The organism is Sphingomonas rhamnosi (assembly GCF_036663615.1).
Classification (GTDB): domain Bacteria; phylum Pseudomonadota; class Alphaproteobacteria; order Sphingomonadales; family Sphingomonadaceae; genus Sphingomonas.
This window is the reverse complement of the sequence record NZ_JAXOJJ010000001.1, coordinates 281627-335193: the sequence shown is the minus strand read 5'-3', so window position 1 is coordinate 335193 and position 53567 is coordinate 281627. Positions and strand designations below refer to the sequence as shown.

General features: G+C 67.0%; 66 protein-coding genes (2 of these 66 running past the window's edge). 25 read left to right on the top strand and 41 right to left on the bottom strand.

The annotated features are described in order from the left end of the window. Positions 1 to 169 carry the 5' portion of an ABC transporter ATP-binding protein gene (locus tag U1701_RS01705; RefSeq protein ID WP_332780801.1) on the bottom strand. It extends 743 nt beyond the left edge of the window, so 169 of the gene's 912 nt are visible here — the first part of the coding sequence; the start codon lies at positions 167 to 169; its stop codon lies beyond the left edge, outside the window. 40 nt (positions 170 to 209) lie between these two features. On the opposite strand from U1701_RS01705, the gene queG reads away from it, so the two are divergent. Beyond that, a complete protein-coding gene (queG, locus tag U1701_RS01700) occupies positions 210 to 1340 on the top strand; it encodes a tRNA epoxyqueuosine(34) reductase QueG (RefSeq protein ID WP_332780800.1) in 1131 nt (376 codons plus the stop codon). 145 nt (positions 1341 to 1485) lie between these two features. Further along, positions 1486 to 2667, top strand: coding sequence for a Na+/H+ antiporter NhaA (gene nhaA / locus U1701_RS01695; RefSeq protein WP_332780799.1), 1182 nt, complete (start codon positions 1486 to 1488; stop codon positions 2665 to 2667). 3 nt (positions 2668 to 2670) lie between these two features. Here the strand turns inward: nhaA and U1701_RS01690 are convergent, their stop codons facing one another. After that, a complete protein-coding gene (locus U1701_RS01690) occupies positions 2671 to 3033 on the bottom strand; it encodes a hypothetical protein (RefSeq protein ID WP_332780798.1) in 363 nt (120 codons plus the stop codon). Next, complete coding sequence (locus U1701_RS01685) at positions 3030 to 3686, bottom strand: EI24 domain-containing protein (RefSeq protein ID WP_332780797.1); 657 nt, start codon at positions 3684 to 3686, stop codon at positions 3030 to 3032. The genes U1701_RS01690 and U1701_RS01685 overlap by 4 nt, the downstream gene beginning before the upstream one ends. A gap of 128 nt (positions 3687 to 3814) precedes the next feature. On the opposite strand from U1701_RS01685, the gene U1701_RS01680 reads away from it, so the two are divergent. Next, positions 3815 to 4813 (top strand): adenosine kinase, encoded by a 999-nt coding sequence (locus U1701_RS01680; protein ID WP_332780796.1) that lies wholly within the window; start codon positions 3815 to 3817, stop codon positions 4811 to 4813. Between the two features lie 96 nt (positions 4814 to 4909). Here U1701_RS01680 and U1701_RS01675 read toward each other — a convergent pair whose 3' ends face one another. The 8 genes from U1701_RS01675 to hisB all read right to left on the bottom strand — a co-directional run bounded on the left by U1701_RS01675 (position 4910) and on the right by hisB (position 10723). After that, complete coding sequence (locus U1701_RS01675) at positions 4910 to 6529, bottom strand: amino acid permease (RefSeq protein ID WP_332780795.1); 1620 nt, start codon at positions 6527 to 6529, stop codon at positions 4910 to 4912. A gap of 109 nt (positions 6530 to 6638) precedes the next feature. After that, on the bottom strand, positions 6639 to 7016 hold the full coding sequence (locus U1701_RS01670; RefSeq protein ID WP_332780794.1) for an HIT domain-containing protein: 378 nt from the start codon (positions 7014 to 7016) through the stop codon (positions 6639 to 6641). Positions 7017 to 7138: 122 nt separating this feature from the next. Further along, complete coding sequence (locus U1701_RS01665) at positions 7139 to 7459, bottom strand: phosphoribosyl-ATP diphosphatase (RefSeq protein ID WP_332780793.1); 321 nt, start codon at positions 7457 to 7459, stop codon at positions 7139 to 7141. Positions 7460 to 7490: 31 nt separating this feature from the next. Beyond that, on the bottom strand, positions 7491 to 7661 hold the full coding sequence (locus U1701_RS01660) for a hypothetical protein (protein ID WP_332780792.1): 171 nt from the start codon (positions 7659 to 7661) through the stop codon (positions 7491 to 7493). A gap of 46 nt (positions 7662 to 7707) precedes the next feature. Then, positions 7708 to 8475: an imidazole glycerol phosphate synthase subunit HisF gene (hisF, locus tag U1701_RS01655; protein ID WP_332780791.1), complete on the bottom strand. Its 768-nt coding sequence runs from the start codon at positions 8473 to 8475 to the stop codon at positions 7708 to 7710. Between the two features lie 217 nt (positions 8476 to 8692). After that, on the bottom strand, positions 8693 to 9427 hold the full coding sequence (hisA, locus tag U1701_RS01650; protein ID WP_332780790.1) for a 1-(5-phosphoribosyl)-5-[(5-phosphoribosylamino)methylideneamino]imidazole-4-carboxamide isomerase: 735 nt from the start codon (positions 9425 to 9427) through the stop codon (positions 8693 to 8695). A gap of 106 nt (positions 9428 to 9533) precedes the next feature. Continuing rightward, positions 9534 to 10139 (bottom strand): imidazole glycerol phosphate synthase subunit HisH, encoded by a 606-nt coding sequence (gene hisH / locus U1701_RS01645; protein WP_332780789.1) that lies wholly within the window; start codon positions 10137 to 10139, stop codon positions 9534 to 9536. Next, positions 10136 to 10723, bottom strand: a complete 588-nt coding sequence (hisB, locus tag U1701_RS01640) for an imidazoleglycerol-phosphate dehydratase HisB (protein WP_332780788.1) — start codon at positions 10721 to 10723, stop codon at positions 10136 to 10138. Before hisB ends, hisH begins: the two co-directional genes overlap by 4 nt. A 71-nt stretch (positions 10724 to 10794) precedes the next feature. Here hisB and U1701_RS01635 point away from each other — a divergent pair, with 71 nt between their 5' ends. The 5 genes from U1701_RS01635 (at position 10795) to gmk (ending at position 14009) form a co-directional block, all read left to right on the top strand. After that, positions 10795 to 11280 (top strand): SspB family protein, encoded by a 486-nt coding sequence (locus tag U1701_RS01635; RefSeq protein ID WP_332780787.1) that lies wholly within the window; start codon positions 10795 to 10797, stop codon positions 11278 to 11280. A gap of 45 nt (positions 11281 to 11325) precedes the next feature. Next, positions 11326 to 12717 (top strand): class II fumarate hydratase, encoded by a 1392-nt coding sequence (gene fumC, locus U1701_RS01630; protein ID WP_332780786.1) that lies wholly within the window; start codon positions 11326 to 11328, stop codon positions 12715 to 12717. A 158-nt stretch (positions 12718 to 12875) separates the two neighbouring features. Next, positions 12876 to 13088: a hypothetical protein gene (locus U1701_RS01625; protein ID WP_332780785.1), complete on the top strand. Its 213-nt coding sequence runs from the start codon at positions 12876 to 12878 to the stop codon at positions 13086 to 13088. Beyond that, complete coding sequence (locus U1701_RS01620) at positions 13085 to 13285, top strand: hypothetical protein (protein ID WP_332780784.1); 201 nt, start codon at positions 13085 to 13087, stop codon at positions 13283 to 13285. Before U1701_RS01625 ends, U1701_RS01620 begins: the two co-directional genes overlap by 4 nt. A 73-nt stretch (positions 13286 to 13358) precedes the next feature. Continuing rightward, a complete protein-coding gene (gene gmk / locus U1701_RS01615) occupies positions 13359 to 14009 on the top strand; it encodes a guanylate kinase (RefSeq protein WP_332780783.1) in 651 nt (216 codons plus the stop codon). A gap of 27 nt (positions 14010 to 14036) precedes the next feature. On the opposite strand, the gene U1701_RS01610 is transcribed toward gmk, so the two are convergent. From U1701_RS01610 to U1701_RS01585, 6 genes are all read right to left on the bottom strand, one after another. Then, positions 14037 to 14726: an ATP12 family chaperone protein gene (locus U1701_RS01610; protein WP_332780782.1), complete on the bottom strand. Its 690-nt coding sequence runs from the start codon at positions 14724 to 14726 to the stop codon at positions 14037 to 14039. After that, complete coding sequence (locus U1701_RS01605) at positions 14723 to 14932, bottom strand: hypothetical protein (RefSeq protein WP_332780781.1); 210 nt, start codon at positions 14930 to 14932, stop codon at positions 14723 to 14725. The genes U1701_RS01610 and U1701_RS01605 overlap by 4 nt, the downstream gene beginning before the upstream one ends. Further along, on the bottom strand, positions 14929 to 15591 hold the full coding sequence (locus U1701_RS01600; RefSeq protein WP_332780780.1) for an HAD-IA family hydrolase: 663 nt from the start codon (positions 15589 to 15591) through the stop codon (positions 14929 to 14931). The genes U1701_RS01605 and U1701_RS01600 overlap by 4 nt, the downstream gene beginning before the upstream one ends. A gap of 182 nt (positions 15592 to 15773) precedes the next feature. Then, entirely contained in the window at positions 15774 to 16985 is a 1212-nt protein-coding gene (locus U1701_RS01595; RefSeq protein ID WP_332780779.1) for an RluA family pseudouridine synthase, read from the bottom strand. Then, positions 16982 to 17356, bottom strand: coding sequence for a fluoride efflux transporter CrcB (crcB, locus tag U1701_RS01590; RefSeq protein ID WP_332780778.1), 375 nt, complete (start codon positions 17354 to 17356; stop codon positions 16982 to 16984). Before crcB ends, U1701_RS01595 begins: the two co-directional genes overlap by 4 nt. Positions 17357 to 17411: 55 nt before the next feature. Continuing rightward, positions 17412 to 18152, bottom strand: coding sequence for a hypothetical protein (locus tag U1701_RS01585; RefSeq protein ID WP_332780777.1), 741 nt, complete (start codon positions 18150 to 18152; stop codon positions 17412 to 17414). Positions 18153 to 18245: 93 nt separating this feature from the next. Between U1701_RS01585 and U1701_RS01580 the strand changes: the two genes are divergently transcribed. Then, positions 18246 to 18467 carry a hypothetical protein gene (locus tag U1701_RS01580; protein ID WP_332780776.1) on the top strand — a complete coding sequence of 74 codons (222 nt, stop codon included), beginning with the start codon at positions 18246 to 18248 and terminating at the stop codon, positions 18465 to 18467. Positions 18468 to 18559: 92 nt separating this feature from the next. On the opposite strand, the gene U1701_RS01575 is transcribed toward U1701_RS01580, so the two are convergent. Next, entirely contained in the window at positions 18560 to 18985 is a 426-nt protein-coding gene (locus tag U1701_RS01575) for an OsmC family protein (RefSeq protein WP_332780775.1), read from the bottom strand. 87 nt (positions 18986 to 19072) lie between these two features. Then, positions 19073 to 19372, bottom strand: a complete 300-nt coding sequence (locus U1701_RS01570) for a glycine zipper 2TM domain-containing protein (protein ID WP_332780774.1) — start codon at positions 19370 to 19372, stop codon at positions 19073 to 19075. Between the two features lie 141 nt (positions 19373 to 19513). On the opposite strand from U1701_RS01570, the gene U1701_RS01565 reads away from it, so the two are divergent. Then, complete coding sequence (locus tag U1701_RS01565; RefSeq protein WP_332780773.1) at positions 19514 to 20155, top strand: trimeric intracellular cation channel family protein; 642 nt, start codon at positions 19514 to 19516, stop codon at positions 20153 to 20155. Between the two features lie 9 nt (positions 20156 to 20164). Here U1701_RS01565 and U1701_RS01560 read toward each other — a convergent pair whose 3' ends face one another. From U1701_RS01560 to U1701_RS01545, 4 genes are all read right to left on the bottom strand, one after another. Further along, positions 20165 to 20590: a hypothetical protein gene (locus U1701_RS01560; RefSeq protein ID WP_332780772.1), complete on the bottom strand. Its 426-nt coding sequence runs from the start codon at positions 20588 to 20590 to the stop codon at positions 20165 to 20167. A gap of 7 nt (positions 20591 to 20597) precedes the next feature. After that, positions 20598 to 20954 carry a hypothetical protein gene (locus U1701_RS01555; RefSeq protein WP_332780771.1) on the bottom strand — a complete coding sequence of 119 codons (357 nt, stop codon included), beginning with the start codon at positions 20952 to 20954 and terminating at the stop codon, positions 20598 to 20600. A gap of 80 nt (positions 20955 to 21034) precedes the next feature. After that, positions 21035 to 21472 carry a CoA-binding protein gene (locus U1701_RS01550; protein ID WP_332780770.1) on the bottom strand — a complete coding sequence of 146 codons (438 nt, stop codon included), beginning with the start codon at positions 21470 to 21472 and terminating at the stop codon, positions 21035 to 21037. 97 nt (positions 21473 to 21569) lie between these two features. Next, complete coding sequence (locus U1701_RS01545) at positions 21570 to 22520, bottom strand: Mrp/NBP35 family ATP-binding protein (protein ID WP_332780769.1); 951 nt, start codon at positions 22518 to 22520, stop codon at positions 21570 to 21572. Between the two features lie 70 nt (positions 22521 to 22590). Here U1701_RS01545 and hflK point away from each other — a divergent pair, with 70 nt between their 5' ends. From hflK to U1701_RS01520, 5 genes are all read left to right on the top strand, one after another. Beyond that, complete coding sequence (gene hflK / locus U1701_RS01540) at positions 22591 to 23700, top strand: protease modulator HflK (RefSeq protein ID WP_332780768.1); 1110 nt, start codon at positions 22591 to 22593, stop codon at positions 23698 to 23700. Beyond that, positions 23697 to 24560, top strand: coding sequence for a protease modulator HflC (gene hflC, locus U1701_RS01535; protein WP_443025976.1), 864 nt, complete (start codon positions 23697 to 23699; stop codon positions 24558 to 24560). The genes hflK and hflC overlap by 4 nt, the downstream gene beginning before the upstream one ends. A 94-nt stretch (positions 24561 to 24654) precedes the next feature. Then, positions 24655 to 26202, top strand: coding sequence for a Do family serine endopeptidase (locus tag U1701_RS01530; protein WP_332781423.1), 1548 nt, complete (start codon positions 24655 to 24657; stop codon positions 26200 to 26202). A gap of 117 nt (positions 26203 to 26319) precedes the next feature. Continuing rightward, entirely contained in the window at positions 26320 to 27936 is a 1617-nt protein-coding gene (locus U1701_RS01525; protein ID WP_332780766.1) for a helicase HerA-like domain-containing protein, read from the top strand. A 176-nt stretch (positions 27937 to 28112) separates the two neighbouring features. Further along, positions 28113 to 29342 (top strand): M20 metallopeptidase family protein, encoded by a 1230-nt coding sequence (locus U1701_RS01520; RefSeq protein WP_332780765.1) that lies wholly within the window; start codon positions 28113 to 28115, stop codon positions 29340 to 29342. A 180-nt stretch (positions 29343 to 29522) separates the two neighbouring features. Here U1701_RS01520 and U1701_RS01515 read toward each other — a convergent pair whose 3' ends face one another. The 3 genes from U1701_RS01515 to U1701_RS01505 all read right to left on the bottom strand — a co-directional run bounded on the left by U1701_RS01515 (position 29523) and on the right by U1701_RS01505 (position 32394). Next, on the bottom strand, positions 29523 to 30194 hold the full coding sequence (locus U1701_RS01515; protein WP_332780764.1) for an opacity protein: 672 nt from the start codon (positions 30192 to 30194) through the stop codon (positions 29523 to 29525). 528 nt (positions 30195 to 30722) lie between these two features. Continuing rightward, the gene (locus U1701_RS01510; protein ID WP_332780763.1) at positions 30723 to 31067 is read right to left on the bottom strand and encodes a DNA primase; all 345 of its coding nucleotides are present in this window, start codon (positions 31065 to 31067) and stop codon (positions 30723 to 30725) included. 70 nt (positions 31068 to 31137) lie between these two features. Further along, complete coding sequence (locus tag U1701_RS01505; protein ID WP_332780762.1) at positions 31138 to 32394, bottom strand: multidrug effflux MFS transporter; 1257 nt, start codon at positions 32392 to 32394, stop codon at positions 31138 to 31140. Between the two features lie 125 nt (positions 32395 to 32519). On the opposite strand from U1701_RS01505, the gene U1701_RS01500 reads away from it, so the two are divergent. Then, the gene (locus U1701_RS01500) at positions 32520 to 33473 is read left to right on the top strand and encodes an isopenicillin N synthase family dioxygenase (protein WP_332780761.1); all 954 of its coding nucleotides are present in this window, start codon (positions 32520 to 32522) and stop codon (positions 33471 to 33473) included. Positions 33474 to 33658: 185 nt separating this feature from the next. Beyond that, entirely contained in the window at positions 33659 to 34156 is a 498-nt protein-coding gene (locus U1701_RS01495) for a thermonuclease family protein (protein ID WP_332780760.1), read from the top strand. Between the two features lie 48 nt (positions 34157 to 34204). On the opposite strand, the gene U1701_RS01490 is transcribed toward U1701_RS01495, so the two are convergent. Continuing rightward, a complete protein-coding gene (locus tag U1701_RS01490) occupies positions 34205 to 34405 on the bottom strand; it encodes a hypothetical protein (RefSeq protein WP_332780759.1) in 201 nt (66 codons plus the stop codon). Next, positions 34399 to 34833 (bottom strand): hypothetical protein, encoded by a 435-nt coding sequence (locus U1701_RS01485; protein WP_332780758.1) that lies wholly within the window; start codon positions 34831 to 34833, stop codon positions 34399 to 34401. The genes U1701_RS01490 and U1701_RS01485 overlap by 7 nt, the downstream gene beginning before the upstream one ends. A 243-nt stretch (positions 34834 to 35076) precedes the next feature. Here U1701_RS01485 and U1701_RS01480 point away from each other — a divergent pair, with 243 nt between their 5' ends. Continuing rightward, on the top strand, positions 35077 to 35241 hold the full coding sequence (locus U1701_RS01480; RefSeq protein ID WP_332780757.1) for a hypothetical protein: 165 nt from the start codon (positions 35077 to 35079) through the stop codon (positions 35239 to 35241). Beyond that, positions 35238 to 35525, top strand: a complete 288-nt coding sequence (locus U1701_RS01475) for a type II toxin-antitoxin system RelE/ParE family toxin (RefSeq protein WP_332780756.1) — start codon at positions 35238 to 35240, stop codon at positions 35523 to 35525. The genes U1701_RS01480 and U1701_RS01475 overlap by 4 nt, the downstream gene beginning before the upstream one ends. Positions 35526 to 35860: 335 nt before the next feature. On the opposite strand, the gene U1701_RS01470 is transcribed toward U1701_RS01475, so the two are convergent. The 3 genes from U1701_RS01470 to U1701_RS01460 form a co-directional block, all read right to left on the bottom strand. Next, positions 35861 to 36424 carry a winged helix-turn-helix domain-containing protein gene (locus U1701_RS01470; protein ID WP_332780755.1) on the bottom strand — a complete coding sequence of 188 codons (564 nt, stop codon included), beginning with the start codon at positions 36422 to 36424 and terminating at the stop codon, positions 35861 to 35863. Positions 36425 to 36972: 548 nt separating this feature from the next. After that, positions 36973 to 38025, bottom strand: a complete 1053-nt coding sequence (locus U1701_RS01465) for a ribonucleotide-diphosphate reductase subunit beta (protein WP_332780754.1) — start codon at positions 38023 to 38025, stop codon at positions 36973 to 36975. A gap of 47 nt (positions 38026 to 38072) precedes the next feature. Further along, positions 38073 to 38273, bottom strand: coding sequence for a hypothetical protein (locus U1701_RS01460; RefSeq protein WP_332780753.1), 201 nt, complete (start codon positions 38271 to 38273; stop codon positions 38073 to 38075). Between the two features lie 56 nt (positions 38274 to 38329). On the opposite strand from U1701_RS01460, the gene U1701_RS01455 reads away from it, so the two are divergent. Further along, on the top strand, positions 38330 to 38590 hold the full coding sequence (locus U1701_RS01455; RefSeq protein WP_332780752.1) for a DUF2171 domain-containing protein: 261 nt from the start codon (positions 38330 to 38332) through the stop codon (positions 38588 to 38590). A gap of 100 nt (positions 38591 to 38690) precedes the next feature. Here the strand turns inward: U1701_RS01455 and U1701_RS01450 are convergent, their stop codons facing one another. Further along, a complete protein-coding gene (locus tag U1701_RS01450) occupies positions 38691 to 40580 on the bottom strand; it encodes a ribonucleoside-diphosphate reductase subunit alpha (protein ID WP_443025975.1) in 1890 nt (629 codons plus the stop codon). 536 nt (positions 40581 to 41116) lie between these two features. Beyond that, positions 41117 to 42325 carry an LL-diaminopimelate aminotransferase gene (locus tag U1701_RS01445; protein ID WP_332780750.1) on the bottom strand — a complete coding sequence of 403 codons (1209 nt, stop codon included), beginning with the start codon at positions 42323 to 42325 and terminating at the stop codon, positions 41117 to 41119. A gap of 304 nt (positions 42326 to 42629) precedes the next feature. Here U1701_RS01445 and U1701_RS01440 point away from each other — a divergent pair, with 304 nt between their 5' ends. The 3 genes from U1701_RS01440 to clpS all read left to right on the top strand — a co-directional run bounded on the left by U1701_RS01440 (position 42630) and on the right by clpS (position 45601). After that, on the top strand, positions 42630 to 44318 hold the full coding sequence (locus tag U1701_RS01440) for a PHA/PHB synthase family protein (protein ID WP_332780749.1): 1689 nt from the start codon (positions 42630 to 42632) through the stop codon (positions 44316 to 44318). 126 nt (positions 44319 to 44444) lie between these two features. Then, complete coding sequence (locus tag U1701_RS01435) at positions 44445 to 45128, top strand: phasin family protein (protein WP_332780748.1); 684 nt, start codon at positions 44445 to 44447, stop codon at positions 45126 to 45128. A 131-nt stretch (positions 45129 to 45259) separates the two neighbouring features. After that, positions 45260 to 45601 (top strand): ATP-dependent Clp protease adapter ClpS, encoded by a 342-nt coding sequence (clpS, locus tag U1701_RS01430; RefSeq protein WP_332781422.1) that lies wholly within the window; start codon positions 45260 to 45262, stop codon positions 45599 to 45601. Here the strand turns inward: clpS and U1701_RS01425 are convergent, their stop codons facing one another. After that, positions 45602 to 46291, bottom strand: a complete 690-nt coding sequence (locus tag U1701_RS01425; RefSeq protein ID WP_332780747.1) for a Crp/Fnr family transcriptional regulator — start codon at positions 46289 to 46291, stop codon at positions 45602 to 45604. A 170-nt stretch (positions 46292 to 46461) separates the two neighbouring features. Between U1701_RS01425 and murA the strand changes: the two genes are divergently transcribed. Continuing rightward, positions 46462 to 47745 carry a UDP-N-acetylglucosamine 1-carboxyvinyltransferase gene (gene murA, locus U1701_RS01420; protein WP_332780746.1) on the top strand — a complete coding sequence of 428 codons (1284 nt, stop codon included), beginning with the start codon at positions 46462 to 46464 and terminating at the stop codon, positions 47743 to 47745. 64 nt (positions 47746 to 47809) lie between these two features. Here murA and U1701_RS01415 read toward each other — a convergent pair whose 3' ends face one another. Next, entirely contained in the window at positions 47810 to 47995 is a 186-nt protein-coding gene (locus tag U1701_RS01415) for a hypothetical protein (RefSeq protein ID WP_332780745.1), read from the bottom strand. A 211-nt stretch (positions 47996 to 48206) separates the two neighbouring features. Between U1701_RS01415 and U1701_RS01410 the strand changes: the two genes are divergently transcribed. After that, positions 48207 to 48905, top strand: coding sequence for a PAS domain-containing protein (locus U1701_RS01410; protein ID WP_332780744.1), 699 nt, complete (start codon positions 48207 to 48209; stop codon positions 48903 to 48905). 22 nt (positions 48906 to 48927) lie between these two features. On the opposite strand, the gene U1701_RS01405 is transcribed toward U1701_RS01410, so the two are convergent. The 6 genes from U1701_RS01405 to lgt all read right to left on the bottom strand — a co-directional run. Continuing rightward, the gene (locus U1701_RS01405) at positions 48928 to 49446 is read right to left on the bottom strand and encodes a phosphoribosyltransferase (RefSeq protein WP_332780743.1); all 519 of its coding nucleotides are present in this window, start codon (positions 49444 to 49446) and stop codon (positions 48928 to 48930) included. A gap of 144 nt (positions 49447 to 49590) precedes the next feature. Next, on the bottom strand, positions 49591 to 50913 hold the full coding sequence (locus tag U1701_RS01400; RefSeq protein ID WP_332780742.1) for a cystathionine gamma-synthase family protein: 1323 nt from the start codon (positions 50911 to 50913) through the stop codon (positions 49591 to 49593). 170 nt (positions 50914 to 51083) lie between these two features. Continuing rightward, complete coding sequence (gene pgeF, locus U1701_RS01395; protein WP_332780741.1) at positions 51084 to 51845, bottom strand: peptidoglycan editing factor PgeF; 762 nt, start codon at positions 51843 to 51845, stop codon at positions 51084 to 51086. Continuing rightward, entirely contained in the window at positions 51842 to 52357 is a 516-nt protein-coding gene (locus U1701_RS01390; protein ID WP_332780740.1) for a GNAT family N-acetyltransferase, read from the bottom strand. The genes pgeF and U1701_RS01390 overlap by 4 nt, the downstream gene beginning before the upstream one ends. Next, a complete protein-coding gene (locus U1701_RS01385; RefSeq protein WP_332780739.1) occupies positions 52354 to 53409 on the bottom strand; it encodes a class I SAM-dependent methyltransferase in 1056 nt (351 codons plus the stop codon). Before U1701_RS01385 ends, U1701_RS01390 begins: the two co-directional genes overlap by 4 nt. 134 nt (positions 53410 to 53543) lie before the next feature. Further along, positions 53544 to 53567 carry the end of a prolipoprotein diacylglyceryl transferase gene (gene lgt, locus U1701_RS01380; RefSeq protein WP_332781421.1) on the bottom strand. The gene runs 873 nt beyond the window's last position, so 24 of the gene's 897 nt are visible here — the last part of the coding sequence; its start codon lies off the right edge, out of view — the gene reads right to left on this strand; its stop codon occupies positions 53544 to 53546.

Genomic DNA, 53567 nt, shown 5'->3' with positions numbered 1-53567 from the left:
CGATGATCCCCAGCAGCATGCGCAGGCTGGTGGTCTTGCCCGCGCCGTTGGGGCCGAGCACGCCGTAGATTGACCCCGTCGGGACCCGGATGTCGATGCCGTCGACGACGCGGCGATCGCCGAAACGCTTGACCAGACCATCGGCGGTGACCGCCCATTCATCACGCACGAACTTTCCCCCCGATGGAGCCTCGTGGTAGCGGGTCGGCGTGGCACAAGACAAGACGCAACCGGATACGCTCGAAGACCGCATCCGTGCGAAGGCCGCCGAACTCGGCTTTGCCGCGGTCGGCATCGCGCGCGCCGATGCGGCGCCGTTGGCGGGCGAACGGTTGCACCAGTGGCTCGCCGACGGCCGCCACGGCGACATGATCTGGATGGAGGAACGCAAGCACCACCGCGAAAGCCCCGCCGGTCTGTGGCCCGAGGTGCGCAGCGTCATCGCGCTGGGCCTGAGCTATGCGCCGAAGGACGATCCGCTACGGCTGGCGGGCGAGGGCGGGGTCGGGCGAATCTCGATCTATGCGCAAGGCGGCGACTATCACGACGTGATGAAGCGCGCGCTGAAGGCACTCGGGCGCTGGCTGGCACACGAGGCGGGGTGCGATCTAAAGGTGTTCGTCGACACCGCGCCGGTGATGGAGAAGCCGCTGGCGGAGGCCGCTGGGCTCGGCTGGCAGGGCAAGCATACCAACCTTGTCAGCCGGAGCGAGGGCAGCTGGCTGTTCCTCGGCGCGATCTACACGACGCTGGCGCTGGAACCGGATATGCCCGGCCCCGACAGCTGCGGCAGCTGCGACGCATGCCAGCGCGCCTGCCCCACGGACGCGTTTCCGGCGCCGTACCAGCTCGATGCGCGGCGTTGCATCTCGTATCTGACGATCGAGCATGCCGGGCCGATTCCGCACGAATTCCGCAACGGCATCGGCAACCGCATCTATGGCTGCGACGATTGTCTGGCGGTGTGCCCGTGGAACAAGTTCGCCGCCGCGGCGCACGCGAACCTCGCCTTCGCGCCGCGCGCCGAACTCGTCGCGCCCGAGCTCGCCGACCTGCTCGCGCTCGACGATGCCGGCTTTCGTCAGGTCTTTGCCGGCTCGCCGATCAAGCGCGTCGGCCGCAGCCGGATGGTGCGCAACGCGCTGATCGCGGCGGGCAACAGCGGCGATGCGGGGCTGGTGCGCGCGGTCGCGGGGCTGCTCGATGATGCGAGTCCGATCGTGCGCGGTGCGGCGATATGGGCGTTGGCCCGGCTCGATCCGCATCGGCATCAGGCTGAGCGAGCGGTGCGGCGCGCGGACGAACAGGATCCCACCGTCCTTGCCGAATGGCTCGGCTGACCGGGGCAGCGCCTTTGGTCCCGGGTTGCCTCGTACGCACGGCGATGCGATAGTCCCTCACGGGTGCTCGCCGTCTTCGACAGCGCGGGCAGGCATGTGCGTTGGTCGGGCCGCCAGCGATGATCGCCTGATCCGGAGTCTATCGATGTCCACCCATGCCCGCGCTCGGCCCAGCGCGATCCGTCGCTTTCTTGCCGCCCAATCGTCCGCCGGTCTTGTCCTGATGGGCGCGGCGCTGGTTGCCTTGGTGATCGCCAATTCGCCGTTGTCCGCGCCATACCAGAGGCTGCTCGAGGCGCATCTGGGACCGCTGTCGCTCGGCCACTGGATCAACGACGGCCTGATGGCGCTGTTCTTCCTGCTCGTCGGGCTCGAGATCAAGCGCGAGATGGTCGACGGCCAGCTGTCGACCTGGCCGCGCCGGATCCTGCCGGGCGTCGCCGCGGCCGGCGGCATGATCGTCCCCGCGCTCCTGTATCTCGCGTTCAACCGCGGCCCGACCGCGGCCGGCTGGGCGATCCCTGCGGCGACCGATATCGCGTTTGCGCTGGGCGTCATCGCGCTTCTCGGTAATCGCGTTCCCGCCTCGCTACGCGTTTTCCTCGCCGCGCTGGCGATCATTGATGATCTGGGTGCCGTAATCATCATCGCCCTCTTCTACACCGCGCATCTTTCGGTGCCGGATCTGGCCGGCGCGGGGGTCGCGGTCGCGGTTCTGGTCGCGCTCAACCGCTTCGGCGTGACCAGATTGACGCCCTTTCTGCTCGTCGGCGTGGTGCTGTGGGTGTTCGTGCTGCGGTCGGGGATCCACGCCACGCTGGCCGGTGTCATGCTCGCGCTGACGATCCCGATGGATCGGACCCCGGCGCAGTCCGATGCAAGTTGCCCGAGCCCGCTTCACCGGCTTGAGCACGCGCTGCACATCCCGGTCGGGTTCCTGATCGTTCCGATCTTCGGGCTGGCGAACGCGGCGGTGCCGGTGTTGGGCCTGCCCGCCAGCGCGTTCGTCGCGCCGGTGACGTTGGGGGTCGGCATCGGGTTGCTGGTCGGGAAGGTGATCGGGGTCTTCGGATTCGCGACGCTCGCCGTCCGGCTCGGGCTGGCGGACATGCCCGCGCATGCCGGACGGCTTCAGATGCTCGGCGTGGCCATGCTCTGCGGGATCGGCTTCACCATGAGCATCTTCATCACGCTGCTGGCGTTCCCCGGCAATCTGCTGCTGCAGTCGGAGGCGAAGATCGGCGTGCTGGCCGGATCGTTCGTGTCCGGCCTGCTGGGGTATGTCGTGTTGCGCTTGGCGCGGCGGGACGAGGCTCAGACGGTCTGACGTTCAGCGCCCGCCGTCGCGCCGGGTGAGTGCGGCAACGCAACTCGCGCGATCGATCGTGCTGCCGTCGGGCTCGCGCGCGTCGATATAGGTGACCTTGGGCGCGTCCGACCCCTTGGGGTAGAGATAGGCATCGAGCACGCAGATGCCGCTTTCGAACTGGAGTTTGCGTGCGCCGCCTTCGCGGACGTCGGCATCGGGCTGGCCGAACAGGCGGATAAGCCCCGCGGCGTCCTGCCCCAGCACGCGTTCCAGCCCGACGCTGGTATAGGGGATCGCTGCGGGCCCCAGCGCGGGCTTTGCCGCGGGGACGGCACAGCCGGCAAGGCCGCTCAAGAGCGCGAGGCCCGTCACAAACCGCTTCATGGCCGATCCTTGTGGAAGAAATGCGTCGCCATTGCCGCCCCCAGCACGGGGGCGGCGATGTTGAGCACCGGAACCACGAACAGGGCGGTGTTCGCAAGACCCAGCAGGAAGCGTGGCGCCTTGGTCGTCGCACGCCAGCCCCGCATCGCCGCGGCGTCCATGTGGCGCGCCGCGACCATGTCGCCGAGATCGCGGCCTAGCAGCCAGCCGTTGACGACAAAGAACGCCGCGGCGGTGCCGATGCCGGTCACCAGCAGCGCGGCGTAGACCGGCAGCATCAGCGCGTTGACGCCGATCACGCGCGCCGCCGAGGTGAGGCCCATGACGAGCCCGCGGTGGAACGGCACCGGGCGGGAGGTGGCCAGTGCGGCGGGATAGTGCCGCGCCTCGACCGCGGCGACGACCTCGTCGGCGAATATCCCGACCACCGCGATCGCGACCGCGCGGAACAGCAGCCACAACGCGAGGATCGTGGCCGCCAGCGCGACCGCGGCGGCGATGCCGTCGGCGCCGACCATGGCGCGCGTCGCCCACCAGACCCCGACGCCGAGCGCGGCGAAGACCAGCAGGGTCACCGCCATCGACTTGGCGAACACGCGCAGCACCGGCGGGTCGCCGAGCTGGGCGAGCGAAAGGAGGAAAGCGCGGATCATGCGGGAGGGATGACGCGCCGTTGCCCGCGCGTCCAGTTCTCCCGCGAAAACGGTTCGGTCCGCGGAGTTGCGCACTTGGCCCCTGCCAATTACGGCGGAGCTTTCCCGCTGCACCGGAGCACGCCCCCTTGAGCACCCCCAAATACGACGTCGTCGCGATCGGCAACGCCATCGTCGATATCCTCAGCACCTGCGACGACGCGTTCATCGAAGAGATCGGCGTGACCAAGGGGTCGATGCAGCTGATGTTCTCGCCCGAAGAGGCGGACGCGCTGTATGCGAAGATGGGCCCGGGCCGCGAGGTTTCGGGAGGCTCGGCGGCGAATACCGTGGCCGGCATCGCTTCGCTGGGCGGCAAGTGCGGCTTCATCGGCCAGGTCGCCGACGACCAGCTCGGACAGGTGTTCGCGCATGACGTCCGCAGCGTCGGCATCCGCTTCGACACCGCGGTCCGCGCGGGCGACCCGACCACCGCGCGCTGCCTGATCTTCGTCACGCCCGATGGCCAGCGGACGATGAACACGTTCCTGGGGGCGTCGCAGTTCCTGCCCGCCGCCGCGCTCGATGCCGAGCTGATCGCCGACGCCGCGATCCTGTATCTCGAGGGCTATCTGTGGGATCCCGAAGAGCCGCGCGCAGCGATGCGCGCCGGCATCGACATCGCGCGTAAGGCGGGGCGCAAGGTCGCGTTCACGCTGAGCGACACCTTCTGCATCGGCCGGCACGGTGACGATTTCCGCGCGCTGATCGCCGACGGGCTGGTCGACATCATGTTCGCCAACGAGGCCGAGCTGACCGCGCTCGCGCAGACCGACGATTACGAGGCGGCACTCGCCAAGATCGCGGTGCAGGTGCCGACTCTGGTCGCCACCCGCGGTGCGCACGGCGCCTGCGCGGTGCAGGGCGGCACGCGCGTGTCGGTCAAGGCGCAGCCGATCGACAAGGTCGTCGACACCACCGGCGCTGGCGACCTGTTCGCGGCGGGCTTCCTGCACGGGCAGGCGCAGGGCAAGACGCTCGAGGAGTCGCTGACGCTCGGGTCGATCTGTGCGGCGGAGATCATCTCGCATTACGGCGCGCGGCCGAATGTCGATCTGAAGGCGCTGGCGAGCGAGAAGCTGGGCTGAGCTAAATCCTCCCTCTCCCGGGGGAGGATTTTCAGGACAAAAAAAGGGCCGCTGGCGGATACGCCGGCGGCCCTTTTCGCTTGGCTCGCGCTCGGATCAGTCGAGCGGGCGTGCCAGTTCGGGTTGCATGTTGGGATCGGCAACATCGTCCTCGTAACCGCGACCGACATGGCTGCGGCTGCGGCTGTAGAGGAAGTAGATCAACAGCCCGATCGCGCCCCAGCCCGGCAGGACCAGCTTCGCAGTCAGCGGCAGCGACAGGTACAGCCCGACGCAGCCGATGATCGCAAGCGGCGCGACGATCCACACCGCGGGAGTGCGGAACGGGCGGCGACGGCCCGGATCGGTACGGCGCAAGACCATCACCGAAATCGCCACCATCATGAACGCGAACAGCGTGCCCGCATTCGAATAGTCGGCGAGCTTGCCGACCGGCAGCACTGCCGCTGCGATCGCCGCGGCCACGCCGGTGACGACGGTGACGACATGCGGCGTGCGGAACTTCGGGTGGATCGATGCGAGGCGGCTGGGCAGCAGGCCGTCGCGCGCCATGGTGAAGAACACGCGAGTCTGGCCGAACATCATCATCAGCACGACCGAGGGCAGCGCAAGCACGGCGGCGAGGCCGACCAAGCGACCCATGATCGGCCAGTTGATGACCTGAAGCACATGGACCAGCGCCTCCTTCGAGCAGACCAGGGGCTCCATCGCACCGCTGGCGACGATCGCGGCGCAGCGGCCGGCCATTTCGGCCGAGCCCGGGGTCAGGACGCTGCCGTCGCTGCCCGTCACCGGCTGCGCGCCGATCGCGCCGATCGCGCCGCTGGCGACCAGCAGGTAGAAGATCGTGCAGATCGCGAGGCTGCCGATCAGGCCGATCGGGACGTTGCGCTGCGGGTTCTTGGTTTCCTCGGCGGCGGTCGAGACCGCGTCGAAGCCGACATAGGCGAAGAAGATCGACGCTGCGGCGCCGAGTACGCCGACGCCCGACGAGCTCAGCGGATTGCCGACGCCGTAAGGGAGCAGCGGATCGAAATTCTCGGCCTTGAGCACGGGGATGGTGAGCGCGATGAACGCGGTCAGCGCGGCGATCTTGATCAGCACCAGCACCGCGTTGACGCGCGCGCTCTCGGTCGTGCCGACAACGAGCAGCCAGGTGACTAGGCCGATGATGATCACCGCGGGCAGGTTTACGAACCCGCCGACGGTCATCGCGGTCTGCAGATCGACATTGGGCGTCGCACCGAACGCGACCTGTGCATGTGCCATCAACGCGTCGGCGTTGCGCAGGGCGCTGGGGATATGGATGCCGATCCCGTCGAGCAGCCCGGCGAGGTGGTTCGACCAGCCGACCGCGACCGCACTCGCGCCGACCGCGTATTCGAGGATCAGCGCCCAGCCGACCATCCAGGCGAGAATCTCGCCGGTCACCGCATAGGTGTAGGTATAGGCGGAGCCCGACACCGGCACCATCGAGGCGAGTTCGGAATAGCAGAGCGCGGCGACCGCGCAGACGAAACCGGCCACGACGAAGCTGAGCAGCATGCCGGGGCCGGCCTTTTGCGCGGCCTCCGACGTCAGCACGAAGATACCCGTGCCGATGACCGCGCCGACGCCGAGCAGCGTCAGCTGGAATGCGCCGAGCGATCGGTGCAGCCCCTTCTTTTCAGCGGTTGCCAGAATGGCATCCAGCGACTTTACGCGACCAAAGATCAATGCGGTTCCCCTGGGGATATATGCGGGGCCGCGAGCGACCCCAGGCTTATGCCCTGCGAGCCTAATGGCAATTTTATTACGTGCAATGCTTTAGTGGCGCGAAGCTGGCCTATCGCGCCAGCATGGGGCCGAGCGGGGCGCCGCCAAAGACATGAACGTGCAGGTGCGGCACTTCCTGGTGGCCATCCCGCCCGATATTGGCGAGCAGGCGATACCCCGGTTCGACCAGTCCTGCCGCGCGCGCGACGGCGCCGACCGCACGGATGAATCCGGCGACCTCAGAGTCGGATGCGCGGGCGGAGAAATCGTCCCACGAGACATAGGCGCCCTTGGGGGTCACGAGGATATGCGTCGGGGCCTGCGGGTTGATGTCGGGGAAGGCGATTGCGAAGTCGTCGTCGTAGATTCGCGTCGCGGGGATTTCACCGCGGAGGATTTTGGCGAAGATGTTCTGGTCGTCGTAAGGCTGGGTGGCGTCGATCGGCATCGCTGCGGTCCTCTCGGCGCGCGCTCCGTCACCCCGGACGTGTTCCGGGGTCCATCGTGCCGCGCAACTCACGGTCCCGGTTTGCTGCACCATGGATGCCGGAACAAGTCCGGCATGACGAACTAAGCGGTCCGGCTAGCCTTTTCGTCGTGGCCCGAAATGCCCTCGCGGCGTTCGAGTTCGGCGCGGATGTCGTCCAGACTCAACCCTGCGTCGGCCAGCAGCACCGCGAGGTGGAACATCAGGTCCGCGGCTTCGGGGACGATGCTCGCCTCGTCGCCCGAACAAGCGGCGATCACCGTCTCCACCGCTTCCTCGCCGAGCTTCTGTGCGATCTTCGGACGGCCCTTCGCGAACAGGCTGGCGGTGTAGGACGCGTCTTCGGGGGCATCGCGGCGTGCGCGGATCGTTGCTTCGAGGCGGTCAAATACGGGGTCGGCCATGCCCGCCTGCTGGCGCAGCGGGAGCGGAGCGTCAATCCTTGTCGACCGGACGCTTGTCGAAACGACGGCGCATCGCGCGGCGGACGAACCAGATCGCGGCGACCGCGACGACGAACAGCGCGATGTCGGAGAGTTCGGGGGCGGTGCGGGGGTGAATGGTGCCGCTGTGCCCGGATGCGGCGAGGAGGGGGACGGCGATCATGGCCCTGCGTAACCTCTTCGGTTTCCCCGTGGAAGCGGGGGAACGGTTAGCGGAGAGGCTCGCGAACCGCGATTCCCGCCGCGGCCAGCGCCGCGTGCGCGTCGCCGATCGACGCCTGGCCGAAATGGAAGATCGACGCGGCGAGTACCGCGCTGGCATGGCCGTCGCGGATGCCGGCGACCAGATCGTCGAGCCCGCCGACGCCGCCGCTGGCGACCACGGGCACGCTGACGCGGTCGGCGATTGCGCGGATCAGGTCGAGATCGTAGCCGCTGCGCGTGCCGTCGCGGTCCATCGATGTGACGAGCAGTTCGCCCGCGCCGAGTTCCGCTAATCGGAGCGCGTGCGCGACTGCGTCGATCCCGGTCGCGCGCCGGCCGCCATGCGTGAAGACCTCCCAGCCGTCGGCGACGCGGCGGGCGTCGACGCTCGCGACGCAGCACTGGCTGCCGAAGCGTTCGGCGATGTCGGCGACGAGTTCGGGGCGCTCGACTGCGGCGGAATTGACCGCGACCTTGTCGGCGCCGGCGAGCAGCAGCGCGCGGGCGTCGTTTGCGGTGCGCACGCCGCCGCCGACGGTCAGCGGCATGAAGCAGACCGCGGCGGTCCGGCTGACGACGTCAAGGATCGTGCCGCGGCCTTCGTGGGAGGCGCCGATGTCGAGGAAGCAGAGCTCGTCGGCGCCGGCGGCGTCATAGGCGCGGGCCTGCTCGACGGGGTCGCCGGCGTCGCGGAGTTCGACGAAGTTCACGCCCTTCACGACGCGGCCGTCGGCGACGTCGAGGCAGGGGATGACGCGGGCTCTGACGGTCATGCTTGGGTCCGGAAGGGGGTTTCACGCGGAGGCGCGGAGACGCGGAGGGGCGGCGAAGCCGCCAAGAAGGATATTTCGCGCAGAGGCGCAGAGACGCAGAGAGAGAGAAGGGGAGTACAGAGCGATTTCCTACTCTCTGCGTCTCTGCGTCTCTGCGCGAACCCGTTCCTGCCTGCGGCGCTAGACTCTCCGCGTCTCCGCGCCTCCGCGTGGACCATCATGCGGCGGAGGCTACGGAAAGCGCTGCGGCTAGGTCGAGGCGGCCGTCGTACAGTGCGCGGCCGGTGATGACGCCTTCGATGCCGTCTCGGGCGTGAAGGGCGAGGACGTGGATCTCGGCGATGCCCTTGACGCCGCCGCTCGCGATTACGGGGATGTCGACCGAGCGGGCCAGGTCGACGGTTGCTTCGACGTTGCAGCCCTTCAGCATGCCGTCGCGGCCCACGTCGGTGAAGAGGAGCGACGCAACGCCCGCATCCTCGAAGCGGCGGGCAAGATCGACCGCGGTGGTGGTCGAGACGTCGGCCCAGCCCTTGGTGGCGACCATGCCGTCCTTCGCGTCGACCGCGACGACGATGCCGCCGGGGAAATCCTTGGCCACGCCGCGGACGAAATCGGGATCCTCGAGCGCCGCGGTGCCGATCACGACGCGCGAGACGCCGAGGTCGAACCAGCCCTCGACGCTGGCGCGGGTGCGGATGCCGCCGCCGAGCTGCACATGGCCGGGAAATTGCGAAACGATCGCGCGGACCGCGTCGCCGTTGACCGAGGCACCGGCGAACGCGCCGTCGAGATCGACGACGTGGAGGTACTCGGCGCCCTGTTCCGCGAACAGCATCGCCTGTGCGGCGGGATCGTCGCCATAGACGGTGGCGCGGTCCATATCGCCCTCGGCGAGGCGGACGACCTGGCCGCCCTTGAGGTCGATGGCGGGGAAGACGATAAGGGTCATGAATTTCGTTCCAGCTCGTCACCCCAGCGCAGGCTGGGGTCTTGTGCGGCAAGGGCGTGCTCGCGATTCTGAGAGACCCCAGCCTTCGCTGGGGTGACGGGTTTCTCTACGGCGCCCATGCCAGAAATCTTTCCAGCAGCGCCAGGCCGTAGCGCTGGCTCTTTTCGGGGTGGAACTGCACGCCGATCATCGTGTCGCGACCGATTGCCGCGGTGACGGCGCCGGCATGGTCGGTGGTCGCGATCACGTCGTCGCCCTCATAGGCGTAGCTGTGCAGGAAATAGGCTTCGCCAGGTTCGACGAGCGAATGCGTGGTACGAGGGACGACGTCGTTCCAGCCCATGTGCGGGACTTTGGCTTCCATCGTGTCGGGTTCGAGGCGGCGGACGCGGCCGTGGATCCAGCCGAGTCCGGCATGCGTGCCCATTTCCTCGCCGGCATCCGCCATCAGCTGCATGCCGACGCAGATGCCGAGGAACGGCGCGCCGTCGGTGCGGACGCGGCGGTTCATCGCCTCGACCATGCCGGGGACCGCGCGCAGCGCCGCCGCGCAGGCGCCGTACGCGCCGACGCCGGGCAGGACGATGCGGTCGGCCTTCGCGACGACATCGGCGTCCGCGGTCACGACCAGGTCGGTGCAGCCCGCGGTGCGCAGCGCGTTTTCGACCGAGTGGAGGTTGCCGGCGCCGTAATCGATGAGCGCGAGGGTCAAAGCATCCCCTTCGTCGACGGGATCGCGTCGGCCTTGCGCGGGTCGATCTCGATCGCGGTGCGCAGCGCGCGCGCGACGCCCTTGAACGCGGCTTCGGCGATGTGGTGGTTGTTGGTGCCGTACAGCGTCTCGACGTGCAGCGTGATGCCGGCGGCCTGCGCGAAGCTGTGGAAGAAATGTTCGAACATCTCGGTGTCCATCCCGCCGAGGCGCGACTGCGAGAACAGGTCCTTCCACACCAGCCATGGCCGGCCCGAGATATCGAGCGCCACCCGGGTCAGCGTCTCGTCCATCGGGCTCAGCGCGTCGCCGTAGCGCGTGATGCCGCGCTTGTCGCCGAGCGCCTGCGCGAAGGCCTGGCCGATCGCGATGCCGGTATCCTCGACGGTGTGGTGCTCGTCGATGTGCAAATCGCCCTTGGTGCGGACGGTGAGGTCGATCAGCGAATGGCGCGAGAGCTGTTCGAGCATGTGATCGAAGAAGCCGACGCCGGTCGAGACGTCGTAGACGCCGGTGCCGTCGAGCGTGACGGTGACGTCGATCGCCGTCTCGGCGGTGGAGCGAGAGATGGTGGCGGTGCGCATGGACCCCCCATAACGCACCCGTCGGCGCATGCAATCTTGACCCCCAATCGAATGGCGCTACCCAAGGGGGCATGAGTGATGGCCTTACCGATAGTCTGATTCCGTACGACGAGATCGTCCAGGAAGCCCTGCGTGCCGTGGTCGGCCGCGTGCTTGGTTCGGTCGCGGAGGCCGGCGGGCTGCCCGGCGAGCATCATTTCTACATCACCTTCAAGACGCAGGCGCCCGGTGTCGACATCCCCAAGCGGCTGATCGAGCGGTTTCCCGACGAGATGACGATCGTCATGCAGAACCGCTATTGGGACCTGGTCGTCGACGACACGCGCTTCTCGATCGGACTGAGCTTCAACCAGGTGCCGTCGAAGCTGGTCATTCCGTACTCGGCGATCACGGGGTTCCAGGACCCGGCGGTCAGCTTCGAGCTGCGCTTCCAGGCACAGGAGGGGCCGGACGACGGCCCCGGCGGGCATGATGCGGCCGAGAATGACGGACCGACGGTGACGCCGGTCGAGGATGGCTCCAATGTCGTCAGTGTGGACTTCAAGCGGAAGAAGTGATGCCGCGCCCCCGGAACAAGTCCGGGGTGACCGCGTAGGGTTGCCATGACCCAGACCCGCACCGAAACCGACTCGCTCGGCCCGATCGAAGTCCCCGCCGACGCCTATTGGGGCGCGCAGACCGAGCGATCGATCGAGAATTTCCCGTTCGGCGCGCGCGAGCGGATGCCGATCGAGATCGTCCACGCGCTGGCGCTGGTGAAGCAGGCGGCGGCGCGGGTGAACCGGGCGCATGGCCTGTCGGCCGCAAAGGCCGATGCGATCGAGGCGGCGGCCGCGGAGATCGTCGCGGGGAAACTCGACGATCAGTTCCCGCTGGTGATCTGGCAGACCGGCAGCGGCACGCAGTCGAACATGAACGTCAACGAGGTGATCGCCGGCCGCGCCAACGAGGTGCTGACGGGGACGCGGGGCGGCAAAGCGCCGATCCATCCGAACGACGACGTCAATATGAGCCAGTCGTCGAACGACAGTTTCCCGACCGCGCTGCACATCGCCGCGGCGCTGGCGGCGGAGAAGCGGTTGTTGCCCGCGCTCCAGCGGCTCGAGGACGCGCTGTTCGCGAAAGCGGCGGCGTGGGACGATATCGTGAAGATCGGTCGTACCCATTTGCAGGACGCGACGCCGCTGACGCTCGGGCAGGAGTTTTCGGGGTATGGCGCGCAACTGCGGCTGGCGCGGGTGCGGATCGAGCCGTTCGTCACGCACGCGCTGGCACGGCTGGCGCAGGGCGGCACCGCGGTCGGCACCGGGCTGAACGCGCCGGCGGGGTTCGGTGAGGCGTTCGCGACGGAAGTCAGCGCGCTGACCGGCTTCGCGTTCGAGTCCGCGCCCAACAAGTTCGAGGCGCTGGCGTCCAACGACACGCTGGTGGATTTTTCGGGGCGGCTCAACAGCCTCGCGGTCGCGCTGACCAAGATCGCCAACGACATCCGGCTGCTTGGGTCGGGGCCGCGGTCGGGGCTGGGGGAGCTCGATCTGCCCGCCAACGAGCCCGGCAGCTCGATCATGCCGGGCAAGGTCAATCCGACGCAGTGCGAGATGCTGACGATGGTGGCGGCCCAGGTGATCGGCAATCACATGGCGATCACCGTTGGTGGGATGCAGGGGCATCTGGAGCTCAACGTGTTCAAGCCGCTGATCGGCGCGAACGTGCTGCGCTCGATCGATCTGCTGAGCGTGGCGATGGAATCGTTTGCCGAGCGCTGCGTCGACGGGATCGAACCCAATCGTGGGCGGATCGCGGAGCTGGTCGACCGCTCGCTGATGCTCGTCACCGCGCTGGCGCCGGAGATCGGCTACGATAACGCCGCGAAGATCGCCAAGCATGCGCACGCCGAAGGGCTGACGCTGAAGGAGGCGGGGCTGGCGCTCGGACTGGTCGATGCCGAGACGTTCGACCGCGTGGTGCGGCCCGAGGATATGCTGGGGCGGTGACGCTTCGTCACCCCGGACTTGGTCCGGGGGCCATCCCTCCGCATGACCAAAGGCCGGAGAGTACGCGGCGCCATGGATGCCGGAACACGTCCGGCATGACGGGGTGGGAACATCCGCGCCGTTCCTTCGCTATCCCCCCAGCAAAAAGGGAAACGGACATGGGTGCAACGACGATAGGCGCGCTGATCGGCGCCGGGATCGATTCGATGAGCGGCGAAGACGGCAATGCCGATGGCGCGATCATCGGCGCGGTCACCGCGAACGTGCTGAAGGTCGTCGTGCCTATGGCAGTGACCTATGCGATCGGCTGGGCGGTGCTCCGTGGTATCGGCGAGCTCAAGGACCAGGTTTTTGGCGAGGTGAATTCATGATCGGACGGATTGTCAGCGCATTGGTCGGCCGCGAGATGAGCCGGCGCGAAGGCGGCAGCGGCACCAAGGGCGCGATTGCAGGCGTTGTGGCGATGAGCGTGATGCGGCGTATGGGGCCGCTGGGGCTCGTTCTCGGTGGCGGCTATGCGGCCAAAAAGGCCTATGACCGCAATAAGGCGCGCAAGAACGGCTACTGAACGCAGGGGTGAATGACGTAGCGCGGGCCGTGCATGGGTTGACGCCTATGGGCGGCCCGCGCCAAAGGCGCGCATGCCTCATACCACCCAGTCCGAACTGCATGGCTTTCGACGTCGCGGCGTGTTGTTCGTCCTGTCTTCACCCTCGGGTGCCGGCAAGTCGACAATCGCCCGCCGGTTGCTGGCCGATGAACCCGAACTCGCCATGTCGGTGTCCGCGACCACGCGGCCGATGCGTCCCGGCGAAGTCGAGGGCAAGGATTACCACTTCGTCGACCTGGAAGAATTCCGCCGTATGGTCGCGGAGGACGAGTTCTTGGAATGGGCGCACGTCTTCAACCATCGCTACGGCACGCCCAGGGGGCAGGTCGAAGCGATGCTCGACGCCGGCAAGGACGTGCTGTTCGACATCGACTGGCAGGGCGCGCAGCAGCTGTTCCAGATCTCCGGCGCCGACGTGGTGCGCGTCTTCATCTTCCCGCCCTCGATGGAGGAGCTTCACCGGCGCCTGACGAGCCGCGGGACCGATTCGACCGAGGTCATCGAGGCCCGGATGGCGCGCGCGGCGAACGAGGTCAGCCACTGGGATGGCTATGATTATGTGCTGGTCAACGACGACGTCGACAGCTGCATTCGCGGTGTGAAAACGATCCTGGCGGCCGAGCGGCTCAAGCGGTCGCGGCAGCAGGGGTTGATCGGGTTCATCCGGCGGCTGACGCGCTAGCTGTTCTCGTGCCTTCGCGGCGGACGGTTAGGGTTGGCGCAGCAATCCTAAGAATTGTACGCCGCAATCGAACTCGCGGCGTTTCGCGGCCCGCGACTGCGCCGCCTGCCAGTCTTCGCCCCACATTTCGACCGACCAGTCCTCGTCGATCCCGGCCGCTGCCCAAGCAGTATCGGCATCGATATGCTGCTCGATCAGCGCCAGCGCGATCACCAGCGAACCGGTCAGCGTTACCACCGGCGACAGCCCGGCCAGCGCGAAACTGTCGAATGCCGCCACCGCCGCGCTCAGCCGCGCGATCGTCGCGGGTGGCTGCGGCACGTGCATGACGCCTGCGGTCACCGCGAAATGGACGTCGTACCGCGTCGCGGCCCAGTCGAGCGGCGGATCCCAAGCCGCGGCCTGCCGCTCGACCAGCGGCGGCGGCCCCTCCGACCGGTAACACAGCAGGTCGCTTTCCGCGTAGCGCGCGAGTCCTGCCGCGAACGCGATCGGGTCGGCGGCGATCGGATCGGTCGCCGCGTTGGCAAGGCCGGTCAGCGGCATCGTCCGCGGATCGATATCGGTGCCGACCGCGCGCCATTCCGCCGCGACCGCCTTGGCCAGCGCATCGGTCGGCAGCGCGAGCGGGCGGCGGCCGGGGGTGCGTACCGGTTTCCCGTCGAGCGTGACGACCCGGGCATGGTCGATCGCGACCTCGGTCCAGAATCGCTTCATGCGTCGGGGGTCCGCCAGCGATGCGCGAGCGCCTTCGGAACGACGGCGATCAGCAGCAGCGCGGACAGCACGATCGCGACGCCGAGCGCCTTTTGCTGCCAGGCATAGGCGCGAGCGATCAAGATGAGGCCGAGCATCGCGCCCGCCGTGCCGGCGATGCGGACGCCGACAAGCGCCAGCCAACGGCCCTGCGCCTTGTCGCTCATGGCTTCACCACCAGCCGGGGCAGCTCTGCGACCGCCTGTGCGACGACATGCGCGCCGGCGTCGGACAGTTCGTGGACGCCGTGATAGCCCCAGGCGACGCCGACCGCGCGCACACCGGCCGCCCGCGCCATCGCCATGTCGAAACTGGTGTCGCCGATCATCGCCGTCTCCTCAGCCCGCGCGCCTGCCTCGGTCATCGCCGCGAGGAGCATCGTCGGATCGGGTTTCGATGGGTGCCGGTCGGCGGTCTGCAGCGTCACGAACCGATCGGCGATGCCGTGATGCTCGAGCACATGCGCGAGCCCGCGATCCGACTTGCCGGTGGCGACGCCGAGCACCCAGCCGTGCTCGACCAGCGTCCGCAGCACGTCGACGATGCCGTCGAACAGCGGTTCGTCGATCAGCGTGCCGCTGGACCGCATCGCACGGAACGCATCCTTGTAGCGTTCGGCGAGCGCGCGGTGCGTCGGTTCGTCGGCGTCGGGGACGAGGACTCGCATCGCCTCGACCAGGCTCAGCCCGACGATCCGGCGGATCGCCGCGCGCGGCGGGGGCTGCAGCCCGAAATCGGTGAACGCGGTCTCGCACGCGACGCAAATGTTCGCCTGGCTGTCGACGAGCGTCCCGTCGCAATCGAACACGGCTAGGCGGATGGACATGGTCTTCTGGTAGAAGATGCGCGGGGACAGTCAACGCGTGAGCACGGCAGGTGCATGTCAAAAGACTAAGTTCCCCGGCGAAGGCCGGGGCCCAGTTGGGAAACTGTCGTGACGACCGACGGCGCTCCGTCACATCAACCTTCCCACCTGGGCCCCGGCCTTCGCCGGGGAACAGGTGAAGCTCAGCGTTTCGGCGCGCCTTTGGGCTTCACGCCGCCGGGCTTGCCGGCCTTTGCGCCCCCGGTGCGCGCGCCGGCGCGGGGCTTGTCGTCCTGCGCGCCGCGGCCGCGACGTTCGCCGCGATGTTCCTTGCGCATGACCTTCGAGTGCGCCTTGGCGCGGCTTTTCAGCTGCTCCTTGGACATCGGTGTCTTTTCCTCGAGCACCAGCGCGTCGCCGAGCTTCTCGTCGAAGCCCAGCTGGACGAGGCTCTCGGCGAAATGCGTCGGCAGGTCGGCAGTCACGTCGATCGCGCCGCCATCGGGATGGTCGACCTTGATGCGGCGCGCATGCAGATGCATTTTCCGGGAAATGCCACCGGTCAGGAACGCCGCGGCGCCGCCATATTTGCCGTCGCCGACGATCGGATGGCCGATCGCCGCCATATGCACGCGCAGCTGGTGCGTGCGGCCGGTGAAGGGCTGCAGCTCGACCCAGGCGGCGCGGTTGCCGGCGCGCTCGATCACGCGGTATCGGGTGCGCGCGGGCGCGCCCTCGGCCTCGTCGACGTGCATCTTCTCGCCGCCGGTGCCGGGCTGTTTCGCGATCGGCAGTTCGATCATGCCGTCCTCGATCGACGGCACGTCGACCACCAGCGCCCAATAGACTTTCCGCGCGGTGCGCCCCGAAAAGGCTTTCGCGAAGAACGCCGCGGCGCGGCTGGTGCGCGCGACGAGCAGCGCGCCCGACGTGTCCTTGTCGAGCCGGTGGACGAGTTTCGGACGCCCCTCGTTGTCATATTGCAGCGCGTCGAGCAGGCCGTCGACATGCTGGATCGTCTTGGTGCCGCCCTGCGTCGCGAGGCCGGGGGGCTTGTTGAGGACGAAGGCCTGGAAATCCTTGTGGATCACCATTGCCTGCGCGGCTTCGGTTTCCTCGTCGGACAGGATCACGCGCTCGCGCACGCGTTTGGGCTTGTCGACGTCGGCGGTAGCCTTGTCCGCCTCGGGTGGCGGCACGCGCAGCATCTGGCCGGCGGCGATGCGGTCACCCGGAGTCGCTCGCGCGCCGTCGACGCGGAGCTGGCCGGTGCGCGCCCACATCGCGACCGTGGTGTAGCTGGTGTCGGGCAGATGTCGCTTGAACCAGCGGTCGAGGCGGATGCCGTCGTCGTCGAACCCGACGTTGAATTCGCGCACGCCGGCGTCCTGGCTGTCGCTGCGTCCCGCGGTCATGCGACGGTCCTGGCGAGCGTCAGGCCGGCGAACAGTGCAGCGATCGACCCGATCACGGAGACCAGGACATAGCCGAGCGCGACACCCATCTGGCCGCGTTCGATCATCGTCACCGCGTCGAGCGAGAAGCTGGAGAAGGTGGTGAAGCCGCCGAGCGCGCCGACGCCGAGCAGCAGCCGCCACGTCTCGCCGCCATTGGACACGCGCGCAAGCATGCCGACCAGGGCACCCATCAGCAGCCCGCCGATCAGGTTCACGGCCAGTGTGCCATAGGGGAAATCGGGTCCGAACAGCGACAGCGTCGCGCGGCCCGTCAGATAGCGCGCGCCGGAGCCGAACGCGCCGCCGAGCATGACATACAGGAGAGACATGCGCGCCCCCTAGCGCGAATCGCAGGCTTTCGGAAGCGGTGCGTCAGATCACCGTTCAGGTACCCGCGTTGGAAACCAGGTCGACGTCGCTGCCGCCGCCCTGTCGCGCCGTCACGTAGACGACATAGGCGTCCTCGCCGCGGGTACCGCCCAGCACGTGCTGCGCGCCGTCGGTCCGGTGACCGGCCAAATATCCCGCCGCGGTCGTCTTGGTGTAGTAATAGTCGATCAGCCGGTCGACGCCCGCATTGCTGTTGAAGCTGACGATGCGCAGGCGGCAGCCGTTGTCGTCGGCGCCGGCGGCTTCGGACAGGCGTGCATCGGGGTAGAGTGGCAGCGCAGCGGGCAGGCGGTTCGCCCAACCGGCACTGTAGCCGATCGCGCCGGCGCAGGCCGCGGTGCGTCGATTGGCCTGTCGCTCGGCGAGGGCGCCCAGCGTCAAAGCACCCTTGGCGGCTTTGCACTCGGGGCAGTTGGCATCGGCGGCGGGCGCCTTTTTCAGCGTCGCGGGGTCGATCGGGTCGGTCCGAGTCGCGACATCCTCGGGCGGTACCGCGCCGCCGTCGGGCCGCGGTGGTGGGCGGACCGCGTTGCCGTTCGACGACTGCGCGAGCTTTGGGTCGACCATGATCTGGTCGGCGAGCGCTGCGGTCAGCGCCGGATCACGGGCGTTGCCGCTGGCGTTGGTCAGCTCGGCGTCGAGGCTATTGAGATCCTGCTGATTGTCGGGCGTCTTGCCGCAGGCGATCAGGGCCAAGGGCAGCGCGAGCAGGGGGAAGGCGCGAATCGGTTTCATCCGCCGAGCATAGCCGCGGACCGTCAAGAAAGCGTATGGATCCGATATGGGGTGATACTTGCCGCTGGCCGATCCGTGCGCCATATTCCGCGCATGTTGAACCTCGTCTCGATCCTCATCGGCCTCGTCACGCTCGCGCTGGGGCTGGTCGCGTTCATTCCCTTGCTGGGGTGGATGAACTGGCTGGTGATCCCGATCGGGATCGTCGGCGCAGCCGTGGGTGCGCTGTCGTCGGGCAATGCCGGGCGCAACCTCAATATCGTGCTGATCATCATCTTCGCGCTGCGGCTGATGCTGGGCGGCGGGATCATCTGATTTTCGTTCTCCCGCGAACGCGGGAGCCCAAGGGTCGCGAGCGTTGCGCTGCCTGACCCTGGACCCCCGCTTTCGCGGGGGAACGGTCGATTTTACGCCAGCGTGTGATCGAGCGTGATGTCGCAGTTGAGTACCTTCGAGACCGGGCAGTTCGCCTTGGCGTCCGCGGCGATCGTTTTGAATTCCTCAGGCGTGATGCCGTCGACCTGCGCGTTCAGCGTGAGTGCCGACTTGGTGATCGTGAACCCGTCGCCGTCCTTGTCGAGCGTCACCTTTGCGCTGGTTTCGAGCGTACCGGCGGCATAGCCCTTGCCGGCGAGCGCGAAGCTCAGCGCCATCGTGAAGCAGCTCGCATGCGCGGCGGCGATCAGCTCTTCGGGGTTGGTGCCGGGCTCGTCGCCGAATCGCGTGCCGAAGCCGTAGGCCGTGTCGGAGAGCACGCCGGACTGTGTCGAGACGTGACCCTTGCCGTCCTTGCCCAGGCCTTCATATTTTGCCGAACCGCTGCGTGTCGTCATGACTATCTCCAAATGAAAAGGGGCGCTCGCGATGATCTCGCGAGCCCCCCGATTGTTCCGTCGCCCGGCTGTGCCAGGCCGTGCCGATTAACGGCAGCGACGGTTGTTGTTGCTCGTGCTCTTGTCGACCGCGCGACCGGCGAGACCGCCGAGGACCGCGCCGCCCAGCGTGCCGACCGTACGGTCGCCGCGAGTGTCGACCGTGCGGCCGAGCAATGCGCCGCCGACGCCGCCGATGATCGTGCCGGTCGTGCCGTTGCTCTTCTTGCAATAGGTACGGCCATCGCGACCGCGCCATTCGCGACGCGCTTCGGCGGACGAAACCGGGACCAGCATCGTCGGCAGGACCATCGCGGTGCAGCCGAGGGCGAGGATCATCTTACGCATATTCATACTCCCATTCAGAAAAGAACTGTGTCCGTAACGTTGTCTGGATAGCGGCGGTTGCATGAACCTGAAACAACCGCACGTTCAGAAAGCCAAAGCGTTCCGTCGCGCGCACGATTGATCTGGTCTATGTCGTTGCGAATGCTGCCGACGCCGATCCTTCCCGTGACCATCCTGCCCGTTGCTGCGCCCTGGGCCGATCTCGCGGGGCTAGCGGTGTTCGCTGCCTCGGGCGCGCTGGCGGCGGCGAAGCGGGGGCAAACCGCAGTCACGCTCGCGTTCTTCGCGCTCATCACCGGGGTCGGCGGGGGAACGGTCCGCGACCTCCTGATCGGCGCGCCGGTATTCTGGGTGCACGACGCGCGCGCGGCGGCGGTCTGCCTGGCAATCGCGATGCTGATCTGGACGACGCCCGAGCGCTGGTGGAAGGACGAGGCGCTCGACTGGTTCGATGCGGTCGGCCTAGCCGCCTATGCCGTGTACGGCGCCGCCAAGGCGATGCGTTACGGCATCCCGCCGGTGCCCGCGGCGGTGATGGGCGTGGTGACCGCGTGCGTCGGCGGGATCATCCGCGACATGCTGGCCGGGGAGCCGTCGATCCTGATGAGACCGGAACTGTACGTGACCGCAGCGGCGCTGTCGTCGGCGACCTATGTCGCGCTGGTATTGATCGGCGTGCCGACCGCCTGGGCGGCGGTGATCGGCGCCAGCGCGGGGTTCGCGTTACGCGCGGCGGCGATCCGGTATCACCTCGCGTTGCCGGCGTATCGCGGGCGGCGGTGAACCAAGGCTTCAGGGCGCGGGCTTAGGCGGTGCGGGATCGTCGAGCAGGATGGGCACGCGGCCGCGCTTGTCCGGCTTTTTCGCAAGCGCGCTCTTCACCAGCCCGACGGCGCCGTTGACGATCACCGGGAGCGCATAGCCGCCGAGGCCGACGGGACAGTCCTCGCCATAGGCGCCGCATTCGTTGCCGGCCGCCTTGCCGTCGAGCGCGACCGAGGCGAGCATGTCAGGGTTGGACGGTACCGGCCGGTCGGGCACGCCCCGAAAGTCGCGCAAGGGCAGCCGCGGGGTGATCTTTTCGGGGCGGCCGCAGACGATGATGTCGGTGCCTTTGTCGTCGCTGGCGCTGGCGCACGGGTCGACGAGGATCGAGAAGCGCTCGGGCGCGGCCGGCGCCGCCTGTGCGAGCAGCAGAAGCGCGATGGCTATCGGCATGGGGCGGTCACGGTGCGGGCGTGCGCATGCCGCCCACATGCGTGTCTCCCGATCCCTCGCCGGGGCCAAAGCCGACCGTCGCCCGGACACCCGCCGACCCGCCGCCGACCAGGAAGGGGCCCATATCCTCCATCGGCGTGCGCGCATGGGTGAGCGCGGCGCGCTGTTCGGCGACGTTGTCGCGGCGGTCGAGCGTCTGGGTCGCGAGCGGGACGCGGAAGCGATCGGCCTGGCGCAGCCCGCAGACGGTAATGTCGGTGGAGTTCATATCGTACACACAGCGATTCTCGGCACTGGTCAGGTGCCGCGCGGTGTCGACCAGCGTAGCGGCATCGGCTTGAAGCGCCAGGAGAAGGATCAGCATCGGACACCTCGCGACAGCGGACAGCGCGATGCTGCCCGATCGGCGCAGCGAACTCCAGCGCCGTCAGCGGGCGAACCGGTTCATTCTCGATCCGCTATCTTGGCGATGCCCAGACGGGGAATCTCGATCGCGGGGCAGCGATCCATGACGACCTGAAGCCCGGCGGCTTCGGCGCGCGCGGCGGCAAGCTGGTCGACGACGCCAAGCTGCATCCACACCGACTTTGCGCCCGCGGCGATCGCCTGGTCAACCGCTTCGCCCGCGGCTGCCGAGTTGCGGAAGATATCGACGATGTCGATGCTGTCGCCGAGCTGTGCGAGGTCGCGGAACACGAACTCGCCGTGGATATGCTCTCCGGTGATCTGCGGGTTGACCGGGATGACGCGGTAGCCGTGCGCCTGGAGCTTCGCCATCACGCCGTAGGACGGGCGATCGGGACGGTCGGACGCGCCGACTAGGGCGATGGTGCGGGCGCCTTCCAGCAGCGCTTTGATATCGGCATCGGCGGTAAGCGGCATCGATGCCTCCATTGGAGAAACTGGTCCGCTCGTACCGTGGCTTCTCACGCGCCAGGTACGACCGGTCATCAGATAACGTGGTAAAGCTTGTCTGGTTTCACAGTGTCTTGAGCCATGCGACGAGCCGAGCGGCGAGCGGCGCGAACACCATATCGCCGGGCTCCGCCGCCGGAGGGCGGCCGGCGTCGGAGGCGGTGCGCAAGGCGATCGTCAGCGGCACGCGGCCGAGGAACGGGATGCCAAGTTCGGCGGCCGCGGCCTCCGCACCTCCGTTGCCGAACGGATCAGACGCTTCGCCGCAATGCGGGCAGACGTAACCGGCCATGTTCTCGATCAACCCGACGATAGGGATGCCCGCCTTCTCGAACAGGTCGATCGCGCGACGGGCGTCGATCAGCGCGAGATCCTGCGGGGTCGAGACGATCACCGCGCCGGCGGGGCGGTATTTTTGCACCATCGTCAGCTGGACGTCGCCGGTGCCGGGCGGCAGGTCGAGCACGAGCGTGTCGACCGCCCCCCAATCCGCCTCGACCAACTGGCCGAGCGCGCCCGCCGCCATCGGCCCGCGCCAGGCGAGCGCGCGGCCGGGTTCGACGAGCTGGCCCATCGACAGCAAGGGCACGCCGTAGGGCGTCGGGACCGGGTCGAGCACCTTGTCCTTGGCGGTCGGGCGGGTGCCCTCGACACCCATCAATCGCGGTTGCGAGGGGCCGTAGATGTCGGCGTCGACCAGCCCGACGCGGCGGCCGGCCCTGGACAAGGCTATAGCTAGGTTGGCGGAGAGCGTGGATTTGCCGACGCCGCCCTTGCCGCTGGCGATCGCGATCAGGCGGCGGGTGGTGCGTTCGGCGGTCATCGCGACGCGGACTTCGGCGACGCCCGGAAGCGCGGCCGCGGCACGGACCATAGCCTCCATCGCGTCACGCGCGTGCGGGTCCAGGCCGGTCGCGTCGATCACCACGCCCAGCCGCGCGCCTTCCAGACGCACCGTCGCGCGTGCACCCGCCACTGCGGCGACTGCCGCCTTTACCGCCTCGATGTCGATCATGGCGGTGCAGATAGGGTCGTACGTGCCGCTTGGCACTGTTTTTCCTCCGCCGCCTTCTTATAAAGGTCACATGACGATCTTCTCGCGCTGGCTTCGGCGTCCCCAAATCCTCGCCGTTGAAACACCAAAGGGTCCGTGGGGCGGATCGGGCGATGGGGGCGATTCGGGTGGTCCCCGCAATCCCTGGGCGACACCGCCGGGCGGTCGCAAGGGCGTAGCCAAGCCGAGTGCGCTCGATGAATTCCTGCGCAAGGCGCGCAACACCGGCGACGGCGGTGGGGGTGGCGGCGGTAACTTCGGTGGTCTGCCGTCTAGTGCCAACGCACGGACATTGTGGCTGATCGGCGTTGCGGTGATCATCGCTGCGTGGATCCTGTTCACCTCGATCCACCAGATCGGCCCGCAGCAACGCGGCGTCGTCACCAATTTCGGCCAATATGCGGGCACGCTCGAGCCTGGCCTTCGTCTCACGATGCCGGCGCCGTTCGCCGATGTCGAAGTGGTCGACGTTCAGAAGATCCGGACCGACAATTTTCCCGTGGGCGAGGGCGAGAACCTGACGCTGACGGGGGACCAGAACATCATCGACCTGGCCTATTCGGTACGCTGGGACATCGCCGATCCGCGCGATTTCGTGTTCCAGCTGGCACAGCCGCAGGACACGGTTCGCGCCGCCGCCGAAAGCGCGATGCGTGCCGTGGTCGCGACGACGACGCTCGACCAGGCGATCGGCGCCGGACGGACGCTGATCGAGCAGCGCGTGGCCGAACTGACTCAGTCGATCCTTAACGACTATAAGTCGGGCGTCCGCATCCAGGGTGTCGCGATCAAGCAGGCCGCCGCGCCCGCACGGATCGTCGAGGATTTCAACGCGGTGACCGCCGCACAGCAAGAGGCGGTCGCGAACCTCAACCAGTCGCGCTCCTATGCGCAACAGGTGGTCGCCCGCGCGCAGGGCGAAGCGGCGTCGTTCGACAAGGTGTACGAGCAGTACAAGCTGTCGCCGGTCGTGACGCGTCGCCGCATGTATTACGAGACCATGGAGGCCGTGCTGGCCAAGAGCGACAAGACGATCGTCGAGACACCGGGCGGCGTCGTGCCCTATCTGCCGCTGTCGAACGCCAAGCGTGTGCCCGAGCCTGAGATCGCACCCGCGACGCAGGCGGGAGGCGTACAGTGAACCCGACACTATATCGCAACCCGGTGGTTCTGGGGTTTGTCGCGCTGGTGCTGGTCATCCTGGCCGCCGCGACCTTTGCGATCGTGCCCGAAACCAAGCAGGCGGTGATCCTGCGGTTCGGTCAGCCGATCCGTACCGTCAACGTCTGGCAGCCGGGTGTGCCGTTCGGGCAGACCGGCGCGGGCCTCATCGCGCGCATCCCGTTCGTCGACCGGATCGTCTGGGTCGACAAGCGCGTCCAGGATTTGGAGCTCGACAACACGCTGGTGCTGTCGACCGACCAGCTTCGGCTCGAGGTCGACGCCTATGCGCGGTATCGGATCGTCGACCCGCGGAAGATGCGCAACGCGGTGGGTAGCGAGGACCGGATTCCCGACCAGCTGCGGCCGATCTTTGGGTCGGCGTTGCGCAACGAGCTCGGCAAGCGACAGTTCGTCGAGCTGCTGAGCCCCGAGCGCGGGCAGCTCATGGACAATATCCAGATTGGGCTGCAGCGGGTCGCGAGCCAGTACGGCGTCGAAATCGTCGACGTCCGGATCAAGCAGGCGAACCTTCCCGTCGGGCTGCCGCTCGACAGTGCGCTGAAGCGGATGCAGAGCGCGCGTCAGCAAGAGGCGATCACGATCCGCGCGCAGGGCCAGAAGGCCGCGCAGATCGTGCGTGCGCAGGCGGACGCCGATTCGGCGCGGATCTACGCCGAAAGCTTCGGCAAGGACGCCGACTTTTACGACTTCTACCGTGCGATGCAGTCGTACCGGCATACGTTCGGCGCGGATGGGACGAAGCCTGAAGGATCGACGTCGATCATTCTTTCGCCCAACAACAGCTATCTCAGGGAATTCGAGGGCCGCGGGCGTTGAACGCCTGACGACCCGTTCATATTCAAGCATCGTTCAGCATGAATTGGCGATCAGCCCCATGTTTCGACCGATGAAACGAGAGGACAACATCCCCGTGCGTTACGCCTACGCCATTACCAGTGCGCTTCTTCTGGGCGGTGCGACCGCGACTCTCGCGTTGCAGCCCGGTACTGCGCAAGTCGCGCAGAATGAACCTGGCGCGATCCAGGCGATTGCGCCCAAGCCCGGCGCGCCGATGAGCTTCGCCGACATGGTCGCCAAGCTGCAGCCAGCGGTCGTCAACATTTCGACCAAGCAGACGATCGTCCAGCAGGCGCAGGCCAACCCGTTCGCGGGCACGCCGTTCGGCGAGCTGTTCGGCGGCGGCGGCGGACAGGGCGGTGCCCCGGTTAAGCGCGAAGGCGCCTCGCTCGGTTCGGGCTTCCTGATTTCGCCCGATGGCTATGTCGTCACCAATGCGCACGTGATCCGTCCGGGCGCCAAGGGCGCGACGGTCAATTCGATCACCGTCACGTTGACCGACAAGAAGGAATACACCGCCAAGGTTATCGGCCAGGATGCGGATTCGGATCTCGCGCTGTTGAAGATCGACGCGCAGAACCTGCCGTTCGTCCGCTTCGGCGATTCGTCGCGCGCGCGGGTCGGCGACTGGGTGGTAGCGATCGGTGAGCCGTTCGGTCTTGGCGGCACGGTGACCGCGGGGATCATCTCGGCGATCAACCGCGTGACCGGCCAGGGCGGTGCGTATGACCGGTTCATCCAGACCGACGCGTCGATCAACCAGGGCAACTCGGGTGGCCCGATGTTCGACTTGAACGGCAACGTGATCGGCATCAACAGCCAGATCTTCAGCCAGTCGGGCGGCAATATCGGCATCGGATTCGCGATCCCGGCGGAGCAGGCCAAGCCGATCATCGACACCTTCATGAAGGGCGGTTCGATCAAGCGCGGCTATCTGGGCGTCGGGCTCGGCGGTGCGGTGAACGAGGATGCGGCGGCAGCGCTCGGCATCCCCAAGAACCGCGGCGAACTGATCTCGCGCGTGGAGCCCGATGGCCCCGCGGCACGCGGTGGCCTGAAGGTCGGCGACGTCGTGACCAAGGTCAACGGTAAGGACGTGACCGCGGACCAGACGCTGTCCTACCTCGTCTCGAACGTGCAACCCGGTCAGGTCGCGCGGCTCGATGTGATCCGCAACAGCCGGCCGACGACGGTCAACGTCACGGTCGCCGCGCGGCCTTCGCAGGAAGCACTGGCGGCGCTGGTCGGCGGTGGCGACGACGGCTTCGGAGCAGACGACGATGATGGCAGCGATGGCAGCGCCGTGGTGCCGACCAGCGGCAACGCGCTGGGGCTGACGGTGCAGCCGCTGACCCCGGCGATCGCGCGTGCGCCCGCGGTTAACGTCGACGCGACGGTGCAGGGTGTCGTGATCGCGCAGGTCGATCCGGCAAGCGATGCCGCGGGCAAGCTGAAGCGCGGCGACGTCATCACCGCGATCAACGGCGCGCAGGTGCGCTCCGCGGCCGACGTCGCGGCGGCGGTGACGCAGGCCAAGGCTGCCGGTCGGCCGCAGGTGTTGCTGCTCGTCCAGCGCGGACGCGGTCCGGGCGCGTTCGTGCCGCTGAAGATCAAGAGCTGATCTCAGCGAAGCAGGTTTGAGGCGAGGGCCGTCGTTCCCGAAGGGGAGCGGCGGCCTTTTTCTTTTGAGCGGCATGCACCCTCGCGCTAGGCCTTTGCGGAACACGCGGAGACGGCAATGAGCGACGGCATCTCCATCGGCACCGGTGGCGGCAAGCCCCAGATCCTCGATCTCAAGCGCGCCAACCGCCACGGGCTGATCGCGGGCGCGACCGGCACCGGCAAGACGGTGACGTTGCAGGGGATCGTCGAGGGGTTTTCGGCAAACGGGGTGCCGTGCTTCGTCGCTGACGTGAAGGGCGACCTGTCGGGGCTCGCCATGGCGGGTTCGCCGACCGCGAAAACGCACGAGGCGTTCGCGGCGCGGGCGAAGGAGATCGGCGACACTGACTGGGCCTATGCCGACAACCCGGTGCAGTTCTGGGACCTGTACGGCGAACAGGGCCACCCGATCCGCACGACGATCAGCGAGATGGGGCCGTTGCTGCTCGCGCGGCTGATGGACCTGAACGAGGTGCAGGAAGGCGTGCTGCAGATCGCGTTCCACGTCGCGGATACAGAGGGGCTTCTGCTGCTCGACCTCGACGATCTGCAGGCCATGCTGGTCGATTGCGCCGGGCGTGCCGCCGAACTGACGACGACCTATGGGAATGTCTCGAAACAGTCGATCGGCGCGATCCAGCGGTCGCTGCTGCAGCTGCGGACCCAAGGCGCGGAGCATTTCTTCGGCGAGCCAGCGCTCGCGCTGCGCGACTTCATCCGGACCGACGAATATGGCCGCGGGATCGTCAATATTCTCGCCGCCGACCGGCTGATGGCGAGTCCGAAGCTGTATTCGACCTTTCTGTTGTGGTTGATGAGCGAGCTCTTCGAGGTGCTCCCCGAGGTCGGTGATCCCGACAAGCCCAAGCTCTGCTTCTTCTTCGACGAGGCGCATCTGCTGTTCGACGATGCGCCAAAGGCCCTGCTGGAGAAGATCGAACAGGTCGTCAGGCTGATCCGGTCGAAGGGCGTCGGCATCTATTTCATCACGCAGAACCCGATCGACATTCCCGACACGGTTGCGGGGCAGCTCGGCAACCGCGTGCAGCACGCACTGCGCGCGTTCACGCCGCGCGATCAGGCTGCGGTCCGCGCTGCTGCTGAGACGTTCCGCACGAATCTGGGGGTCGATGTCGCGACCGCGATCACCGAGCTGAAGGTCGGTGAGGCGCTGGTGTCGCTGCTGCAGGCGGACGGGTCGCCGACGCCGGTCGAGCGCACGCTGATCAAACCGCCCAAAAGCCGAGTCGGGCCGATCACGCCCGAGGAGCGCCGCGTGATGATCGAGACCGACGCGATCGGCGATACCTACGACGAAGCGATCGACCGCGAGTCGGCAGAAGAGCTGCTCGCGGCGAAAACGCAGGCGGCGGCGGCTTCGGCGGCAGCGGCCAAGGCCACGACCGAGGCCGAAAGGGCGGAGGCAGCGCAGGCCAAGGCGGATGCGAACGCGGCCAAGGTCGCGGCGCGGGAGCAGGCGGCGCAGCGCAAGGACGACGCGCGAGAGGCGGCCAATTCGCCGTGGAGCAGGGCCGCGACCTCGGCAACGCGCGCGGCAGGGTCTTCGATCGGGCGTCAGGTCGCGAACGAGATCGGCAAGCAGGTGTTCGGGACGTCACGGCGACGGTCGTCGAGCGGAGGATTGGCCGCGACGGTGCTGCGCGGGGTTTTGGGCGGGCTGTTCCGGGGGTAGGTGGAGGCCATACGCATGGTTCTGCAACCTCGGGTTCCCCGGCGGAGGCCGGGGCCCAGTTGGGCGGGTAGAAGTAATCGAGGACGGTGCTTCGTTACCTCTGCCTTCCCAACTGGGCCCCGGCCTTCGCCGGGGAGCAGGTGGATGGACTAGGCGGCATTTCAAAGGAGTTCGCGATGAGCCTGGATTTCGATACCGCAACCGACTGGACCGCTATCGGCGAGGCTTCGCTCGACGACGCGATCGAGCTGCGACGTGCGATCCATGCGGATCCCGAGATCGGGCTCCACTGTCCCCGCACTTCGGACAAGATCAAGGCGGCGCTTGCGGGCCTGCCGCTGGAGTTCCGCGAGGGCAGCGCGACCACCGGGTTCGTGGCGATCCTGCGCGGCGGACGCGACGGCGCCGCGGGTGGCAATGGCCGGACGGTGCTGTTGCGCGGCGACATGGATGCGTTGCCGATGCAGGAGGAGACCGGGCTGCCATTCGCCTCCAGGACCGACGGCGCGATGCACGCCTGCGGGCATGATTCGCATACCGCGATGCTGGTCGGCGCGGCGAAGGCACTGTGCGCGCGGCGCGAGACGCTGGCGGGGACGGTGGTCTTCATGTTCCAGCCGGGGGAAGAGGGGCATCATGGCGCGCGGCACATGATCGCCGACGGTCTGCTCGACGATCCGCTGCCCGAGGCGGCGTTCGCGCTACATATCTCGCCCAACATGCCGATGGGGACGGTGGTCAGCCGCGCAGGCACGCTGATGGCGTCGACCGACACGCTGCGCGCGACGATCACCGGGCGTGGCGGGCATGCGGCGATGCCGCACGACTGCCTCGATCCGCTGCCGATCGCGTGCGAGATCGTCACCGCGTTGCAGGTCTATGTCGCGCGGCAGGTTCCGGTCACCGATCCCGCGGTGCTGTCGATCACGAAGCTGAACGCCGGCACCGCGCACAACGTAATCCCGTCGCATGTCGAGATGCTGGGGACGATGCGGACGCTGTCGGAGCGGACGCGCGAGCAACTGCGCGCCGCGTTTACGCGGATGGTCGAGGGGATCGCGGCGGCGCATGGCGCGATCGGCGAGGCGCGGATCGAGGAGGGCTATCCGGTCACGGTCAACGATCCGCGCGCGACCGATCTGGTCAAGGCGTGCGCAACGCGGCTGTTGGGGCCAGCGGGCTGGGCGGTGATGCCGCCGATGATGGGCGCGGAGGATTTTTCGTACGTGCTGCAGAAGATGCCGGGCGCGATGGCGTTCATCGGTGCGGCGCCCGAAGGCAGCGATCCGCGCACCAACCCGCCGCTGCATAACACCAAGATGACGATCGACGAGCGCGTGATGGCGCAGGGGATCGCGATGCATTGCACGGTCGCTGAGCGGTTTTTGGAGGCCGGGTTCGATTGACCCCCGTCATCCCAGCGAAGGCTGGGATTTCATGAGGCAGATGGGGGGCAGGAGCCGCACGAGACCCCAGCCTTCGCTGGGGCGACGAAGTATGACGGCGCCCTGTGGCGTGTCGATCCCAACAAAAAAGGGCGGGGTCTTGCGACCCCGCCCTCTTCGGCAGTTCAGACGCGCGAGCGCTTAGAAGTGCGTGATGATGCCGAGCATCGGGCGCAGGCTCTGCGCGTCGCCGAAGGTGTTGACCTCTGCGCGGATGCGGAAGCCGGCGTTGCCGGTGATGCCCTTCAGGCCAATGCTCTGCGGACCGACTTCAGCGCCGATGCCGTAGGTGACTGCGCCGTAATCACGACCGGTGTCGCCACCGTTGGTCGAGCGTGCCGAGAAATGGTCGAAGTTGACCCACTGGTAGCCGACTTTGCCGTAGATGATGCCGCTGTCGCCGGCACGGAAGCCGAAACGGCCTGCTGCGCCATATTCCCAATCGATGTTGCCATCGACGCCCTTGGCGACGTTACCCTCGGCGCCGACGAACACCGGTCCCAGCGGAATGTTGATGCCGGCAACGCCCTGCACCAGCGAACCGGCGGGCTTGTAGCCGCGACGGGTCGAACCATCGGCGTTCAGCGCCTGCGGGATGCCGTGGCCACGCTCGTTGTCGAACTGCTCCCAGCCGCCCATGATGCCGAAATACGGCTCGATCCCGAAGGCCTTCGAGCCGTCGGGTGCTGCTGCTTCGCCGGGGGCTGCGCTGTTATCGACCGGGGCGCCGTTGTCGACCGGGACGTCCTGAGCGAACGCGGGGACGGCGAGGGTTGCAGCGGCGAGCGCGACGGCGAGAGAAAGCTTACGCATGTCATATGACCTTTATGGTTTCGGTTTCGGGGCCCCATCGCGTCACCGCGCCAGGTCCAGGACCCTCCAAACCGGCGAATGACACTATTGTTGCACCGCAAACAACCAAAGCCAGGAACTAATCTAAGCTGTGGCCAAAGGGTCACGGTTCCTGTCTCACAGGTGAACGAACCATGACGGATCAGCGGCTTAAGAGGCCGTAATATGGCACAATCGAGGCGAAGCATGGCGGCGTCGCTTTGCTGCACTGCACACTCCGCGCGTCGGGATACGAGGCGGGATGTGCGCCCTAAGCAGCGTTACGGGCGCGCGCCCGGCGGCATACCGATCGATGTTCGATTTGGCCCGGTCGGCCGCCGCGGCGCTGATGTCCGCGGTGCGAGCCGGTTCGCGCGAACAGGCGGCGAGGCCGATAAACCCGGCGACGAGAACGATACGCAAGCCGTCCTCCGTACATTGGAAGCGCAGGATGTTGGGGCAACGGCCCGTTGAGAAAGCCTCTGGGTGCGGGGCACGCGGCCCCGCGGGTCAGGGCTTGAGCGCGACGTCGTCCGTATCGTCGAGGTCGTCGTCGTCGTCGATGCTGCCATCGTCGAGCGCGTCCTGGACATCGTCCTCGTCCTGGTCGGCTTCGTCCATCGTGACGCTCGCGTCGCTTTCGCCGACCTCTTCGGAATCCATGTCGAGATCGTCGATCGGCTCGCCGTCGGCGTCGTCCAGGCCCAGATCGGGAGCGAGGTTGGTGAGAATCACGCCGTCGGTCGGGCCGTTGCCGGTAACCTCGAGGATCTCTGCGCGCTGGCTCTCGTCATAGCCTTCCTCGTCATAGCCGTCGTCGCCCGAACCAAAGCTTGGCACCTGATGTCCGCCCATGATGTCACTCCTTTGGCCGCGGGATGCGGGTGTATGAAGCGCGAACGGCGAGGATGGCCTTGCGGTTCCGTCAGGCGGGTTGGGGCGCAGGGTGCGCGGGGCGGAACAGGCGGCCGCGTTCGGTGATGCCGACCATCACCAGCGCGGCGAGCCCGGCGATCAGGAAACCAAGCACGAGCGGGATCGTCGTGCCGTCGAACGCCTGGCCGATCATCGCACCCGCGACCGCGCCCGCGGTGACGCTGACGAACCCCTGGACGCTGGAGGCGGTGCCGGCGATGCGGCCCATATTCTCCATCGCCATCGCCGAGAAGTTGGAGGTGGCGAGACCGAAGCAGCCCAGCGTCAGCGCCTGGAAGGCCGTGAAGCTGACGAGGTTTTCCCACCCCAGCAGGATCGCGGCGAGGTGAAGGACCGACACCAGGATCAGCCCGGTCAGCGCGCCGTGGCTGATCAGGCGGGTGCCGAGCCGCATCACGATGCGCGAGTTGAGCAGGTTGGCGACCGCCATCGTCACCGAACTCGCTGCGAAGATCACCGGGAGCAGCGCTGGCTTCGCGAAGACGTCGGCCATGATCTGCTGGATCGAGTTGAGATAGCCGTAGAGCCCCGCCATCAGCGCGGTCGAGGCGAGCATATAGCCGAGCGACTGGCGATCGGTCAGCGTGACGCGCCAGTCGGACAGGATGCGCGCCGGCGTGATCGGCAGGACGTTCTCGGGTGCCAGCGTTTCGGGCATGCGGATGTAGAACCACACCAGCACCGCCGTGGTCAGCGCAGCGATGGTCGCGAAGATCAGCCGCCAGTCGCCGAACTGCAGCACCACCCAGCCGAAACTGGGCGCGAGGATCGGGACGATCATGAACACCATGAACGCGATCGACATCACTCGCGCCATCGCGCGGCCGTGATAGCAGTCGCGGACCAGCGCGATCGTCGCGACCCGCGCGGCGGCGATCATCGCGCCGCCCAGCGCGCGCGCGACCAGCAGCAGCGTGAAGCTGCCCGCGATCGCGCAGGCGAGGTTGGCGACGACATAGGCGGCGAGTGCCCAGAGCAACACGGTGCGGCGGCCGAACCGGTCGGCGAGCGGGCCGTGGATCAGCTGCGCGACGCCGAACCCGATGATGAACGCGGTGACGACGAACTGGCGCGCATTGGCGCTGGCGACGTCGAGCGTGTCGCCGATCGCGGGGAGGGCGGGGAGCATCGAATCGATGCCGAGCGCGGTCAGCGACATCAGCGAGGCGACGAGCGCGACGAACTCGACGAAGCCGATCGGCGCGCCGCGCATCGTCGGCGAGTCGGTGGAGGGGGCGGAAGTCATGATGCGGGGGCTTTACAGGGGGATGCTGCAGTGCGGAACCCGTGCCGGCCGCTTCGGCGGGGTGTTTGGCAAAGCCCGCGCCCCGCGCCTATATGCAGCATTCCCCAATACGGACCCTTATCATCATGCTCGATACCCCCGCCGCCCAGGTCCCGACCCTCAGCCTCGCATCCCAGGACAGCGACCCCGACGGCTTCGCCGCGGCGTTTGGCGGGTCGTTCGAACGCTATGGCTTCGCGGTCATCGCCGATCACGGCATCCCCGCCGAGCTGATCGACCGCGCCTGGGCCGAGACCAAAGCGCTGTTCGACCTGCCCGAGGACGAGAAGCGGCAATACCATGTCCCCGGCGGCGGCGGCGCGCGCGGCTATACGCCGTTCAAGACCGAGATCGCCAAGGATGCGACCGCGGTCGACCTCAAGGAATTCTGGCATGTCGGGCGCGAGCTCGCCGCCGGGCATCGCTATGCCGCGCAGATGGCGCCGAACGTCTGGCCCGACCGGCCCGAGGGGTTCAAGTCGGTGTTCGTCGAGCTGTTCGCGGCGTTCGATGCGGCCGGCGACAAGCTGCTGTCGGCGATCGCGCGGCACCTGGGGCTCGCGCCCGACTGGTTCGACCCGGCGGTCAAGGACGGCAACAGCGTGCTGCGGCTGCTCCATTATCCGCCGATCCCCGCGGATGCCGAGGGCGTGCGCGCCGGGGCGCATGAGGACATCAACCTGATCACGCTTCTGCTCGGCGCCGAGGAGGCCGGGCTCGAGCTGCTCGGCAGCGACGGCGAGTGGCTGGCGATCAAGCCGCCCGAGGGCGCGATGGTGGTCAATGTCGGCGACATGCTGCAGCGGCTGACCAACCACAAGCTGCCCTCGACCACGCACCGCGTCGTCAACCCGCCGGTCGAGCGCCGCGGCCATTCGCGCTACTCGATGCCGTTCTTCCTGCACCCCGCGCCCGACTTCCTGATCGAGACGCTGCCGGGGACGGTGAGCGCGGCGCGGCCGGACCGCTATCCGACGCCGATCACCGCGCATGATTATCTGCATGAGCGGCTGGTCGAGATCGGGTTGGTCAAGGCGTAGGCGTCTTACCTCCCCTTCCTGGAAGGGAGGGGCAGGGGGTGGGTTGCTCTCGTGGGAGCACCGCGCCCGCCCCAAGCCGACCCACCCCCACCCTTCCAGGGAGGGGAGATTCGGATCGACTCACGCCGCGGGCGTTCCGTCGCATTCCATACCGATCGCTAACCCCCGCCGCCTAGCGCGGCGGGATGAAGCATCCGGCTGATTTCTTTCGCGTTTCGACCCTTACCCGGACCCTATTGCTTGGCGGACTGGCGCTGGCGCTGGGCGTGGTGGTCGAGCGGACCGGCGACGCGGGCGCGGCCGTGTCGCGCACGCCCGATACCGCCCGCGCGCGGTTCACGGTGTGCGGGCACGCCAAGCGGATCGACTGCGTGGTCGACGGCGACACCTTCTGGATGCGCGGCGAGAAGATCCGCATCGCCGATATCGACACGCCCGAGACGCACCCGCCGCGCTGCGCCGCCGAAGCGCGGGCGGGCAAGGCGGCGACGCTGCGGATGCAGTCGCTGCTGAACGCCGGGCCGTTCACGCTGGTGCCGATCCGGCGCGACGTCGATCGCTATGGCCGGAAGCTGCGGCGCGTCGAGCGGGACGGCGAATCGCTGGGCGCGGTGCTGGTCGGCGAGGGGCTCGCGCGCGACTATGGCGGCGGCAAGCGCGCCGGGTGGTGCGGCCGGGCGTGACGTCCACGATTTGAAAGGTCACAAAAGTCACGCCCGCGGGGGTGTTTTTCAGGCCTTGTGTTCGGACGGGGGATGCGGGCGGTAATCGTCGATGTCGAGCAGATCGGCGTCGACATCGGTGTCTACCAGCCCGGTCATCGCACCGCCGAAATCGGCCTGCATCGCCGCGATCGTATCGGCCCGCGCGCGCATGTCGCCGCCGGCGTCGAACAGCGGGGGGTTGAGGTGGCGCAGCAGGAACATCAGCATCCGGTCCGACGGGATCGCCTGTTCGGCGACGATCCGCCCCTCGCGCCAGATCTGGCGCGGCGTGCCGGAGGTGGCGCGCTCGAACGCGCCGTTATCAGCCGGCCGCCGGCGCGCATCAGCGCCGCGTCCCAGGCGCGTGCGAAGCCTGCCCCCTTGGGATGGTTGCGCAGGCGATAGGCGGAGCGCGGGGTGATGTCGGCGGCTTCGGCGGCAAGGCCGATGCTGCCGGTGTTGGCGAGCGTGTTGAGGACCATGCGCTGGCGTTCCGCGGTCCAGCCGTTGTGGCGGCGGCGGAGGGCGACCATCTCCATGCTTTCGGTGACCACTTGGGGCGCCTGTTTCGAGGGCGGGTCGTAGACCCATTCATGGCCGTGGCTGGTGTCCATGTGGCCGGTGCGCTCGCCGGCTGCCAGTTCGTCCGCTCGCATGATTCGTGCTCCCTTTGTTCCAAGAGCCGCACCAGTTTCGCGTGGTTGAGCTTGTAGGACAGCGGGTTTTTGGGGGGTGCCGATCAAAAAGCCCCTCCCCTTCAGGGGAGGGGTTGGGGTGGGGGCTCGCCGCCGGACGGCGCGCTTGTGGAAAGGCCCCACCCCCAGCCCCTCCCCTGAAGGGGAGGGGGGAAGACGTTGATCGGGCTTATCGCGCCGCCCGGTTTCTGGTAACGCCGAGTGATGAAACCAGTCGTCGACGAGCAGGAAAAGCTGGGCGATGCGGGCGGGCCGCCCGAGCGAGGCTATGACGCGTGGAAGCGGGCCAAGATCGAGCGCGGGTTGGCGCAAAGCCGAGATCGCAGCGCGATGATTCCTGTCGAGCAGGTTCTGCGCGACCTGTCTTGAACGTCGGCTTCACGCCACAGGCGCGGGACGATCTGGCGGCGATCCGCGATTGGATTGCCGAAGATAATCCACCGGCCGCCGAACGTGTGGTCGGGCGGATTGTGCAGACCGCGATGATGTTCGGGCAGTTTCCGCTGCTGGGCCGCGCGGGCAAGGTTGCCGGGACGCGCGAGTTTTCCGTGGTCGGGCTGCCCTATGTCATCGTCTATGCGATCGCGTCGGAGAGCGAGATCGACGTCTTGACGGTGCTGCATAACCGGCGGCGGTATCCGCCGATGGCGTAGGCTGTCCGCTGGTGTGCATGCTGCGGGCCGCGACACCCACCCCCGTCATGCCGGACTTGGTCCGGCATCCATGGCGTCGCAGGAGCGAGAGGTTTTGGTTTGCGGCACGATGGACCCCGGAACAAGTCCGGGGTGACGGAGCGCTTGGGGCTGCTGGGGTGGGCTCAGGCTGCGTCGCGGACGAGCGCGCCGCTGGCCTCCAGCCGCTGGTGCAGCGCGTCGGCGGACAGTTCGAAGCCGTTGGGCCAGGCGAGCGCGCCGCCTTCGACGGAGGCGGGCGCGAAATAGACGGGGTCGGCTAGGGGTTCTAAACTTTAACCGCTAGCGGATCTTAATTACAGGGCATCAAAATCGCTTATATCGTTTTCTAATATAAAACCAGTTTCATCAACAGATTGGCCTTGCAATTCCAAAGCGCCCTCCGACTGGAGGTCATTGCTAGGAGGTAAGGTGGATCCTTTGGGCGTCGATTTAAATGTCCGACCAGGGTACCACTCTTTTAGACCCCAAATCCCACGATCTACACGAACAACATCGCCAACATTATTAAAGCGGCGCGTCAGAACGGATCCAACCACATTAAGAGGGTCAGATCCGTTCAAGACGACTCCTCCAGCCTGTATTGCTTTGAGTATGTCGGCATTTGACATCGCGCGCTTGCGGATCTTTAGAAGCGCCTTGGCAGCGTCAACGATCGACATCCCTAAGAATGCGCCCGCATCGTCTTGAAAATTATTGGACTGTTCTGCTGGAAGTGTTGCCGCGGGTAAAATTCCCAAGCGGCCGTCGCGCAGAATTTCAAGTGTCCGAATAGCGTTATCTAGTTCGTCACGCTTTGCCCGAAGGTCGACCAGTACAAGGTCGTATGGGTCCGCAGACACCGATTTGAGCTCGGCCATATTGACAACTCCAAGCCGAAATGGCTATCAGAGCGCCGCCCCCAAGACGCGAATCTCGGGGGCGGCGGTGACGCCGAAAGGTGCGACATCAGGGCTTATGGCCCCTCGACCTATCTCCTAACCGTCATCTTCTATCGCAACCTCCGCTAGTCTTAGCCTCGATTGGGCCTGGTGGATCAACGGACCGGGTTGCACCCCGGTCCGTTGTCGTTTGTAGCGTATTGCGAATATGAATCCAAGCGCAAAGTTGCAGTCATCCATCATATCTTGTTCCCTATATGTTCTCAATCTGTAGGGAATGCGTTTGTTTCGGTAGCGCTTTGTTCGGCTAGCCAGGAAACTTGGGCTTGCTGGTTTTCATGATCGCCGGCGTTGGCACGGTCAGAATGCGACTCCATCACGTTCAGGAAGTGTCGAAACGCCTGTTAGTCCGGCTGAAGCGGGCATGGGCAAAGCCCATGCCGTCGGTCGGCGCTCGTAGCGCCGCCGGCTGGTCGCCCCGCCGGTGGCGGGAGTTAGCTTGGCGCTAACTCCTCGCGCGGCGCGACTTACTCTGCCGCAACCGAATCCGAAAACATATCCCGAACCTCGGCCAGGTCCACATTTGCCGCCGGCCCGCGCTTCGCGCTCTGCCGCTGGTCGAACGAGTCCCAAACATCCGTCCACTGACCCTTGGTCGCAGCCTTCGAATATTCCGTCGCGCGCGCCTCGAAGAAGTTCGCATGCTCCACCCCGTTCAGCATCGGCGCCAGCCACGGCAGCGGGTGTTCGTCGATCATGTAGATCGGCTTCAGGCCGAGCTGGTTCATCCGCCAGTCGGCGATGTAGCGGATGTACTTCTTGATCTCCTTGGGGGTCATGCCGTTGACCGGGCCCATCTCGAAGGCGAGATCGATGAAATTGTCCTCGAGGCGGATCGTGGTCTGGCAGACGTCGGCGATGTCGTCCTTGACCGCCTTGGTCAGGCACTGGCGCTCGGCGCAGAAGGTGTGGAACATCTTGATGATGCCCTCGCAGTGCAGCGTCTCGTCGCGGATCGACCAGGTGACGATCTGGCCCATGCCCTTCATCTTGTTGAAGCGCGGGAAGTTCATCAGCATCGCGAAGCTGGCGAACAGCTGCACGCCTTCGGTGAAGCCGCCGAACATGGCGAGCGTGCGGGCGATGTCCTCGTCATTGTCGACGGTGAACTTCTGCATGTAATCATGCTTTTCCTTCATCTCGGCATATTCGAGGAAGGCGCCATACTCGCTCTCGGGCATGCCGATGGTGTCGAGCAGATGGCTGTAGGCGGCGATGTGCACCGTCTCCATGTTGCTGAACGCGGTCAGCATCATCTTGATCTCGGTCGGCTTGAACACGCGGCCGTATTTCTCGTGATAGCAGTCCTGCACCTCGACATCGGCCTGGGTGAAGAAGCGGAAGATCTGCGTCAGCAGGTTGCGCTCGTGGTCCGACAGCTTCTGCGCCCAGTCGCGGCAATCCTCGCCCAAGGGCACTTCCTCGGGGAGCCAGTGGAGCTGCTGCTGGCGCTTCCAGAACTCGAAGGCCCAGGGGTATTCGAACGGCTTGTACTGCTTGGAGGCGTGGAGGAGGGACATCGGGGATACTCCGGTACGGAAAGGGGGAAAGCGGGGAAGGATTGAAACTAGGGGGCGGCCCATTGGTGCATCGCGCCCGCCGAAAAGCCGAGGACGATGGCGCCCGAGACGAGCATGATGCCGATCATCCGGAACGCATAGACCTGGCCCTGGGTCACGCGGGGGGAGGCGAGACGGATGAGGCATCCGATTCCGACAAGACCGAACACCGCGGCGACGGCATACATGATGAGGACCTGCCAGCTCATGCGACCAATTCCGGGGACATGCGTTCTGCAGCCGTAACCATCACAGGAGAAGACCCATGGTCGATGCAAGCCAGATCCAGGAACATGCCGAAGTCATCGGCGCCGACGGCGTCCATGTCGGTACCGTCGACCATATCGAAGGCAACCGCATCAAGCTGACCAAGAAGGACTCCGGCGCGCAGGTCGTCGAGGGTCAGGGCAGCCATGAAGGGCACCATCATTACATCTCGCTCGGCCTGGTCGCGGATATCGAGGACGGCAAGGTGCGGCTCTCCGCCAATGCCGACGTCGCCGTGACGTTCGAGGAAGAGGCCTAAACCCCCCGCGGCGCGTGCCGAACGCGCCGCCGAGCCTGCCCGAGCCCCGGTCCGTGATCCACGGGCCGGGGTTTTTGGCGTCAGCACGGGAACGGGCGCCTCACTGGCAGGCAAGGCACTCATCGTAATCCTTCGACTCGACCTCGATCTGGCGCAGGTCGATGGTGTTGTCGGCCTCGACCCCGCCGGCAAAGCCTGCGCGCTGCACCGACTTCGAGCGGAGGTAGTAGAGCGACTTGATGCCGAGCTCCCAGGCGCGGAAGTGGAGCATCAGCAGGTCCCATTTCTCGACGTCCGCCGGGATGAACAGGTTCAGCGACTGTGCCTGGTCGATATAGGGCGTGCGATCGGCGGCGAGTTCGAGCAGCCAGCGCTGGTCGATCTCGAACGACGTCTTGTAGCAGTCCTTCTCGTCGGTCGAGAGGAAGTCGAGGTGCTGGACGCTGCCGCCCTGCTCGAGGATCGAATTCCACACCGCGTCGGAGTTCTTCGACTTCTCGGCGAGCAGCTTTTCCAGATACGGGTTCCGAATCGAGAAGCTGCCCGACAGCGTCTTGTGCGTGTAGATGTTGGCCGGGACCGGCTCGATGCAGGCGCTGGTGCCGCCGCAGATGATGCTGATCGACGCGGTCGGGGCGATCGCCATCTTGCAGCTGAACCGCTCCATCGCGCCGACATCGGCGGCGTCGGGGCACGGGCCACGCTCGATCGCGAGCTGCATCGACGCTTCGTTGGCGGCGGCGTTGATGTGCTTGAACATCCGCAGGTTCCACGACTTCGCCATCGCGCCCTCGAACGGGATGCCGCGGGCCTGGAGGAAGCTGTGATAGCCCATCACGCCGAGCCCGACCGAGCGTTCGCGGCCGGCGGAATAGGCGGCGCGTTCCATGCCGGGTTCGTGGCGGTCGATGTAATCCTGCAGGACGTTGTCGAGGAACCGCATGATGTCCTCGATCAGGCCCTTCTCGCCGTGCCACTGGTCCCAGGTTTCCAGGTTGAGCGACGACAGGCAGCAGACAGCGGTGCGATCATTGCCGAGATGGTCCTTGCCGGTCGGCAGCGTGATCTCGGAGCAGAGGTTCGAGGTCGAGACCTTGAGGCCGAGTTCGCGGTGATGCTTGGGCATCGCCTTGTTCACGTGATCGGCGAAGATGATGTAGGGTTCGCCGGTCTGCAGGCGGGTCTCGACCAGCTTCTGGAACAGCGAGCGCGCATCGACGGTGGCGCGGATCGCCTGGTCCTTGGGGCTGCGCAGATGCCATTCGGCGCCGGCGCGGACGGCTTCCATGAAGTCGTCGGTGATCAGCACGCCGTGGTGCAGGTTCAGCGCCTTGCGGTTGAAATCGCCGCTCGGCTTGCGGATCTCGAGGAACTCCTCGATCTCAGGGTGGCTGACGTCGAGATAGACCGCCGCCGAGCCGCGGCGCAGCGACCCTTGCGAGATCGCGAGGGTCAGCGAATCCATCACGCGGACGAAGGGGATGATGCCGCTGGTCTTGCCGTTGAGGCCGACCGGCTCGCCGATGCCGCGGACATTGCCCCAATAGGTGCCGATGCCGCCGCCGCGCGAGGCGAGCCAGACATTCTCGTTCCAGGTGTCGACGATGCCGTTGAGGCTGTCGGGCACCGAGTTCAGATAGCAGCTGATCGGCAGGCCGCGGCCGGTGCCGCCGTTCGAGAGAACGGGGGTGGCGGGCATGAACCACAGTTTGGAGATCGCGTCGTACAGGCGCTGGGCGTGGCCGGCGTCGTCGGCATAGGCCGAGGCGACGCGAACGAACAGGTCCTGATAGCTCTCGCCGGGCAGCAGATAGCGGTCCTTGAGCGTCTCCTTGCCGAAATCGGTGAGGAGCGCGTCGCGGCTGTGGTCGACCTCGACCGGATAGGGCTGCGCGCGCACCGAATGGCTGTCCTGCGCCTGGGGCTGAGGCGCCGGCTGGGCGGAGGCTGCTGGCGTGGTCGCTGCTGCGTCGAGGGTGTCCGTGGTCATGTCGCTATCCCGGCTGCTATCTCTGAAATCCATCGAAACCGCATCCCTATGTTCTCGGTCCGTTCGAATCGGGAGCGTACCCCCATGCTACACCCGAGCGCGCGCAAAAGGAGAACAAAATGAGATCGCGCGGCGGATGAGCCGGCTGCGGGTTCCCGATCTGCATATGGCTATGCGTGACCTGTTCTACCAGTGATTGCGTCCGCCCTCTGACGTAACCCCAAGAGATTGTGCCAAAGCGGAAGACGACGCAAGCGGGTTGCGCGGCGTCGGCCGGGTCAGCGGAGCCGGTTCCACCGACCCGTCGCACGCGACGCGTGGACTTCTGCGGGGTTCGCAATGTGCAAGCGAAGAGTGAGCATATGAAAATATTTTAAGGCGCCGGTACGGGGGTACCAGCCGGCCCCACCCACGCGCGGTCATCCTGACGAACGTCAGGATCCAGGGTTGCACGCGGGGCGCTTGGGGCTCTGGATCCTGACGTTCGTCAGGATGACGGAGGGGGCGGGATCACGCGGGGAGGGACCGGCTGCGGTTCAGCCGGCGCCCTGCGCGGGGATGTTGACGCCCATGCTGACCAGATAGCGCTTCACGTTGCGCGCGGCCTGGCGGAGGCGCTGTTCGTTCTCGACCATCGCGATGCGGACATAGCCTTCGCCATTCTCGCCGTAGCCTACGCCCGGTGCGACCGCGACCTTGGCGTGTTGCAGCAGCTGCTTGGAGAATTCGAGGCTGCCGAGATGCGCGAGCGCGGGGGGCAGCGGCGCCCAGGCGAACATGCTCGCGCGGGGACTGGGGATATCCCAGCCGGCGCGGCCGAAACTGTCGACGAGCACGTCGCGGCGCTTGTGATAGAGTTCGCGGTTCTTCTCGACGATGTCCTGCGGGCCGTTGAGCGCGGCGCAGGCGGCGGCCTGGATCGGGGTGAAGGCGCCGTAATCGAGATACGACTTCACCCGGCTCATCGCCGCGATCAGCGTCGTGTTGCCGACCGCGAAGCCGATCCGCCAGCCGGCCATCGAATAGGTCTTGCTGAGCGAGGTGAATTCGATCGCGACGTCCTTGGCGCCGGGCACCTGGAGGATCGAGGGCGTCGGGTTGCCGTCATAATAGAGCTCGGAATAAGCGAGGTCGGAGATGATCCAGACCTTGTTGTCCTTCGCCCAGGCGACGAGCCGTTCGTAGAAGGCGAGATCGACCGCCTCGGCCGTCGGGTTGGACGGATAGTTGACGACCAGGATCGACGGGCGCGGCACGGTGAACGCCATCGCGCGCTCGAGGCTCTGGAAATAGGCCTCGTCGGGGGCCGTAGGCACCGCGCGGATCGTCGCGCCGGCGATAATGAAGCCGAAGGTGTGGATCGGATAGGACGGGTTGGGCGCGAGCACGACGTCGCCGGGCGCGGTGATCGCGGTGGCGAGGCTGGCGAGCCCCTCCTTCGACCCCATCGTCACGACGACCTCGGTCTCGGGGTCGATGTCGACGCCGAAGCGACGGCCGTAATAGTTGGCCTGGGCCTTGCGCAGGCCCGGAATGCCCTTCGACTGCGAATAACCGTGCGCGTCGGGTTTCTGCGCGACCTCGACCAGTTTCGCGATGACGTGCGCGGGCGGCGGCAGGTCGGGGTTGCCCATGCCGAGATCGATGATGTCCTCACCACCGGCACGCGCCGCCGCCCGCATCGCGTTGACTTCGGCGATGATGTAGGGCGGCAGGCGTTTGATGCGGTAGAAGTCTTCGGACATGGCGGGCCTCGCTGTTCGCGGGAGGGTGTACTCCAGGCGGGGCGTCGGTGGAACCGGGGATGCGACACGTCGCGATCGTCATCCGGGGGCCATGTGCCGCGCGATCGATGCGTCGCTGCCGCCAATGCGCCACCGCACTCATCCGTCACCCCAGCGAAGGCTGGGGTCTCCCTGTTGGCGCGGGCTGCGACACGAACCGGGAGATCCCAGCCTTCGCTGGGATGACGTATGGGGGGCGCGCGCGGTTGAGTCTTCGCTGGCAGGGCGATTTCGCGTAGGGTCTCCGCCAACCCGAGAGGACGTCATGGCCGACACGCCCAGCCTGCCCGATCTGCAGCATTGGACCTGGGTGATCGGCCGCATGCAGCAGATGATGCTGGAGCAGGGGCTCGGCACGCTCAAGGCCGAGACCACGGGGCTCGACCGGGTCACCGATTTCTGGACCGAGAGCCTGACGTTGTGGCAGCGGTTCCTCGATCCCGCCCAGCCCCCTGCGCAGCCCGAACCCGCCCCCGCCGTCGACAAGCGCTTCAAGGCGCCGCAGTGGCGCGCGCCGGTGTTCGACCTGATCCGGCAGAGCTACGACCTGATCGGCGACCATATGCTGCGCGGCGTCGATGCCCTGGAGGGGGTTCCCGCCAAGCAGAAGGACCAGCTGCGGTTCGCGACGCGCGGGTTCGTCGATGCGATGAGCCCGACCAACTTCGCCTTCACCAACCCCGAGGTGATCGAGAAGACGATCGAGACCGGCGGCGCGAACCTGATGAAGGGGTTGCAGACGATGCTCGCCGATCTGGCGCGCGGGCAATTGTCGCACGCGCCTGCGGATGCGTTCGAGGTCGGCGTGACACTGGCGACGACGCCGGGACAGGTGATCAAGCGCACGCCGCTGTACGAACTGATCCACTACGCCCCGACCACCGACACCGTGCTCGCGACGCCGCTCGTTATCTTCCCGCCGTGGATCAACCGCTTCTACATCCTCGACCTGACGCCCGAGAAAAGCTTCGTCCGCTGGGCGGTGGCGCAGGGGCTGAGCGTGTTCATGGTGTCGTGGAAGTCGGCGGACGCGACCATGAAGGACGTAGCCTGGGACGATTACGTCGCCGCGCAGTGCGACGCGATCGATACGGTGCGCGGGCTCCTCGACGTGCCGGCGGTGCACACGATCGGCTATTGCGTGGCGGGGACGACGCTCGCCGCGACGCTGGCGCTGCTTGCGGCGCGGGGGCATGCGGACAGGGTCGCAAGCGCCACCTTCTTCACCGCGCAGGTCGATTTCGCGGCGGCGGGTGAGCTGCAGCATTTCATCGACGACGAGCAGCTGAGGATGCTCGCGCAATTGTCGCCCGACGGGTTTCTCGACGGGCGGTACATGGCGATGACGTTCAACCTGCTGCGCGGGCGCGACCTGATCTGGAACTACGTCACCCAAGCCTATCTGCTGGGGCAGGACGCGGTGCCGTTCGACCTGCTGTACTGGAACGGTGACACCACCAACCTGCCCGCGACATGGCACATGCGCTATCTGACCGACCTGTACCGCGACAATCTGTTGGTGAAGCCCGGCGCGATCAGCATCGCGGGTACGCCGATCGACCTGACCCGGGTCACGACGCCCACCTATATCCAGGCGGGCCGCGAGGACCATATCGCGCCGGCCGATAGCGTGTGGCGGATGACTCAGCTGTTCGCGGGGCCGATCCGGTTCGTGCTGGCGGGATCGGGGCATATCGCCGGCGTGGTGAACCCACCGGCGGCAGGCAAATATCAATATTGGACGAATCCGGACGCGGCCCGGAATGTCGCCGCGTCGCTGGACGATTTCGTCGCGGGGGCGACCGAGACGCGCGGAAGCTGGTGGCCCGACTGGATCGCGTGGATCCGCACCCTCGGCGCCGACTCGGTGGCGGTCGAGGGCGCGCGGCGACCGGGCGGAGGTGACTTGCCCGCGCTCTGCGCCGCCCCGGGAGAGTACGTAAAGACGCGATAAGCCGTTGGCGGCACAAGCATCCATACCGGTTTCCGAAGACGTCACGGTGCCGCGTGCAAGAACATTGCGTGCCCTTCGGCAATTTGGTATTGTGCAGTGCAGCATAAGGACGGGAGGCGGGCGATCATGACGCGGAAAAACTCGACCGGACCGGTGGCCGAAACGCTGGCCGAACCGCTGGACCAGGCCCCGCCAAACCTCGCCGTCGGCGATCCGACGCTGGAAGTCGAAGCTGCGACTCCTGGTCCCGAGGCGCCTGCCCCGGAATTGCCGGCCCACACGCCGCCGGAACCGCCCGTCGTCGCCAGCGACGTGACACTGCTACCCTCCGCCGCCCAGGATCGGACGGCCCCTTCACCAGCAAAGGACGCCATCATGGACACGTTCGAAACCGCGACCGAAAAGACCCACGCGATGTTCGCAGGGCTCAACGACCGTACCAAGGGTGCGATAGAAAAGAGCACGCACATGCTCGAAGAGCTCAGCGCCTTCGGCAAGGGCAACATCGAGGCGATCGTCGAATCGTCGAAGATCGCCGCCAAGGCGCTCGAGACGGTTGGCCAGGACGTCGCCGACTATGCCAAGACGAGCTTCGAAAGCTCGACCGCGGCGATGAAGACGCTGGCATCGGCCTCGTCGCCAACCGAGTATTTCCGGCTGCAGAGCGATTATGCGCGCACCGCGTTCGACGCGGTGGTCGCGCAGAGCTCGCACGCGACCGAGAAGATGCTGAAGCTGGCCGGCGAGATCGCGCAGCCGATCTCGAACCGAGTCGCGGTCGCCACCGAGAAATCGCACGGCGCCGCATAAGCCGCTCCCTTCGGTGCAAGGGCGGGCGCCGTGCGACGCCCGCCCTTTTGCGCATGCTTTGCGTCGCGGGCCCTTGCTCTTGCCCCCGGCCATGCCATATTTTGGCATCAATGCTGATGACCAACCCCAACATGGCCGAACGGCGCGACGATGGCGGCGATGACGGCAACGATCGCGGTACCGGCGCCGGCGTCGCGACCAAGACCCGCACGCGCACCAAACAGCCGACGCCGTACCGCGTGCTGATGCTCAACGACGATTATACGCCGATGGAGTTCGTCGTGCTGTGCCTGCAGCGGTTCTTCCGGATGGACATGGAGGCGGCGACGCGCGTCATGCTGCACGTCCACCAGAAGGGCGTCGGGGTGTGCGGGACGTTCAGCTACGAGGTCGCCGAGACCAAGGTCAGCCAGGTGATGGATTTCGCGCGGCAGAACCAGCACCCGCTGCAGTGCACGCTGGAAAAGGCGTAATCAGCGCCCCGCGGGCAGCCAGCTGAGGTCGAGCCCGTCCAGCCGGTCGATATAGTTCGCGACCCGCGCGAGCATCGGTTCGTTCGCGAACGTCACGCGCCCCGATTCACGGGCGATCAGTCCGTCATCCTCGAGCTGCCGCAACATCCGGTTGACGTGGACCGCGGTCAGCCCGGTCGCATCGCCGATCTCTTCCTGCGTCAGGTGCAGCGGAAAGGCGTGGCCGATCCGGGCGTCGGCGCGCCGCATGCGGTTGCGGATATCGATCAGCAGCGCGGCGATCCGCGCCTTGGCCGAGGTGCGGCCGAGTGCGGCGAGCCGGTCGGTCAGCGCGACCTTCACCATCTGGTTGCCGACCATAATCAACGCCGCAAGCCGCGGGTGATCGAGCATCACCTCGGCAATCACCGAGCGGCTGAACGGACAGACGGTGCAGTCGGTCAGCGTGACGATCGTCTCGGTCGAGTTGCGATAGGCGAGCGCCGACAACGCCATCATGTCGCCCGCGAACAGGAAGCGCAGGATCTGCCGGCTGCCGTCGTCGAGCACGACATAGCTCATCGCCATCCCGCTTTGCAGGATGAAGAGGTCGGGCATCGGATCGTTTTCGCGCATCAAAACGGTGCCGCGCCGCAAGATGCGCGAGCGTTCTTCCAATCGCGCCAGCGCGGCGCGTTCGTTCGCCGTCAAGGCGATTAGATCACCGACGCGATCGGCAAAGCAACTTTCCGGCACTCCGTCACGTCCCCCCAGGAACCGGCCTCAAAGCAAATGTCTGACTTTAGTGCATTAAAGTCGATCAAGTTGGCGGCAATGCAGCATCCCCTTGCGCGAAATGCGGACGCGGCTAGACACCGGCGATGGATCGCATTCTCATTCGTGGCGGCAACCGCCTGTCCGGGCGTCTGCCCATCTCCGGCGCCAAGAACGCCGCGCTGACGCTGATGCCGTGCGCGCTGCTGACCGAAGAGCCGCTGACGCTGCGCAACCTGCCGCGGCTGGCCGATGTCGACGGCTTTGGCCATCTGCTGAACCAGCTGGGCGCGTCGACCAACATCCAGGGCACGAACCCGCAGGAGTTCGGCCGCGTGATGACGATCCGTGCGGGCAAGCTGACCTCGACCGAGGCGCCGTACGACATCGTGCGGAAAATGCGCGCGTCGATCCTGGTGCTGGGGCCGCTGCTCGGCCGCGGCGGCGAAGCGACGGTGTCGCTTCCCGGCGGCTGCGCGATCGGCAACCGCCCGATCGACCTGCATCTGCGCGCGCTGGAGGCGATCGGCGCCGAGCTCGAAATGGCCGCGGGCTATGTGAAGGCGACCGCGCCGGGCGGGCGGCTGACGGGTGGGAAGTACCGGTTCCCGATCGTCTCGGTCGGCGCGACCGAGAACGTCGTGATGGCCGCGGTGCTGGCCAAGGGCACCAGCGTGATCGAGAACGCGGCGCGCGAGCCCGAGATCGTCGACCTGTGCAACTGCCTGGTCGCGATGGGCGCGTCGATCGACGGGATCGGCACCGAGACGCTGACGATCGAAGGCCGCGACCGGCTGCACGGCGCGACCTATGCGGTGATGCCCGACCGGATCGAGGCGGGCAGCTATGCCTGCGCCGCGGCGATAACTGGCGGGTCGCTCGACCTGATCGGGGTGACGTCGGCGAACATGGGTGCGACGTTCGATGCGCTGGTCGAGGCCGGCGTTTCGATCACGCCGATCAAGGACGGCGTGCGGGTCGAGGCGGGCGACACGCTGAAGCCGCTGACGCTGTCGACCGCGCCGTACCCCGGCTTCGCGACCGACATGCAGGCGCAGTTCATGGCGATGCTGTGCAAGGCCGACGGCGCCAGCGTGCTGACCGAGACGATCTTCGAGAACCGCTACATGCACGTGCCCGAGCTGGCGCGGATGGGTGCGGACATCCAGGTGACCGGGCGCTCCGCCGTGGTGCGCGGCGTCGACAGACTGGTCGGCGCGCCGGTGATGGCGACCGATCTGCGCGCGTCGATGAGCCTGATCCTGGCTGGGCTGGCGGCGGACGGCGAGACCTCGGTCGGGCGCGTCTACCATCTCGATCGCGGTTACGAGCGGCTCGAAGAGAAGCTGAGCGCGGTCGGCGCGGATATCGAGCGCGCCAGCGACGGCTGATCGCGCCGCCCGGAAGCAGGCGGCGATCGCACCGATTAGACGCGTTTAGATGATACGCCGGTCTTCATGCGAGCGGACTCGACCCGCCGCCCGGACCGTCGTGCGCGGCGATCCGGGCTTCCAGCGTATCGAGCGCGGTCGATAGCATCGCGGCGATGTGGTGCTCCTCACAATCGTCGAGAATCATCAGCACTGGCATCAGCTGGTCGCGCGCCACGCAGAGTCTGTCGGTCTTCTCAGCTCTTGGCATGCCGTGCGCTCCCCCGCGAATAGTCGCATGCTATTCTTATATCACAATGACTAAAAGAACATTGGTCGGAATTCGACCTATATTGCTTTATTAGTCTTGTACGAAAATTAGTAAACAATGAAACTAAATCACGTATTCGAGCGTATCTAATCTACATCAAGTCTGATGTCAGGCGGACCTGAACGCCAAGACTCGGGTAAGGATGATTCCCATGGCACAGTCAGGACATGTTTTCATAAGCAGTGGTGGACAGCTGCTCGATGTCGATGCGGCGTTTTGCGATATCATGCGCTGCGACGCCGACGATCTGCGCGGTCGCCTCGTGCTCGAGGTGACCGCGCCGGCCGATCGGACCGAGTGCGCGCGCGCCATCGCCACGCTGCGCCAGACGCGCCGGCCGTTCGTGATCGTCAAGCGGTTCGTCCGTCACGACGGGTCGCACGTGTGGGTTCGCAATTCGGTGTCGATGTCGATGGACGGCAACGGTGCGCCGATGATGGAGGCGATCATCGAGCCGGTCGATGCCCCCGCAGACAATGACAACACCCCGGCGGCGCTTCTCGACGTCGCACGCTTTCTGGTTACCGGACGCCGCGACCGCGGGACGGTGGGCGATCGGGCGCTCTTTGCCGATCTCGGCTGGGATGCGGTGCTGGCGGCCTATGTCGCCGAAGCGGAGGGTCGCGCGGTCGACGTCGTGACGCTGGCGCGGATGCTCGACCACCCGGCCGCGACGGTCGGGCGCTGGGTCAAGGCGCTGTTGCAGCACGGGATGCTCGAAATCGAGTGCCGCAGTACCAGCACGGGTGCGCTCGAGGCGTATCGGCTGACCGGCGAGACGCATCGCAAGCTCGAGGCCTATCTCGGCCGGATTCGCCCGCAGCGTGACCTGCTGACGCTGAGCGCCTGAACGGCGCGTTCGGCCCGGACGTTCAGGCGATGCGTTCGGGCACCGCGGCGGCATCCTTCGCGATCGCCGCGGCGGGGGCGACGGCTTCCCAGGGGAACACGAACCAGTCCTTGGTCACCGTCCGATCGATGACGCGCGCGCTGTAATCAATGCGTTCGGCCGAGGTCGCGTTGTCGATCAGCACCGCGAAGCGGACCGATCCCTCGACCGCACCCGCCTCGGCGAGCGTGCCGCGCAGATGCGTGATCGTGCGGCCCGAATCGTTGATGTCGTCGAGGAACAGCAGCCGTTCGCCGGCGATCGTCCGCTTCGCGAGCTTGACCAGGGGTTCGTCGGCGAAATCCTTGACCTGGCTCGAATAATCGACCGACAGAGTCGGCAGGCCGGTCGCGTGGCTGAGGAACACCGCAGGGACCAGCCCACCGCGACCGACGCCGATGATGAAATCGGGGTTCCAGTCGGTGTCCTCGACGAGTTGCGCCGCGATCAGGTGGATCGCGGCGACGAAGTCGGATTGGGGGATCGGGGTGAAGGTCGGCATCGCGGCATTATACCGGTCCGGGGCGGCCAGGGCCAGCGCTTCAACCACGCCAGACGTCATCCCAGCGAAGGCTGGGATCTCATGCGGCGGGCACGGGACATAGCCGCACGAGACCCCGGCCAGCGCTGGGGTGACGAAAATGGATCAGATCGCGTCGAGCGCCTGGGTGAAGTCGGCGATCAGATCGTCGGGATCCTCCACGCCGATCGAGATACGCACCAGGCTGTCGGTGATGCCCAGCGCCTGCTTGCGCGCGTCGGGCACGGACAGATGCGTCATCGACGCCGGATGGCTGGCGAGCGTCTCGGTGCCGCCCAGGCTGACCGCGAGCTTGGCGATCTTCAGCGCGTCGAGGAACGCGAAGCTTTCCGCCTCGCCACCCTTCAGGAACAGCGAGAAGGTCGAGCCGGCGCCGATGCAGTGGCGCTTGTAGATGTCCGCCTGGCGCTCCATGCCCGGCTCGTCCGCAAGGAAGCCGAGATAGCCGACGCGCTCGACCTTGGGGTGGCCGCGCAGATAGCCGCAGACCTTCACCGCATTCTCGCCCGCGCGGTTCATGCGCAGTTCGAGCGTCTCGAGGCTGCGCAGCAGCATCCAGGCGGTGTTCGGGTCGGTGATCGTGCCGATCGTGTTGCGCATCGATCGGATCGTGTTGATGTGCGCCTTCGACCCCAGCACGCCGCCCGCGACCAGATCGCTGTGCCCGCCCGCATACTTCGTCAGCGAATAGACGACGATGTCGGCGCCGTGCTTGAGCGGCTGAAGCCAGACGGGCCCGAGGAAGGTGTTGTCGATCGCGATCGGCGGCTTCTCGTCTCCGAAAATGGCATCGCGGCTGGCGGCGACCGCCTGGATGTCGACCAAGGCGTTGGTCGGGTTGGCGGGGCTTTCGAGATAGATCAGGGCGACCTCGCCCTTGGCGGCCTCGGTCATCACCGCGTCGATTTCCTCGCGGGTGGCACCGGCGGGGAAGTCGAGCCACTTCACCCCGAACTTGCCGAGCACGCGGCCGATCAAAGTCTCCGTCGCGGCATAGAGGGGGCCCGAATGGACGATCGTGTCGCCGGGCTTGACCATCGCGAGGAAGAGCGTCGCGATCGCCGACATGCCGGACGAGAAGGCGAGCGCGTCCTCGGCCTCTTCCCAGATGCCGAGGCGGTCTTCGAGGATTTCCTGGTTGGGGCCGTTGAAGCGCGAATAGACGAGCCCCTCGGATCCGCCGGGCCGCTTGCCGGTGACGCCTTCGAAATGGCGCTTGCCCGCCGCAGCGTTGGGGAACACGAAGGTCGAGGTGAGGAAGATCGGCGGCTTCAGCGAGCCTTCCGACAGTGCGGGGTCATAGCCATGGCCCATCATCAGCGTCGACGGCTTGAGCTTGCGCCCGTTGATCTCGCCGACCGGCGGCTTTGGGGCGACGCGCGCGGCGACGCCGGTGAGGTCGGCTTCGGTTTCGGTGGGTTCGGTCATTGGGTACTCCTAATCCTGACGTCTGAACGAAGAAGCGGGCGGGAAAGTCGCAACTCCCCATCGTCATGCCGGACTTGTTCCGGCATCCATCCCTCCGCGTATCCAGCGGCCTGAGGGTGTGCCGACCGATGGACCCCGGACAAGTCCGGGGTGACGAAGGTGGGGTGTTGCTACAAACCGATGATGCTGATCTGGCGGCCGTAGGACGGTTCGTCCCGATGCGTCGCGCGGCGGAAGCTGAAGAAGCGGTCGGCGTCGGAACAGGTGTCGAGCCCCAGCGCCTCGATCCGCCCGATCCCGGCGTCGGCGAGCCGCGCGACGACGTAGGATTCCAGGTCGAACTGGTGATGACCGTCGCGGCCGTCGGCGAAGAAGCGTTCGTTTTCGGGATCGTCCTCGCAGAAGCGGCGCAGGAACGCGACGTCGACCTCGTAGCTGGCGCGCGCTATGCACGGGCCGACCGCGGCGACGATCCGCGACCGATCGGCGCCGATCGCCTCCATCGCCAGGATCGTCGCGTCGGTGACGCCGCCGAGCGCGCCCTTCCAGCCGGCATGCGCCGCCCCGACGATGCCGGCGGCCACGTCGGCGAACAGCACCGGCGCGCAGTCCGCGGTGAGGATGCCGAGTGCTAAGCCGGGGCGGTTGGTGACGAGCGCATCGCCGCGCGGGCGGAAGGCGTCGTCGACGGGTGCGAGCACGGTGACCGCCTCGGCCGAGTGGATCTGATAGGCGGTCAGCAGCTGCGCGCCGGGCCGCACCGCCTCGACCGCGATCAGCCGGTTGCGCAGCACCGCGTTGGCGTCGTCGTCCGATCCAATGCCGACGTTCAGCCCGGCGTGGATCCCGGTCGAGACGCCGCCGCGGCGACCGAGAAAGCCGTGCGAGACCCCGTCCAGCGCCCGGGCGCGGATCACTTCGACGTCACTCACAGCGTCAACCTCATCACCTCGTCACGGTCGATCTGCGTGCCGGTGTGGAACGCGTAATCGCCGACATGGACGAAGCCATAGCGATCGTAGAAGCGGCGCGCGCGGGGATTGTGTTCGAAGACGGTGAGGAACAGCGCGGGCGCGCCGCGGGCGCGCGCGGTGTCGATTGTCCAGTCCATCAACGCCTGCGCGATGCCATGGCCGTGGCGGTCGGTGACGACGTAGAGCTGGCTCAATTGCAGCGCGTTCGGCTGGCTGGCCGCCTCGACCACCCAGGGCTGGGTGAGCTTGGCATAGCCGACGATCCGCCCATCCTCGACCGCGAGGCGGAAGTGGATCGCGGGATCGGCCAGGTCGCGGAGCAGCGCGCCGTCGGGGCCGTAGGCGGTGGCGACATAAGCGGCGATGTCGGCGGCGGGGGCGGTGTGCGCGAAGGTTTCGATCCAGATCGCGCGTGCCATCGCGTCGAGCGCGGGACCGTCGGCGGGGGTGGCGTCGCGATAGACGATCATGCGCCCGATTCCGCAAATGCCGCCGGCGCGGGCCAGGCGGGGGCGGTGATCGCCAGCGCCTTGAACAACGTGCCCATGTCGTCCATCAGCCGCCGCCGATCGGCCACCAACTGCTCTGCGCGTTCAGGCGCGGCGCGGGCGAGCGTGGTGGTCCGCGTGTCGATGCCGAGCCCGCCGAGCAGGTCGCGCTGGGTTACCGGACCCCAGGCGACCGCACCCCGCTCTTGCGCCGCGGCGGCGAGGGTCGTGAAGTCGACATGCGCGGTCAGGTCGTGCTCGCCGGGGGCTTCGAACGGGTTGGCGAAGGCGTGGCCGCGAACCGCCTGCAGCGTGTCGCCGAGCAGCGGGCCTTCATGGCCGTAATCGATCGCGAGCAGCGCGCCGCCCTGCGCGACGATGCGAGCGGCGAGGGCGCGCATGATCGCGACCGCGGCGGGGGAGGCTTCGAGCACCGATCCGGCGGGCGAATCGCGCAACGGTTCGGGGATGATCGTGTCGGGCAGCGCCTTGCCGGCGATCGGCAGGAACAGCGTGTCCTGCGCGGCTACGAGGCGTTCGTGCCACTGGTCGCGCTTGACGAGCTGGCGGATCGGCAGCGCGTCGAAGAATTCGTTGGCGACGACGATCAGCGCGCGGTCGGTCGGGAGCGTGTCGATCGTGTCGTGGAAGGTCGCAGCGGGGACGGCGCCGGCTTGCGCGGTGCGGAGCGTCGGACTGGTCTCGACGAAATGCACGTGCGGTGTCAGCCCGGCCTTCGCCATCGCGCGCAGCGCGTCGGCGGCGAGCGTGCCGCGGCCGGGGCCGAGCTCGACCCAGGCGACGTCCGGACGGCCGGTGCGGTCCCACAGATCGGCGCACCACAGGCCGATCAGTTCGCCGAACATCTGGCTGATCTCGGGCGCGGTGACGAAGTCGCCGGCGGCGCCGAGCGGATCACGGGTCGCGTAATAGTGCGCGTTGGCCGCGGCCATGTATTGCGCGATCGAGATGGGGCCTGCGAGCGCGATCGCGCGGGCGAGGCGTTCGGGGAGGAGGGGTTCTGTTTCGGGCATTAGACCGTCTTAACTTCCCCGGCGGAGGCCGGGGCCCAGTTGGGAAGGCAGAAGAAACGGGGCGCGCACATCATTAGGGGCGTTCCAACTGGGCCCCGGCCTCTGCCGGGGAAGGATGTGATCGTGCCAGTAGCTCAGGCGACGCTCTGCGATCCGGC

Coding starts and splice junctions, on each gene's coding strand:
- nhaA (WP_332780799.1), top strand. CDS start 1,486: ATGTCCACCCATGCCCGCGCTCGGCCCAGCGCGATCCGTCGCTTTCTT.
- U1701_RS01690 (WP_332780798.1), bottom strand. CDS start 3,033: ATGAAGCGGTTTGTGACGGGCCTCGCGCTCTTGAGCGGCCTTGCCGGC.
- U1701_RS01685 (WP_332780797.1), bottom strand. CDS start 3,686: ATGATCCGCGCTTTCCTCCTTTCGCTCGCCCAGCTCGGCGACCCGCCG.
- U1701_RS01670 (WP_332780794.1), bottom strand. CDS start 7,016: ATGCCGATCGACGCCACCCAGCCTTACGACGACCAGAACATCTTCGCC.
- U1701_RS01665 (WP_332780793.1), bottom strand. CDS start 7,459: ATGGCCGACCCCGTATTTGACCGCCTCGAAGCAACGATCCGCGCACGC.
- U1701_RS01660 (WP_332780792.1), bottom strand. CDS start 7,661: ATGATCGCCGTCCCCCTCCTCGCCGCATCCGGGCACAGCGGCACCATT.
- hisF (WP_332780791.1), bottom strand. CDS start 8,475: ATGACCGTCAGAGCCCGCGTCATCCCCTGCCTCGACGTCGCCGACGGC.
- hisA (WP_332780790.1), bottom strand. CDS start 9,427: ATGACCCTTATCGTCTTCCCCGCCATCGACCTCAAGGGCGGCCAGGTC.
- hisB (WP_332780788.1), bottom strand. CDS start 10,723: ATGCGCACCGCCACCATCTCTCGCTCCACCGCCGAGACGGCGATCGAC.
- U1701_RS01635 (WP_332780787.1), top strand. CDS start 10,795: ATGAGTGATGGCCTTACCGATAGTCTGATTCCGTACGACGAGATCGTC.
- fumC (WP_332780786.1), top strand. CDS start 11,326: ATGACCCAGACCCGCACCGAAACCGACTCGCTCGGCCCGATCGAAGTC.
- U1701_RS01625 (WP_332780785.1), top strand. CDS start 12,876: ATGGGTGCAACGACGATAGGCGCGCTGATCGGCGCCGGGATCGATTCG.
- U1701_RS01620 (WP_332780784.1), top strand. CDS start 13,085: ATGATCGGACGGATTGTCAGCGCATTGGTCGGCCGCGAGATGAGCCGG.
- gmk (WP_332780783.1), top strand. CDS start 13,359: ATGCCTCATACCACCCAGTCCGAACTGCATGGCTTTCGACGTCGCGGC.
- U1701_RS01610 (WP_332780782.1), bottom strand. CDS start 14,726: ATGAAGCGATTCTGGACCGAGGTCGCGATCGACCATGCCCGGGTCGTC.
- U1701_RS01605 (WP_332780781.1), bottom strand. CDS start 14,932: ATGAGCGACAAGGCGCAGGGCCGTTGGCTGGCGCTTGTCGGCGTCCGC.
- U1701_RS01600 (WP_332780780.1), bottom strand. CDS start 15,591: ATGTCCATCCGCCTAGCCGTGTTCGATTGCGACGGGACGCTCGTCGAC.
- U1701_RS01595 (WP_332780779.1), bottom strand. CDS start 16,985: ATGACCGCGGGACGCAGCGACAGCCAGGACGCCGGCGTGCGCGAATTC.
- crcB (WP_332780778.1), bottom strand. CDS start 17,356: ATGTCTCTCCTGTATGTCATGCTCGGCGGCGCGTTCGGCTCCGGCGCG.
- U1701_RS01585 (WP_332780777.1), bottom strand. CDS start 18,152: ATGAAACCGATTCGCGCCTTCCCCCTGCTCGCGCTGCCCTTGGCCCTG.
- U1701_RS01580 (WP_332780776.1), top strand. CDS start 18,246: ATGTTGAACCTCGTCTCGATCCTCATCGGCCTCGTCACGCTCGCGCTG.
- U1701_RS01575 (WP_332780775.1), bottom strand. CDS start 18,985: ATGACGACACGCAGCGGTTCGGCAAAATATGAAGGCCTGGGCAAGGAC.
- U1701_RS01570 (WP_332780774.1), bottom strand. CDS start 19,372: ATGCGTAAGATGATCCTCGCCCTCGGCTGCACCGCGATGGTCCTGCCG.
- U1701_RS01565 (WP_332780773.1), top strand. CDS start 19,514: ATGCTGCCGACGCCGATCCTTCCCGTGACCATCCTGCCCGTTGCTGCG.
- U1701_RS01560 (WP_332780772.1), bottom strand. CDS start 20,590: ATGCCGATAGCCATCGCGCTTCTGCTGCTCGCACAGGCGGCGCCGGCC.
- U1701_RS01555 (WP_332780771.1), bottom strand. CDS start 20,954: ATGCTGATCCTTCTCCTGGCGCTTCAAGCCGATGCCGCTACGCTGGTC.
- U1701_RS01550 (WP_332780770.1), bottom strand. CDS start 21,472: ATGCCGCTTACCGCCGATGCCGATATCAAAGCGCTGCTGGAAGGCGCC.
- U1701_RS01545 (WP_332780769.1), bottom strand. CDS start 22,520: ATGATCGACATCGAGGCGGTAAAGGCGGCAGTCGCCGCAGTGGCGGGT.
- hflK (WP_332780768.1), top strand. CDS start 22,591: ATGACGATCTTCTCGCGCTGGCTTCGGCGTCCCCAAATCCTCGCCGTT.
- U1701_RS01525 (WP_332780766.1), top strand. CDS start 26,320: ATGAGCGACGGCATCTCCATCGGCACCGGTGGCGGCAAGCCCCAGATC.
- U1701_RS01520 (WP_332780765.1), top strand. CDS start 28,113: ATGAGCCTGGATTTCGATACCGCAACCGACTGGACCGCTATCGGCGAG.
- U1701_RS01515 (WP_332780764.1), bottom strand. CDS start 30,194: ATGCGTAAGCTTTCTCTCGCCGTCGCGCTCGCCGCTGCAACCCTCGCC.
- U1701_RS01510 (WP_332780763.1), bottom strand. CDS start 31,067: ATGGGCGGACATCAGGTGCCAAGCTTTGGTTCGGGCGACGACGGCTAT.
- U1701_RS01505 (WP_332780762.1), bottom strand. CDS start 32,394: ATGACTTCCGCCCCCTCCACCGACTCGCCGACGATGCGCGGCGCGCCG.
- U1701_RS01500 (WP_332780761.1), top strand. CDS start 32,520: ATGCTCGATACCCCCGCCGCCCAGGTCCCGACCCTCAGCCTCGCATCC.
- U1701_RS01495 (WP_332780760.1), top strand. CDS start 33,659: ATGAAGCATCCGGCTGATTTCTTTCGCGTTTCGACCCTTACCCGGACC.
- U1701_RS01490 (WP_332780759.1), bottom strand. CDS start 34,405: ATGCTGATGTTCCTGCTGCGCCACCTCAACCCCCCGCTGTTCGACGCC.
- U1701_RS01485 (WP_332780758.1), bottom strand. CDS start 34,833: ATGCGAGCGGACGAACTGGCAGCCGGCGAGCGCACCGGCCACATGGAC.
- U1701_RS01480 (WP_332780757.1), top strand. CDS start 35,077: ATGAAACCAGTCGTCGACGAGCAGGAAAAGCTGGGCGATGCGGGCGGG.
- U1701_RS01470 (WP_332780755.1), bottom strand. CDS start 36,424: ATGGCCGAGCTCAAATCGGTGTCTGCGGACCCATACGACCTTGTACTG.
- U1701_RS01465 (WP_332780754.1), bottom strand. CDS start 38,025: ATGTCCCTCCTCCACGCCTCCAAGCAGTACAAGCCGTTCGAATACCCC.
- U1701_RS01460 (WP_332780753.1), bottom strand. CDS start 38,273: ATGAGCTGGCAGGTCCTCATCATGTATGCCGTCGCCGCGGTGTTCGGT.
- U1701_RS01455 (WP_332780752.1), top strand. CDS start 38,330: ATGGTCGATGCAAGCCAGATCCAGGAACATGCCGAAGTCATCGGCGCC.
- U1701_RS01450 (WP_443025975.1), bottom strand. CDS start 40,580: ATGACCACGGACACCCTCGACGCAGCAGCGACCACGCCAGCAGCCTCC.
- U1701_RS01445 (WP_332780750.1), bottom strand. CDS start 42,325: ATGTCCGAAGACTTCTACCGCATCAAACGCCTGCCGCCCTACATCATC.
- U1701_RS01440 (WP_332780749.1), top strand. CDS start 42,630: ATGGCCGACACGCCCAGCCTGCCCGATCTGCAGCATTGGACCTGGGTG.
- U1701_RS01435 (WP_332780748.1), top strand. CDS start 44,445: ATGACGCGGAAAAACTCGACCGGACCGGTGGCCGAAACGCTGGCCGAA.
- clpS (WP_332781422.1), top strand. CDS start 45,260: ATGGCCGAACGGCGCGACGATGGCGGCGATGACGGCAACGATCGCGGT.
- murA (WP_332780746.1), top strand. CDS start 46,462: ATGGATCGCATTCTCATTCGTGGCGGCAACCGCCTGTCCGGGCGTCTG.
- U1701_RS01415 (WP_332780745.1), bottom strand. CDS start 47,995: ATGCCAAGAGCTGAGAAGACCGACAGACTCTGCGTGGCGCGCGACCAG.
- U1701_RS01410 (WP_332780744.1), top strand. CDS start 48,207: ATGGCACAGTCAGGACATGTTTTCATAAGCAGTGGTGGACAGCTGCTC.
- U1701_RS01405 (WP_332780743.1), bottom strand. CDS start 49,446: ATGCCGACCTTCACCCCGATCCCCCAATCCGACTTCGTCGCCGCGATC.
- U1701_RS01400 (WP_332780742.1), bottom strand. CDS start 50,913: ATGACCGAACCCACCGAAACCGAAGCCGACCTCACCGGCGTCGCCGCG.
- U1701_RS01390 (WP_332780740.1), bottom strand. CDS start 52,357: ATGATCGTCTATCGCGACGCCACCCCCGCCGACGGTCCCGCGCTCGAC.
- U1701_RS01385 (WP_332780739.1), bottom strand. CDS start 53,409: ATGCCCGAAACAGAACCCCTCCTCCCCGAACGCCTCGCCCGCGCGATC.